A 54,743-nucleotide genomic window follows, 5' to 3' on the forward strand; every position below is an offset into this window, starting at 1 on the left:
CGGTGGCCACCCTGGTGGTGAGCCTGATGATGACCAGCATCACCTTCATCGCGCTCAACGGCATCCAACGCGATGCGCGTATGAGCGACACCCGCTTCGCCCGCGACCTGGGTCTGCTGCTGGCCGCGAACGTCACCCCGCTGGTGGCCGAAGCCAACGACCGCGAACTGGCGGCGGTGGCGGAGCGCTTCTGGCGCTCGAGCCGAAGCCTGCGTTACATCTTCTTCGCCGATCCCGATGGAGTGATCTACCTCGGCATCCCGATCGGCGGCAGCAACGGCAGCAGTGAACTGCTGCTCAGCCGCCGGCTTGAACTGCCCGCCGATCTGCAACGCCGTTCCCAGAATCCGCTGATCCGTCAGCACCTCAGCCCAGACGGCCAGGTGACCGATGTGTTCGTGCCGATGGTGAGCGAAGGGCGCTACCTCGGCGTGCTCGCGCTTGGTATCAATCCCAATGAAGCGGTGCTGGCCAGTGCGGCATTGACGAGGGAAGTCACCGTGGCGGTGTTCATCTCGATCTGGGTGCTGGTGATCCTCGGGGCAGTGTTCAACGCGCTCACGATCACCCGCCCGGTGAAGGAATTGCTGCGCGGTGAGCGGGCGATCGCCGGCGGTGATTTCCAGGCCCGCATCGCCCTGCCTGTGGGCGGCGAGCTGGGGGAACTGCTGAATGGTTTCAACGACATGGCCTCCCAGCTGGAGGTGTACGACGCCGCCAACATCGAGGAACTCACCGCCGCCCAGGTGAAACAGCAGACCCTGATCGCCAGCATGGCCGACGGCGCTGCCCTGCTCGATGGCGATGGTCAGATCGTGCTGGTGAATCCCACGGCCCGCCGCCTGTTCCGCTGGGAAGGCCGCAACCTGGAAGGCAGTGATCTCTGCAGCGAACTGCCCGATCTGCTGGCGATGGAACTGCAAGCCCCGCTTGATGGCTTGCTGGCCGGTGAGCGGGACAGCTGCGATGTGCGCTGCACGTTCGGCGAGCCGCCCCGCACCCTGCGCATCGTGCTGCAGAGCGTGCGTGATGCCAGCGGCGAAAGCCTGAAGGGGATTGCCATGACGATCCAGGACCTCACCCGGGAAGTGGAACTGAACGCCGCCCAGAGCCGCTTCATCAGCAATGTGTCGCATGAATTGCGCACGCCGCTGTTCAACATCAAGAGCTATGTGGAAACCCTCCACGACATGCGTGACCAGCTGAGTGAGGAGGAAACCCAGGAGTTCCTCGGCATCGCCAACGCTGAAACCGATCGTCTCACACGCCTCGTGAACGATGTTCTCGATCTGTCGAGGCTGGAATCCGACCGTACTTGGGTGCTGGAGCCGATTGAACTGCGCCCGGCGATCGAGCAGACCCTTCGCAATTACCGCCTCAATGCCGATGAGAAAGGGGTGACGCTGGCGATGGATGTGGACGCCCAGTTGCCCCGCGTACGTGGCAACTGGGACCTCCTGCTTCAGGTCTTCGACAACCTGGTGGGCAATGGGCTCAAGTTCACCCAGCCGGGTGGCTGCCTGAGGCTGCGCGCCTATCCGTGGCCTGATTCCTGCCACATCGACCTCTCCATCCCCGTCCATGACAAAGACAGCCTCAGCTGCGGTCTGTCCTCACCCCTGCCGCGGCTGCGGGTGGAGATCGCCGACACGGGAGCCGGCATCTCCCGCGAAGACCAGGCCCGGATCTTCGATCGCTTCTACCGGGTCGAGAATGCCGTGCACACCGAAGTGGGAACCGGTCTGGGGCTATCGATCGTGAGAGGCATCATTGAAAAGCACGGTAGCCGCATCCACATGGTGAGCGAACTGGGCGTTGGCACCACCTTCTGGTTCGATCTACCCCTGGAGCAAGCCGACAGCGATGAACTGGCGATTGCAGGCGAGCGAAGTAACGCAGCCGCCGCCACGTCTACATTCAGTGCTGCGTTCTCACAGCCATCACCACCCGCTGCCAGCGCTGTCTGAGATCTGGCTCAAAACGGAGATCCCGATTAGAAAGCGTCATCCTCCACACCGCGCACAATGCGGGAGAGTTCCACCCGTTCATCGGAGGTGACACGGTGGGGCACGCCGCTGATGATACGCTCGAAATTGGAGAAGGAATCGCGTATTTCTGGGCCGTTGCCTGTGATCACGAATTCACGGATGCCCTTGTCGTGCCAGGAGCCACGCATCTTGAACACGTTGATCGCGCGGGCCATCTCACCGCGGATCTCCACATACTGCAGCAGCAGAATCGTATCAGTGATCGTGGAGATGTGGGAATCCGTGATGGAGTGACTCCCCATGAATTCTTCGGAGGTGTTGGTGAAGAAGCCAGCAATCTCTTCCTGCTTCGCGTATCCCGTCACGCCGATCACAAACTGCCGGAAAGCGTTGTGGCTCACCCCACGGGAGAGGGCAGATAGCGAATCAATCGCCATTCTGGAGGGCTTGAACTCGGCAATCTCGGTTTTGATGATCTGGAGATGATCTTCCAGGCCGGTGGATTCTGGATAAGCACAGATGATCTTGAGCATGCCATCTTGCTCCATCTGCTCAAAGTCAATGCCCCAGCTGGTGGCATTGCGAAGCAATTGCGCCCTTGACTCTTCGTAGGCAAAGAGGATGGCCCGTTCTTTGTTTCTGTAGGCGTTTTCAATGAACTTGCTCACCAGCAGTGTCTTGCCAGTGCCGGTGGCACCGGTGGCGAGGATGATCGAATCCTTGAAGAAACCACCGCCACACATCTCATCGAGGCGCGGTACTCCCGAGCTCAGGCGCACATTTGAAGAGCGCTGCGTGAGGCGCATCGCGCCCAGCGGGAAAATCGCTACACCCTGTGGCCCCATGGTGAAGGGGAACTCTCCTTTCATGTGGGTGGTTCCCCTCAGCTTGAGGATCTCCACCGTGCGGCGGCGGCGCTCCACATCCAGGACATTGCGCAGAATGATCACGTTGTCGGAGACAAACTCTTCGACGCCGTATCTGGCGATTGGGCCGTACTCATCGATGCGTTCGGTGGTCATCACCGTGGTGACGCCGATTTCTTTGAGCCGGGCAATCAGGCGGAAAATCTCCCGACGCACCACCGACACAGCATCATATTGCTGGAAAACCGCCGTGATTGAATCGATGGCCACGCGCCGGGCCTTGTATTTTCTGATCGCATAGTTGATTCGCTCAATCAATCCCGAGAGATCGAAGCTTCCAGCCACATCCTGGCCATCGGGGTCTGGGGAAGCATCAAGGATGAACAACTTGCCTTGATCCACCAGCTCCTGCAGATTCCAACCAAAGCTGGAAGCATTGCGGATGATGTCCCGGGGCGATTCCTCAAAGGTAACGAAGATGCCTGGCTCATCAAAATGATGAATGCCGTTGTAGAGAAAGTGCAGCGAGAAAACGGTCTTGCCCGTGCCGGATGTGCCGCTGATCAGCGTGGAACGCCCAATCGGCAGGCCGCCCTGGCAGATGTCATCAAGGCCTTCCACCCCGGTCGGAAGCTTCTGAACCTGCATCTGCGAATGGGGATGGGAAGGAGAATCCGTCATGGCTGGTCTGGTGCCTGCATCAACCTAAGGCCCAGCTGAACAAAGCCCGGAAATTACTAGGAGGATCTACAGAATCTGGCCCGTGCCTCCGGCATCATCAGCCTGGGGTTCAGGATTGAAGAGATCATTTTCGGTGAGCTCGTCGTAAAGCAAATCAAGGCCGATCAGCACCCGCTCCCGATCAGAGAGATCGCCGATGATGCGTCGCACCGGCGGTGGGAGGATCTTGGCGAGCGTGGGGGTGGCCAGAATCTTGTCGTCTTCGGCCAGCTGGGGATTCTTGAGCACATCAATCACCTTCAGGGCATACACCCCCTTGAACTCCTGCTCCAGAATGTTGCGCAGGGTCTTGAGGGCGCGCATGGAATTGGGAGTGTTCCCCGCCACATAGAGCTTGAGGATGTAGGTCTTGCGAATGCTCAAGGGTGCACCTCAGAAGGTTGGTTGGATCGAAGGTCCTGAAGCGTGGCAGCAGCGATGGCGCGCGGCCCCGGGGCCGGCTCGGTGACGGGCAGGGATCGACGGTACATCTCGCAGAGATGGGCCATCACGTCAAGGAGGGCCAGGCGGTAATCACGAAGAAAATCGTCTTTCTGTCCTTTGAGCTTGAGCAATTTCCAGAATTCGTCGATCAGATTTGCATGGATGGCCACGGTCTTGGTGATGGAGAGATCACTGAAAAATGCGGTGTTCACGAAGCTTTCCAATGCCTGATTCGCTGCGGCCTCGTCCTTGAAGTAGCTCACCAGCAGATCTCTGTACGTGCGCTCCAGGGAGAGAAACAACTCCTTCTGCTCCAGGGGAGGCAGATTGCGGAGAAACCGCGAAGGGTCCCTCTTATAGAAAACCCCCAGATAGCCAAGCCGCTCCTGCAGGCGGCTTGACAGCCTCCAGGAGCCATCGCCGCCGGGCTCGCTCGGTAGACCCCCCTCCACGTTGCCACGTCGCAGGAAGCGGGAGATCGCCGCATCCAGGCTGTAGCTGAGCTGTTCCAGTTGGTCGGCGGGCAGATGCACCTCGGCATCGTGGTAATCCAGCTGCCCACTCACCGGGCCCACCACCACGGCGGGAAGCAGCAAACCCTGATGGCGTAACCCATCGAGTGCCTCAGGCAGGGCACCCTGTTCCAGCAGCACCGCGTCAAAGTTCTCCCAGCTCTCGGCCAGCAACGCGCAGGGGTCAGGGGCCAGGCCGAGCGCCACCACGTCGTAGCGCCCCTCCTGCAGCCACTGCCCGCAGGCAGCATCAAGGCCGGGATCGCGAATCAGCGAGGCGATCGTGAAGGCCGGCTGGGACATGCGGCGCGTGGAACCACGTTTGGGAGACCTTAAGGTTGACGGGCGGGGCTCTGGGAGTGGAGGATGGACACTTGTCCATTCTTCAGGTTGTGCGCCAGGCCTGAATGCCGAGCCGTCCGGTGATCCCCAACAGGGTCGCTGGCCAGGAGCGGGCAGCCTGTCCACGCCTTCGCACCCATGAGCACCACCCCCGCCACCGGCGCCTCAGCGCCGAGCACAGACTCTCCAGCGCCGGGCGCCGGCACCTATGTTATCGCCGAGGCCTCAGGCCAGCAGTTCTGGCTCCAGCCGAACCGCTACTACGACCTTGACCGCATCGCGGCAGAGGTCGACGAGAGCGTCACCCTGGAGAACGTGCTGCTCGTGCGTGACGCCAGCGGCGCCACCACACTGGGCCACCCTTATGTGAGCGGTGTCACCGTTCAGCTCAAGGTGCTTGAGCATCGCCGCGGCCCCAAGATCATCGTCTACAAAATGCGGCCCAAGAAGAAAACCCGCCGCAAAAACGGCCACCGCCAGGAGCTCACCCGTGTGCGGGTCGAGTCGATCACCGTGGCGGGCAAGGCGCTCGCCTAATCCCGGCTCCACTTCCTCCTTCTTTCGCCCACCCTTCGTTTTCTCGCCCCCATGGCCCACAAGAAAGGCACAGGCTCCACCCGCAACGGCCGCGATTCCAATTCCAAACGGCTGGGTGTCAAGCGCTATGGCGGTGAAACCGTGAGCGCCGGTTCGATCCTGATTCGTCAGCGCGGCACCTCCGTGCTGCCTGGCAACAACGTCGGCCGCGGCTCCGACGACACCCTCTTTGCCCTCATCGATGGCGTCGTGAACTTCGAGACCATCAAGCGCGGCCTCCGCAACCGCAAGCGCATCCACGTGGCCCTGGGCTGAACGCCAACGGCCAGCCTTGGCCTTGAACACACGCCAGGGCTGGCTCATCCTCTCAGGGCTGGGGCTGGGCTCAACGCTAAAGGCCCATCTTTCCTGAAAGCCACAGGACTGCAGCTCAAGACCGGGACTGCTGTTTCTCCAGCCTCCCGGTCTTTTCGTTTGGGTGCGGGTGCCAGCCTGTTGCGTGCGCACACCCGGGTGCGACAGGATCTGGCTCCGCTGTGGTGTCTAGCTTCGCTCCGGGGTCAGCCCTTCGCCTCCGCCTCCGCGCATGCGGCGGTCACCAGGCTGGTCAATCGGCGAGGCGATAGGCCCTGGTGGTGATCAGGAAGGGGTGGAACACCTCAAGGAAGCGGCTCTGGAGTTTGCGGAAGAAACACTCCACCAGTTGCGGGTCATCGAAGTGGAACGGATACTCGCCAGCGAAGCCCTTGAAGAAATACCAGTTGAGCAGGGCCACCGCCTCCTTCGACATGCGTGAGGCGAACACCTCCAGCTGATCGGCCGGATGGCTCAGGTGCTCCAGCACATCCAGGCAGACGATGGTGTCGAACGCGGCCGGCAGGGACGGATCGCTCAGATCGCGGCAGAAGCCGAGGCGATGGGCGAGGCCCAGGGCTTCCGCCCGCTGGCGCACGAACGCCCGGTTGTCGGGGTTGAGGTCCACGAACCACACCCGCTCCACCTGGGGCAGCGCCGCCGCCGCCAGGGCATGGGTGCCGATGCCGCCGCCGAAGTCGAGCACCTGGCCCCGGGCCAGATGCTGCTGCAGGCGCAGAGTGTCGGCGATGTAATCGCCGCTGCCCAGGTGCCAGGCCGAAAGCTCGAGCAAGTGGCCGTGGCCCACCGTTTCCTCGTAGAAGGCCTCCACCCGTTCCGGGTCGAAACCGTTGGCGCCGGGGTGCAGGGCCGCCAGGTCGCTGCGGCTGTGGGCCAGGCGCTGCTCCAGTTCACCGGGGCTCAGCTGCACGTAGGCCGCCAGCTGGTCGAACAGGCCGAAGCCGTCCCGCAGGAACCGCTCCACATCGAGGCTGGGCAGCACCGATGGGGCCGTCATGGTCTGGGTTGACTCGGACACTCCTGGTCCCCTTGGCAGACCGTCAGGGTAAGGGGCCGCCGCTCACGGCTGGCTCAGCGCCCCGGCCGGGGGAGCGGGAGTGGGCGGGGGTCTTCATGGCCCAGTTCCACCCCGTCGCCGGGCACCTCAAGCCAGCGCCGCAGCCAGCCCACCAGGAGGTAGAAGGGCAGGGTGTCGAGCAGGGCGGCCAGAAACTTGAACAGGTAGCCGCTGAGGATGAACGCCCATAGCTGGGGCAGCACCGGCTCACCAGAGCGGATCGGCAGCACATGGGCGGCGTAGTGGCTGATCAACACCACCGCTGTGGTGTCCACCAGCTGGCTGACCAGGGTGGAGCCGTTGTTGCGCAGCCAGAGGGCCTTGCCGCCGCTGAAGCGCTTCCAGAAATGGAAAAGGCGCACGTCGGTGAACTGGGCCGCCAGGTACGCCACCATGGAGGCCCCCACGGCGCCGAAGGCCAGGCGCCGCATCTCGAAGAAGGTGCTGGAGTCGGTGCCGGCCAGGCCAGGGAGCACCCCTCCAAGCCAGAGGATGAGCACGATCCATCCGTTGAGCAGCAGCCCCACCCACACCACCTGTCCCGCCTTCTGCTCGCCCCAGATCTCGCTGATCAGATCGGTGCAGAGGAAGGTGACCGGATAGGGCAGGGCACCCACCGCCACCACGATCGGCCAGCCGCCGATCGAGCCCAGGCTCAGGAAGCGGGTGAGGCCGAGGATGTTGAGCATGCCCATGGTGCCGAGGAAGAGGCCGGCCAGCACCAGGAAGGCCAGATCACGGCGGTGTTGCACAGGCACAGACGCGGTACCGGGGGAACAGGCACCCCAGCCTGAAGCCCCGCCTGGCTCCTGCCACCCCCTGGCGGCGATGATGCACCGCCGCCGGCCTTCCCTTTCCCGGCGTTTGCCATCTGCAGCGATGTCGCGGTGACCGCCTCCCCTTCGCCCTGCGGCTTCCTGGTGCTCGACAAGCCGGCAGGTCTCACCTCCCACGCCTGCGTGGCCAGGGTGCGCCGCTGCTACGGGCTCAAGCGGGTCGGCCACGGCGGCACCCTCGATCCTGCCGTCACCGGCGTGTTGCCTCTGGCACTGGGCGCCGCCACGCGCCTGCTGCCCTACCTGCCGAGTGGCAAGGCCTACCGCGGCGTGATCCAGCTCGGCTGGCGCACCAGCAGCGACGACCTCAGCGGTGAGTTGCTGGAGCGCCGTCCGGTGCCCGCCCTCAGCCACGACGACCTGGACGCCTGCCTGGAGCGCTTCCGCGGTTCGATCCTGCAGCAACCGCCCCAGGTGTCGGCGGTGCACGTGGATGGGGAGCGGGCGTATGTGCGGGCGCGGCGGGGCGAAACGATGGAGCTGGCGGCGCGGCCGGTGCAGATCGATGCGCTTGAGCTGCTGAGCTGGGAGCCCGCCAGCCAGCAGCTGGAGCTGGCGGTGCGCTGTTCCGCTGGCACCTACATCCGCTCCCTGGCGAGGGACCTGGGCAACGCCCTGGGTTGCGGTGGCACCCTGGCCAGCCTGCGTCGCACCGAAGCGCTCGGCTTTTCTCTGAGTGGCAGCGTCAGCCTGGAGGCGCTCGAGAGCGGGGCGCCCCTGCCGGCTCTCGACAATCCACTCCAGCCGCTCAGGCACCTGCCCTCGCGACAGCTGGATGCGGCGGATCTGGCAGGCTGGCGCTGCGGCCGCAGCCTCTGCGCCAGCGCCGTCTCCAGCCCCGATCGGCCCGGTTTCGATCCCAGCGTGCTCGACCAGCCCGTGGTGATCCTCGATCCGCAGGGCCACCTGGCCGGCATGGCCCGCACCGCCCCGGGCGGTCGCCTGCAACCGCGGCTGGTGTTCGACGCGGCCGGCTAAGGCCGCCGCGTCGGCGCTTCCCTCCCGATCCCGCACCCAGCACCCAGCCATGGCCGGCCACAGCAAATGGAGCCAGATCAAACGCCAGAAGGCGGTGGTCGATGCCAAACGCGGCGTGGTGTTCACCCGCCTGGCTCGGGAAATCAGCGTGGCCGCCCGCGCCGGGGCCGATCCGGCCGGCAACTTCCAGCTGCGGACGGCCCTGGAGAAGGCCAGAGCCGCCGGGCTGCCCAACACCAACATCGAGCGGGCAATCGCCAAGGGAGCTGGCCAGGGCAGCGGTGACGGCGATCAGTTTCAGGAGGTCCGCTACGAGGGCTATGGCCCCGGCGGGGTGGCCGTGCTGGTGGAGGCGCTCACCGACAACCGCAACCGCACGGCGGCGGACCTGCGCCTGGCCTTCAGCAAGCACGGGGGCAACCTGGGCGAGGTGGGCTGTGTGGGGTACCTGTTCGAGCACCGCGGCGTGGTGCGGATCGCGCAGCCCCACCTCGAGGAGAACGCCCTGCTGGAGAGCCTGCTGGCCTTGGAGATGGCAGGCGGTCCCGCCGCGCTCACCTACACGTTCGAGTCAGCGGCAGGGGGGACGGCAGCCGGCAAGGGCGAACCTGCTGGGGGGGGAGGTCGTGGTGGAGCTGGAGCTGGCGACGCCTCCGCGGAAGTGGTGTGCAGTTATGCCGACCTGGAGGGCCTGCAGGATGCCCTGCGGCACCAGGGCTGGAGCGTGCAGGGCTGGGAGCACCGCTGGATCCCATCCACCACCTGCCGCCTGGAGGAGTCCGAGGCGCTGCGCCACTGCCTGCGCATGCTCGATGCCCTCGACGACCTCGATGACGTCCGCAGCGTGACCGCCAACCTGGAGGCCGACGAGGCCCTGATCGAAGCGTTCCTGGCGTGATGGCTGGCCTGCCGTCGCTGGCGGGGAGGTGAGCCGGCAGGTGCTGGCTTCAGCCAGTGAGCGCAGCCCGGTCGACCATCAGCCGGAGCCGCGGGTGCTGCTGCAGCCAGCTGGCCGGCAGCTGGGCGTTGGGGGGCTCCTGCAGTAGCCGTCTCAGGATCGGCCCTTTGGAAGAGCCACTCACCACCAGCAGGATCCGCTGCGCCGCCAGGATCTCCGCCAGACCGAGCGTGATCGCCCACCGCGGCACGGCCTCTGGATCACCGCCGAACGCCGGGGCGTTCTGGGCGCGGGTGGCGGCATCGAGCTCCACCACATGACAGCGCTGGCTGGCCTCACAGGGGGGTTCGTTGAAGCCCACATGGCCGTTGTTGCCGAGCCCCAGCAGCTGGAGGCCGATGCCGCCGGCCTCCTCCAGCGCGGTGCTGTAGCGGACGGCTTCGGCCTGAGCGTCGGCGGCCAGGCCATCAGGCAGGGCCACCTGCTCCGGAGCGAGACCAAGCGGTGCGATCAGCCGGGCCTCCATCTCAGCAGCGAAGCTGCGGGGATCGTGCCGGGGCAGGCCCACGTAGGCATCGAGGTTGAAGCTGCGCCATCCGGCCAGCAGGCGGGCCCGCTCCGCAGGCGGCAGCGCCGCGATGCGCTGCCGCAGGGCGCCGTACACCGCCACCATCGTGCGGCCCGTGGCCAGCCCCAGCGGCAGGGCCTGAGGGCGCAGCAACTGGTCGAACAGGGCCTCTGCCACCGCCTCGCTCAGTTGCTCCCCATCCGGAAAGACCTCCAGCCGGTGGTGCCAACCGGGGATCGGAGCGATGGATTCAGGGCAAAGAGAGGGTAGGGCCGGCGCGCTCAGAGGCGAGCGGAACGCAGGGCCGCGTGGCGGGGACTCCATGGTGAGGAGCCTGATGCAGAGCCCGCATCCGCCGCCAGTCGTGGTGTGGCGATGTCACCATACGGACGCAGTTGGGCGCCGCGGTAGTAGTGGCGGAGAATCTCCTGGAAGCTGCTGCCTCGCTGGGCCATAGCCAGGGCCCCCCACTGGCTCATGCCCACCCCGTGGCCGAAGCCCCGTCCCACTGCCACCAGTGTGGGGTTGCGGGGAGGTAGCAGCGGCGGCGGCGCAGGCAGCGAGAGCAGCACGCCCGTGGCCGACAACCAGGTGGACGGCGGCACCTGAGGCTCAGTGAAGCTGAAGGGGGCTGCCTCGAAACGCACCAGCGTGCTCTTCAGGCCCAGCCGGCTGCGCAGCTCCGCCCCACTCACCAGAAGCTGGCCACTGGGGCCCACCACGCGGGCCTGCCGCACCCTGCCACTGGCGGTGGTGGAGAGGATGTCGATGCGCTGCACCCCGCCCAGTTCGGCGAAGGCGCGGGCCAGCAGCGGCGGCGGCAGTTCCTGGCGCCAGCGGCTCACCGGTGAGGCCTCATCAAAGTCGGCGACGCTCACCAGATAGGGCATCTGGCGCTGCCACAGATCGCCGCTGTTTTCGGTGGTGCCACCGGCACTGCTGTGGAACACCGCATTGATCAGGGCGTTCTGGTGGGTCAGCACCAATCCGCGGGTGCCGCGCACCGCCTCCCTGGTGGACGCGGTCTCCGCCTCCACCCCTTTGTAGACCTGGCTGCTGACGGTGGCCTTGAGGTCGAACGGCTGGTCGGGGCGGCGCTGGCGGAGGGCGTAGGTGCGCGCCGCCACGGCCTGGGCCCGCAAGGCCTCCAGGGGCCAGCTGGCGGGCATCTCGCTTCCCACCACGCTGGGAAGGTAGGTCTCGAGGGCGACCACATTGACCACCCGCAACGCGGAGGCGGCCGGGCGCACCACCAGCCGTCCCCGGTAGGCGCGGTTCTTCAGCTGCAGCACGGCGTCGCCACCGGGGGACTGGCCGGCATCGATCCACAGCTCCGCCAGGCTCAGCGATGCAGGCGCCGTGCCCAGCCCCAGGGGCGCCACCACCTCCACCCGCACGCCGCTGCCGGCAGGGCGCAGGGCAATGGCACCGCCTTCGGGGAGGCGCAGCCGTTCTCGGCCGCTGGCATCAAGCAGGCGCAGGCCGCTGGCGCCGCCCACCCGTACCTCCGCCGTCTCCAGCAGCAGCACCCGCAGGCTCGGATCGGGACTGGCGCTGGCCGTCTGGGGCACCGGCCGGATGGCCGGCTGCTGGGCATGGGCCGCTGGCAGGCCGGGCAGCATTGCCCAGGCCAGCGGCATTGCCAGGCCGGCAAGGCCAAGGCGTGGCGCCAGTGAAGGTGCAGCGGACCCACGGAAGGCCTTCGGCAGCGCCGAGCGGGCGAACATCCCAGCCATGGCGACCAGCAGCGGAGCTCACAAGGGGGTCATTGTCACGACGATCCGGGCACCGCGCCAGCCCTCCGCCGGCCAGTGATCGACGTGGCAGCATGCGGCAAAGCGCAACTGGCTTGCAGGTCACTTTCCTCGGAACGAGTTCGGGCGTTCCCACCCGGGCCCGCAACGTGTCGGCCGTGGCGCTGCGGCTGCCGCAACGCGCCGAGCTGTGGCTGTTCGACTGCGGCGAAGGTACCCAGCATCAATTCCTCCGCAGTGACCTGCGGGTGTCGCAGCTGCGGCGCATCTTCATCACCCACATGCACGGCGACCACATCTTCGGGTTGCCGGGTCTGCTCGCCAGCCTGGGCATGGCTGGCAGCTGCCAGGGCATCGATCTCTACGGCCCCGACCCCCTGCGCGATTACCTCGAAGGCGTGCTGCGAACCTCATCGACGCGCATCGGCTATCCCCTGGCCAGCCATCGGGTACGCGAGGCCGCCACTGCCGGCACGGTGCTGCTCGACGATGACGATCTGATCGTGCGCTGTGCCCCGCTCACCCATCGCATCCCCGCCTACGGCTACCGGGTGGAGCAGAAGCCCCGCCCCGGGCGCTTCGATGTGCAGCAGGCCCGTGCGCTGGGCATCCCGCCCGGCCCCATCTACGCCGAGCTCAAGGCGGGTCGGAGCGTCACGCTCGAGGACGGGCGGATCATCCATGGAGAGCGGCTGTGCGGCCCGGCGCGGCCCGGCAGCACCTTCGTGTACTGCACCGACACCGTGTTCTGCGAAGCGGCGGTGGAGCTGGCGCGCGGCGCCGATCTGCTCGTGCACGAATCCACCTTTGCTCACGGGGAAGCGGAGATGGCGTTCCAACGGCAGCACTCCACCAGCACCATGGCGGCCCAGACGGCGGCCCTCGCCGGGGTGAAAACCCTGGCGCTCACCCACCTGAGCCCCCGTTACGTGCAGGGCAACACGGTCACCCCCGATGATCTGCTCGACGAGGCAAGGGCGATCTTCCCGAACACGTTGGTGGCCAAGGATTTCCTCACCCTTGAGGTCAACCCCGACGAGGGTTGAGGCACAGGCTGCGGGTTGGCCGGGCCGCTTGTGCCTGCAACAGTTCTTGATCCCGCCCCGGAGTGCCCTTCGCCCGTGATACAAGGTCTCAGGTGCGGTGTCCACCGCCAATTCGCCAGCTCCCTCCATGGCCCTTTCCCTTCCCGCCGCCCTCCGGTCGATCGCCCGCCTTCTGCTGGTGCTGCCGCTGGGATTGCTGCTGACCTTCGGAGTCTGGGTGGCTCCTCTGCAGGCCGCCCAATGGGATGCAGAAACGCTCACGGTCAGCGGCACACCGGATGGTGGCCTGGTCACCTTCAGCGAATCGGAGATCAAGAGTGGTCGCAAGTTGTTCAACGACAGCTGCGGCACCTGTCACGCCGGCGGTGTCACCAAGACGAACTACAACGTGGGCCTCGACCCGGAAACCCTGGCCCTGGCCACCCCGCCGCGCAACTCGGTCGACTCCCTCGTTGACTACATCAAGGACCCCACCTCTTACGACGGTGAATACAGCATCGCCGACGTCCACCCGAGCATGCGCAGCAGCGATGTGTTCGTCAAAATGCGCGATCTCAGCGACGACGACCTCCGCCTGATCGCCGGCTACATCCTGGTGGCCCCCAAGGTGAGCGGCACCCAGTGGGGTGGCGGCAAGGTTTACTTCTGATCCAGGCCTCTATCCGTGCCAGGCGCACGTCTGAGCCTCGCCCACCGGCAGGCTCTACCCGCCAATCAACGCCACCGCCCCCTTGCCCAGGGGGCTTTTTTTTGGCAGCGGTGCAGCACTACTGCAGGCAGTTCATGCGCCGCTGCTCCCGCGGCTCATCTCAGAGGCCTGAGAGGGAGACGGGGGGCGAGGCTGCAGGGTCGTTGGGATCCGCACTACCGGCCGAGGCGGCAGGTGGTCGCTGGCAGGCGGGATCGAGCGAGGCGGGCTGCTTGCTGTACCACCACTCCTGGAGCGCCGGCGAGAGGCGCAGCGGAAACAGCGTGATCACGGTGCGGGTGGGGCGGGAGCCCGGCTCCAGCACCTCCACCGCATAGGAGGGGCAGCGCCGCGAGGCCAGATCGGCCACAAAGCGGCGGCCGATGCGACGCCAGCTGGGTTCCTTGCTGCGCCAGGCCAGGCGGCAGCAGGGCCAAGGCAACTCTTCCCGGTCGAACAGGCGGCAGCACGCTCCGATCACGCGGTAGCTGTACTGGCCCCCGGGGCTGCAATGTTCGCTGCCGTGGTCCTGGAGATTGTCGACCTGCACGGCCATCAAAAAGCCACCCCGAAGGGTGGCAGAGAAGGAGAAAGGAAACAAGCGGGGCGCCGGATAGGGATCAGTTCCGCCTGTTGGAAGTGGAGAGCGCCCGACAGTGCGCCTGGCTGGCGGCGGGTAAGGCCCGTCGGCTCAATAGAGCTCTTCTTCGGCGTGGGTGGTGATGGTGACGTCGGAGGTGGGGTAGGCCACGCAGGTGAGCACGAAGCCAGCTTCGATCTGGTCGTCGTCGAGGAAGCTCTGGTCCGACTGGTCAACGGTGCCGGAGGTCAGCTTGCCGGCGCAGGTGGAGCAGGCGCCAGCGCGGCAGGAATAGGGGAGGTCAATGCCCTGCTCTTCAGCAGCATCGAGGATGTACTGATCATCGGGAACCTCGATGGTCTTGTTGAGGCCCTCGCTCTCGTTGATGAGGGTGACCTTGTAGGAAGCCATGGAAGGGAAATTTGGGGCTCACAGGCTCCTGGAGGATCCGGGCCTGTAGGACCGCACCTTCCTACATCGGACAGGGGCGATGGCGGCGGTCTTGGGGTGGGAGCCCCGGAAGCGCAATCAAAGGGTGAGCACGGATAAGCGTGATTTATATGACAGGAGGCTGTTGCTGGATCCTTATCACCCCCCAGCCGCCCTCGTCGGCGATCAGCTCGGCCAACCAGCCCAGGGAGGTGAGGGTGCTCTCCAGCGCCGGCGCCTGATCCACCAGCAGGCCGCTCAGGAACCCCACGCCAGCGGGCGCAAGCACCGACGTGAATCCCACGGCCAGCTCCGCGATCACCGGCGCCAGGATGTTGCAGAGCAGGATGTCGGCCGGTTGCCCGGCCAACAGCTCGGCCAGCTCCTCCACCGAGCCCAGCGCCACCTGCATCAGCCCGTCAGGCCCTTCGCTGAAGCCGTTGAGACGGCCGTTCTCACGGGTGGCTCTCACCGCCAGCGGATCGTTGTCAGTGGCGGCCAGGGAGGCGGCATCCAGGCGCAGGGCGCCGAAGCCGAGGATGCCGCTGCCGCAGCCGAGATCAGCCACCCGCCGGCCCGTCAGAGCGCCGCCGGCCTGCTGCGCCAGCTGATCCAGGGCCTCCAGGCAGAGACGGGTGGTGGGGTGGCTGCCGGTGCCGAAAGCACTGCCGGGATCGATGCGGATCACCAGGCGGTGGGTCTGGTCGTCGGGCACCTCCAGCCAGGCGGGCAGGATCAGCAGCCGCTCCCCCACCGGATCAGCCTGCCAGTGCTGCTTCCAGCTGAGACTCCAGTCCTCGTCGTCCTGCAGGGCCCAGGCCAGCGGGGGCAGGGGCAGATCGAAGGTGGCCGCCAGTGGGGCCAGGGCCTCAGGTAGCCGGGCGCGTTCGCACTCAGGCCAGTCGATCGCCGGCAGCCAGGCCACGAGCTGGTGCTGGTCGGGGGTGCTGGGGTGATGGCGCACGGCCACCCGGGAGATCCCCAGACCCTGCAGCTTCCACAGCAGCGACTCCTCCAGCTCCGGCGGAGCCGCCATCTCCAGGCGCCACCAGCGGTGGTCGCTCAGCCGTGCGGCCGTCGGGTCGCCGGTCACAGCGTGACCGGGTGCGCCTCCTGGATGCCGTTGATCTTGCCGATCGAGGCGAGCAGGCTTGGCGGAATGGGGTCGTCGAGGCTGAGCACCATCACCGCATCGCCGCGCACGATCCGACGGCCCACCTGCATTGAGGCGATGTTCACGTTGTGCTCGCCGAGCAGGGAGCCGAGGTGGCCGATGATGCCGGGCATGTCCCGGTGGCGGGTGAACAGCATGTGGCGGCTGGGGGCCACGTTCACCGGGAACTCATCGATCGTGGTGATGCGCAGGTCGCCATCGGCGAACACCGCCCCGGTGACGGTGTGGCTGCCCTGGGAACCGCGCGAGGTGAGCTGCAGCGAACCACCGGCGAAATCACGGCTGGAGTCGTCTTTCACTTCCAGCACGTGCAGGCCACGCCCCTTCGCCTCGAGGGAGGCGTTCACGTAGTTGATGCGGTCGCCGAGGGCGCTGGAGAGCAGCCCCTTGAGCGCGGCCACCACCAGCGGCTGGGAGGGGTGGTTGGCGAATTCGCCCTGCAGCCGCACCTCCAGCTCCTGCACCGAGCCCCCGGCCATCTGACTGAGCAGCAGGCCCAGGGTTTCGGCCAGCTGCAGGTGGGGCTTGAGTCGCTCCATCACCTCCGGGGTCATGCCGGGGATGTTCACGGCGCTGCGGGCCGGCAGGCCCAGCAGCACATCGCGGATCTGCTCGGCCACATCGATCGCCACATTTTCCTGGGCCTCTTCGGTGGAGGCGCCTAGGTGGGGCGTAAGGATCAGGCGATCGCGCACGGCCAGCAGCGGCGAATCGGGCTTCAGCGGCTCGTTCGCGTACACATCCAGCGCCGCCCCGGCGATGGTGCCGGCTTCCAGCGCAGCTGCCAGGGCGGCCTCATCCACGATGCCGCCACGGGCACAGTTCACCAGCCGGGCGGTGGGTTTCATCGAACCCAGCAGTTCGGCGTTGACCAGATTCTCCGTGTCCGGGGTGCGGGGCAGGTGCAGGCTGATGTAATCGGCTTCGGCGAACAGGGGCGCGACCGCCATCAGCCGCACCTGGAGCATCTGGGCCCGCTCGGTGGAGATGAACGGGTCGTAGGCGAGCACCTCCATGCCGAGCGCCTTGGCCACCCGGGCCACGTGGGAGCCGATCTTGCCGAGGCCCACCACGCCGAGCTTCTTCTTGTAGAGCTCGTTGCCGACGTATTTCTTGCGGTCCCAGCCACCGGCCATGGTGCTGGCGTGGGCCTGGGGCACGTGCCGCGAGAGCGACAGCATCATGGCGAGCGCATGTTCTGCCGCGGCGATCGTGTTGCCTTCGGGCGAGTTCACCACCAGCACCCCCTGCCGGGTGGCGGCGGGCACATCCACGTTGTCGACACCGACACCGGCACGACCGATGATGCGGAGGCGTGGAGCTGCTGCGATCAGCTCGGCGGTCACCTGAGTGCCTGAGCGGATCATCAGAGCGTCGTAGTCGCCGATGATGCTGAGTAACTGGTCGGGCGGTAGGCCGGTGCGCACATCCACCTGGGCCACCTGGGAGAGGATGTCGATGCCCGTCTGATCGATGGGATCGGAAACCAGAACCTTTGTCATGACCCGCGACGTTGGGGAAGGAGCGGTCCGGAACGCGCCAGACACCGCAGGGGGTGAAGTGTAGTGATCCGCCGCCACAGCTCCTGCGCTCAGCAAAGAGAATCGTGCTTTGGGACACCGGGCCTTGGGATTGTGCGTGGTGGTGGTGCTGGCGGATCGCAAGAGCCTGCAACGCCTGAAGGACAAGCTGGATGGGGTCCGTCCGGCGCCAGCCACCCTGCTGACCATCGGTGAGGGGGAAACCTCGATCGACAGCGTGGAGCTGCTCAACCCGGGGCTGGCCCGCCAACGCCGTCAACGGGGGATGGTGCGCTGGCTGATGCCGTTCGGGTTCTTCGCCGGCCTCACCTTCACCTTCATGACCGATCTGCAGACCTTCGCCTTCGCCGGTCCTTACGGCGAGCCGCTGATCGGCGGCCTGCTGGGCATGGGCTCGGGCTGGATGGGAAGCTTCGCCGCCGCCGCCAGCGTCACCTCCGATCCCGACGACCGCATCCGCAGCCTGCGCAACCGCCTCGAGGAGGGCAACTGGCTGCTGCTGGTGGAGAGCGCCCCAGGCCAGGAGATTCCCTGGACCCTGATTCAGGAAACCCGGCCCAAGGCGGTGGTGCGCCTGGCGGAGCGTTGAGCGCCGTCACCCTCCCGCGCGGCGAGCTGCTGCAGGGCAGCCACGCCCCCGAACGGCTGGCAGAGCTGATTGATCACGCGGAAGAGGCCCTGCGCACCTGGCAGCCGGTGTGGAGCTCCTTCGTGACGCCACTCCTGCGTGAGGAGGCCGCGGCGCGCCTCGGCAGCCTCAGCGAGCTCACCCTTCACGCCGAAGGGGGGCACCCCGGCGCCGAGCGCTGCCGGCTGCAACTGACGCGCGCCGAGCTGGACGCCCCGCCACCAGGCACCAGCCAGGCGACGGACACCGCCCTGCCGCTGATCGGACTGACGCTGAGTGGCAACTTCCTGTTCGATTCCGCCAGCGCCGGCGATTTCCGCCGCGGGCTGCTGCAGGCGGGAGCGCAGGAGGCGGAGCTGGGGGATCTTTGGCTGCGCGGTGACCGCGGCGCCCAGCTGGTGGTCACCCCGGAACTGGCCGGGCGTTTTGATGGGGGCACCGCCCTGGTGCGCAGCGTGGAGGTGCAGCTGGAGACCACGCCCCTGGAGCGCCTCCAGCCTCCGGCCCGGCCCCAGCCCCGTCGCTTTTCCACCGTGGAGGCTTCGCTGCGGCTCGATGCGGTGGGCTCGGCCGGTTTTGGCATCCCGCGCAGCCGCATGGCCGAGCAGATCCGCAACGGGGCGGTCCGCGTCAACTGGGACGACGTGCGCAGCCCCAGCAGGGAGCTCAGGGCCGGCGATCGGGTGCGGCTGGAGAACCGGGGAGAGCTCACCGTGCTGGAGGTGGAGCTCACCAAGCGCGACCGCTGGCGGCTGGCCCTGCTGCGCAGCTGATGCGCCTGGCTGCGGTGAGGGGGGAGAGGCCGGCTGCTAAGTTTCGGCTCCGGGTGTCGTCTTCATGACTCCCGACCCGGGCGATTAGCTCAGAGGTAGAGCACTACCTTGACACGGTAGGAGTCACTGGTTCGATTCCAGTATCGCCCACTCCTTTACGTTCTCCCGTTGACCCAACCGCTGCCGCTGCGGGAAGTTTCACCGCCCTTCGGTGCCTTCACCGTGGTGATCGGCCTGGGTCGATCCGGCGCCGGGGCGGCACGCCTGCTGCAGGCACTTGGCAGCCAGGTGCTGGTGCTGGAAAGCTCCGGCACGCCGGCGCAGCATCTCCTGGCCAACGATCTGCAGGCCGGCGGCATTGAGGTGCAGCTCGACAGCCCCCTCTCGATCGAGCTGTTCGAGGCCCTTGAGCGGCTGCCGGCCACGGTGGTGGTCAGTCCGGGCGTCCGCTGGGACCACCCCACCCTGGTGGAGCTACGTAACCGGGGCGTGCGGCTCTGCGGCGAACCGTCGGTGGCCTGGGCCGCCAGTCGCGGCATTCCCTGGATCGGGATCACCGGCACCAACGGCAAGACCACCGTCACCCATCTGGTCAGCCATCTGCTTCAGGCCGCCGGCCTCGATGCGCCGATGGCCGGCAACATGGGCACCTCAGCAGCCGAGCTGCTGCTCGAGCGCCGCCTGCGGGGCGAGGCCAACCCTGACTGGGTGGTGATGGAGCTGAGCAGCTACCAGATCGAGGCCTCCCCCGAGCTGGCCCCCGCCTTCGGCCTGTGGACCACCCTCACCCCGGACCACCTGGAGCGGCACGGCACGCTCGGCAACTACCGCGCGATCAAGCGGCGGCTGCTGGAGAACGCCACCGTGCGGCTGCTCAACGCCGATGACGCCGATCTCAGGGCCCAGGCCCCCAGCTGGGACCGGGCCGACTGGGTATCGGCCGGCCCCCGCGCCGATCTTCCCGCCGGGATCGATCCGCTGATCTGGATCGAAAACGGCAGGCTCTTCAGCCGCGAAGGCGAGCTGTTCGACGCCGCCAGCCTGGCCCTGCCAGGGCAGCACAACCGACAGAACCTGGTGCTGGCCGCCGCCGTGGGGCTCAAGCTCGGCCTGAATGCTGCCGTGATGGCCGCTGCCTTTCGCAGCTTCCCCGGGGTTCCGCACCGCCTTGAGCGGATCTGCGACCGCGCCGGGATCACCTGGTACAACGACAGCAAAGCCACCAATTACGACGCCGCCGAGGTGGCACTCAAGGCCCTGCCGGGGCCGATGGTGGTGCTGGCGGGCGGGCAGGCGAAACAGGGTGATGCCTCCGCCTGGCTCGCGGCGCTGCAACGGCAGGCGGCGGCGGTAGTGGTTTACGGCGCCGCCCGCGACCACTTCGCCGGGCTGCTGCGCAACAGCGGCTTCAGCGGCGAGGTGCGCAATGTTGAAGATCTCGGAGCCGCGGTGCAGGAGGCCAACGCCCTGGCCACGGCCTCCGAATCACCGACCGTGCTGTTATCGCCGGCCTGCGCCAGCTTTGACCAGTACAGCAGTTTTGAAGCCCGTGGCGACCACTTCCGCGCGCTTGTCTCCGCGCTGAATGCCACACCTGCCGCCATAGAGTGAGCTCCTGTTCAGCTGAGCAAGGAGCCGGCGCTGCGATGGCCTTCTGGCTGATGAAGAGCGAGCCGGACGTCTACGGAATCGACCATCTCGCCAGCGAGGGCACCACCCTCTGGGATGGGATTCGCAATTACCAGGCGCGCAATTACATGCGCAGCATGCAGGTGGGCGATCAGGCCTTCTTCTATCACTCGAATACCAAGCCCCCCGGGATCATCGGCCTGATGGAGGTGGTCGCCACCGGGCTCACCGATCCCACCCAGTTCGATCCAACCTCCTCCTATTTCGACCCTGCCTCGAAGCCCGAGGCGCCGCGTTGGGATTGCGTACGGCTGGCTTATCGCCGCACCTTCGATCAGCTGCTGAGCCTGGATGCCCTGCGGGAATCGTTCACGCCCGAAGAGCTGATGGTGGTGCGGCGCGGCAACCGGCTTTCGATCCTGCCCGTTGCCGATGCCATCGCAGCGCGCCTGATGGCATTGCTGCTGCAGGCCCCATGACAACCGCCGGCGGGTCCATGGCCCCGCTGGCGATCGGTTCCTGCCTGCGGCGGGGCTGGCGCGCCTTTGGGCAGGCGCCGTTGCGGTTCATGGGTTTCACCTTGCTGGGCGGGGTGCTCAACCTGATCGGCCAGCTGGCGCAGAACCGTGGCAGTGACGGGCTCCAGCAGGGCGGGCCGGCGGGTTATCTGTTCCTGGCTTTGGCCGGCCTGGCCGCTGGGGGGGCCAGCAACATCTGGCTGAACGTGGGGCTCCTCCGCGGCAACCGGATCGCCCTGGCGGCAGGGCAACCAAGCTTCGCCGAGCTGGCTCGCTGGGAAGGTGCGGCCGTGCTACGCCTCCTGGGCATGGCGGTGCTGATGCTGCTGGTCAACGCGCTGGTGCTGATCACCTGCGGGCTGGTGGCAGGGGTGCTGAGTCTGCTCACTCCAGTCCTGGGCATGCTGGCGCTGGTGCCGGGGGGCGCCGCCCTGCTGATCCTCAATGCCAGCCAGGTGTTTCAGCTGCCATTGTTGGTGGTGGAAGGGCTGGGGCCGGTACGGGCCTTTCAGCGCGGCTGGTCGAGGAAGACACGCCGCTGGGCGCCGCTGTATTTGCTGACGCTGGCCCTCCATGGCCTCCAGGTGGTGATGGTGCTGCTGGTGCCCACCCCCTTCGCCGCTCTGGCGGTGCTGCTGGCGGTGGGGCTGCTGATCGGTTGGCCGGTGATGATCGGCACCCTCATGGCCGGCTACAGCGACCTGTTCGGCCAAGGCTTCGTGCAGGGCGGGATCACCCGGACGCTCAGCGAGCGCTGAAGCAGCCGTCCTCTGAGGCGTTCCAGTTGAACATGTTGCCGACGTAGCAACGGGTCACGGCGCGGCTGTTGACCCCGTTCTGCACCAGGAAGCCCGCCAGAGCGGCCTGGAACAGGCGGTACTGGTCCCAGTTGGGGTGAGCATCGATGAAGGTGCGCATCGAGCCCAGCAAGGCCTCCGGCACCTCTGCCCTGATGCTCACCACCCCGGCGGCACCATCGCTGCCCTCGGCAGCGTCAGACGGACGGACGCGGGACGGGCAACGCGGGTAGCTGTCGACAACGGAGGCAGGATCCATCGAGGCGCGGCAGGAGGGTGGTCGTCACCCAGTTCCCCACAAGCTTCCGATGGCGTCAAATCGAGGGCAGAGGGGCTGACATTGCCCATCCCAGCGTGAGATTGCGGGCCCAGCTGCGCTCCGGGGTGGTAACGAGCGCGTTAAGGCTTGCCCTTGAAGCGATCGACGCCGCGTGTCAAGGGGAGAACCTGCGGCGGGGCGGTTCTCCACAGGTGACTGCCAGGGCAGCCGGTCCGGGCAGTCCGGCCTGTGGAAAAGCTGGGCAAAACCCGCCGCGATCCGGGGGCTGGGCTGGGAACAGGTTGCTGATCAGCAGTGCTGATCAGCCGCCCAATCCCTCCGTGGTCTCACACCCTGCCGGCTCCAGCACCAGGGGTGCCAAGGCCTGCGCCAGAGCGGCGCTGGCGGCAGGCGTCCAGCTCCCTTCCAGGCCCCGCTGCCCATCGCTGGGCGCCAGCACGAAGCGCAGCGCCCAACAGCGGCGATCGCCACAGAGGCCGAGCCACCAAGGGCCACGCTCCAGCTCCAGCTCCAGGCTCTCTTCTGCCATCAGCTGGCCGGCAATGGCGGTGTGTTGCTCGATCAGCTCGAGCAGGCCCCGGCGCAGTTCGGCCGCTTCGGCCAGGCTCAGCTCCGCTGCCCAGCCATCACCGCCGATCAACACGCCAAAGGGATGGCGGCCAGCCTCAAGAGCCAGCCGCCATCCCTCCCCCTCAGTGGCAAATCCTGCCGGGTGCATCAGGTTGCAGGGGCCGCAATTGAGAGCACTGAACCAGCCGGCACGGCCAGCTCAGGTGCAACGACCCCAGCCGGCACTCCTGAGCCAGAAACAACGGCGCTGCCAGCGGCGGATCGATCAGCCGGGCAGCAGATCGGGCTGATCCTGCTCATCGGAGAGCTCCACGATGGCCCGCTGGACTGGCTTGATCATCGAATCCTCCAGGAGCCCGTCGAAATCATCGAAACGGCGCTGCTTGGCCCGAAAGGCGATCTTCACCGTGGTGAGGTAGCGGTTGCTCGACTGACGAATCAGGCTTTCGGCACGCTGGGCCAGTTCCTTCGGGTTCACCGTGGCGCCGGAATACATAGGTCATGTTGATTTCCCTGACCTTAGGCCAGCTCGGGCGGAAGGGTCAGCCGCCAAGCGGATGCCGGCGGCCATCCGCCAAGCTGCGCGGAGCCCTTCGCCCGCTCACGATGGCGACACCTGGCACCCTGGCGATTGACCTGGGCAGCACCACCACGGTGGTGGCCTTCCAGTCCGCCGAGGGCGGCGCGCCCCAGCTCGTGGAGATCCCCCCCTACAGCTGCGCTGACCCCTGCGTGGTCCCCAGCCTGCTGTGGCTTGCCAGCGCCACAGCGGAGCAGCCGTTGATCGGGCGCCAGGTGATCGAGGCCGGCCTCGCCGGCAGTGAAGGCCCTGAGCTCTGCCGCGATTTCAAGCGCGGCATCGGCGGCTGCGCCGATGCCGGCCGCGAAGAAGGAGCCGGTGGCGCCGCCGCTGCGTCTGTGCTGTCCCCGGAGCAGGCCGGAGCGATGCTGCTGCGCCAGCTCTGGCGCCACCTGCCAGCGCAGCTGGCCCCCACCCGTCTGGTGCTCACCGCGCCGATCGACGGCTACCGCGGCTATCGGGAATGGCTGCACGCCGTCAGCCAGGACCTGGCTGTTGAGGAGGTGGCCCTGGTGGATGAGCCCACCGCTGCGGCCATCGGCGCCGGACTGCCCCCCGGCAGCCGCGTGCTGGTGGTGGATCTTGGTGGCGGCACGATCGATCTTTCGCTGGTGGCGCTCGAAGGCGGCGAGGGGCGCGCCGCGCCGGTGGCCCAGCTGCTGCGCTTCGCCGGCCGCGACCTCAGAAACAGCAGCCAGAAACTGCGCTGCGCCAGGGTCGTGGGCAAGGCGGGCGTGGCCCTCGGCGGCCGGGACATCGACCGCTGGATCGCCGCGGCGCTCTGGGCGCAGGTAAACGGCCAGGGCCCGCCACCCGGCACCTTGCTGGAAGCTGCGGAATCCCTCAAGTGCCGGCTGAGCGACAGCGCCGCGGCGTCGGTGCTGACGATGCTGCCGGGGGGCACCAGCCGCCTGCTGCAGCTGAGCCGCCAGGAACTGGAAACCACTCTTCTGGAGCAGGGATTTCTCTCTCTGCTGGACGAGCTGCTGGAGCGGGTGCTCGCCGCCGCCAGGGCCGAGGGGCTGGCGTTGGCGGACGTGGAGGCCATCCTGCCGGTGGGGGGCAGCAGCCGGATTCCGCTCGTGCGCCGCTGGCTGCAGGAGCGATGCCCCGGTGTGCCCCTGCGCGACGAACGGCCGATCGAGGCGGTGGCCCTGGGGGCGCTGGCGCTCACCCCGGGCGTGCGGATCAAGGACGTGCTCGCCCGGGGCGTATCCCTGCGCTGCTGGGACCAGCGCAGCGGCAGCCATCGCTGGCATCCGCTGTTTGTCGAAGGGCAGAACTGGCCCACCACCCAGCCGCTGGAGCTGCTGCTCGCCTGCAGCGACGACGGCCAGGAGCAGATCGACCTGGTGCTGGGGGAGCCCCGCGACGACGAACGCTCCGAGGTGGTGTTTCGCGATGGACTGCCCCAGCTGCGGCGGCGGCCCGCAGGGGAGGCGGAGGTGCAGCCCTGGGGGCAGCAACCCGCGCCGATCAGTCTCGATACTCCCGGAAAACGTGGCAGCGATTGCCTGCGGCTCCACTTTCAGATCGATGGGCAGGGCCAGCTGGTGCTGGAAAGCGAAGACCTGAGCACGTCGCGGCGCTCACCCCCTCAGCCGCTTGGCCCCGTGCGTTGAGACCGCTCGCTTCCACTGAGACGAAGCGCTTCCGCTGGCCCCACCCGTGGTGATCAATCAGCCCACGCGTAGGCAGTGGACGACAGCGCGGCTGACCCCGCCAGGCTGAAAGCCGCGGGTCGTGTTCATAGAAAGGGAGGATTGCCTGTTCCTTGCCTTGGCCATCCGCCGCCACAGGCTTCCGCGTTTCTGGTTGGCGCTCACTCTCGGCCTGGTGGCCGCTGTGATCGGTGCGGCACGCTGGTGGGAAGGCCAACTGCCTGGCCGGCTCGAGCGGGCGGCCAGCGAGGGGCGCTACGAGGCCTGCCTCGCCTACAGCGACCAGCTGGCTTCACTCCGCTGGATGACAGGGCGCGCACCGCGCGAACAAGGCCGCTGCCGCCGTGCGCGCGCCGAGCGGCTCTGGCAGGGGCAGCGCTGGCAGGAGGCACTTCAGCTGCAACTGCTGCTGGCCAATTCCGAAGCAGGCATCCACGCTGACCGAGACCGGTTGCGCTCCTGGCAGGAAGAGCTGCGCACCAAGGCGATGGCCCGTTTCGAGGCCGGAGATCTGGAGGGGGCGATGGTGTTCCTCAAACCGATGGGCGAAGACCGCCACCCCGCGGGTGACGCGCTCGGTGACAACCTCAGGGAGTTCTGGAGCCGTAACCGCTTTCAGCAGGAGAGGGCCACCCAGTTGGTGGAGCAGAAACGCTGGTGGGAAGCGCTTGAAGCCCTCAACCGGATCGATCATCCCTGGTGGAAATCGCAGTCAGCCGTGCTGCGCAGGCAGGTGGAAACCGCCATCTCCGGTCTGAAAACCCAGGAGCAGGAGCATCACAGCCATGGCGCTACGGCAGCCAACTCCGTGCCCGTGGCCGAGCTGGATGCGGCCATCAAGGGTCTGCTCGCCCAGGGGATCGACGACTGGTCGGCCTTCACCCGGGCCTGCCGGCAACTCGGCGGGAAGGTGGTGGAGAGCGGCCCCGAAACCACCTGTCAACGCTGAAGGGATGCCGTGACAGGATTGCCGCCGTCCGCCACCGCATCCTTCATGAAGCCGGGAGAACAGGTCAGGGTCTGCCAGAGCGTCGTGGTGTACACCCATCCAGAGCACCGCGGTCAGCCCTTCGACCTCCAGGGACTGGAAGGTGAGGTGTTCCAGGTGCTTGACGACTGGAAAGGTCGTCCGATCAGCCCGACCCTGCCGGTGGTGGTGGCGTTCGGTCGCTATCGCGCCCATTTCCGCCCGGACGAGCTCGAGCCGGTGGCCTGAAGAGACTTGCCTCAGGGCTTGAGCAGCACCACACCATCGCGCCCATCCACGGCCGCCAGCCAGAGCTGAATCGACTCCTGGCGGCTGGTGGGCACCACCCGACCACAGAAATCAGGCTGGATCGGCAGCTCCCGGTGCCCCCGGTCCACCATCACCAGCAAACGCACCACCGCCGGCCGGCCCCAGGCGTGCAACGCCTCCAGAGCGGCGCGCACCGTCCGTCCGGTGAAGATCACATCGTCCACCAGCACCACATGGCGGCCTTCGAGCGCTGCAGGCAGCTGGGTGGCCTGCACCATGCGGGTGCCCACCCGGGCCAGGTCGTCGCGGTGGAAGGTGGGATCAAGGCTGCCCTGATCCACTGGATGACCGCAGCTGGCTTCGAGCTGGGCGGCCAGCACCCGTGCCAGTTCCACGCCGCGGGTGGGGATGCCGAGCAGCAACAGCTGGCGGCTGTCCGGCGCACTCTCCAGCACCTGGGAGGCAAGGCGATGAACCGTGCGGGTCAGATCCTGGGCGGAGAGAATCTCCACGCAATGGTCACCGATTGACGACACCATGTGGGGATCCCGGGGGTGAAATGGTAAGGGAGTCTCCTTGCGCTTATGCCCATTAGCTGACGCTTACCGGCCTGCTTTCTGTGACGAAGAGATCACACTGTAATTTTGAGGGCGATCAGCCTGTATCAGGGCTTTGCGGAAGAATCGGTGACCGACATTCCTTCCACGAGCTCCAGCTCTCGCCCGAGCGGCTCTCTCCCCCCTCCCCCCTCCGGCCCCGTGGATCACCGCTACGTGCCACCGGTGGTATTGGCCATTCTCGATGGCTGGGGATACCGCGAAGCCAGCGATAACAATGCGATCCGCGCGGCCAGCACCCCGGTGATGGATGCGCTGTGGGAGGCGTACCCCCACACGCTGATCCAGGCGAGCGGCGGCGACGTGGGCCTGCCCGACGGCCAGATGGGCAACTCGGAAGTGGGCCACCTCACCATCGGCTCCGGGCGGATCATCCGGCAGGAGCTGGTGCGGATCGGCAAAGCGGTGAAGGACGGCAGCCTTGCCGCCAATCCCGCCCTCAATGCCCTGGCCGACACCCTGCTGGTGAATGGCGGCGCACTCCACCTGATCGGCCTCTGCTCCGACGGCGGCGTGCACAGCCACATCGATCACCTGGGCGGGCTGTTGCAGTGGGCCGCAGGCCGCGGCCTCAGCGACGTCTGCATCCATGTGGTCACCGACGGGCGCGACACCCCGCCCCAGAGCGCGATCGCCTTCCTCGACCGCATCGATGCCCAGATCACAGCCGCCGGCGTGGGGCGGATCAGCACGATCTGCGGCCGTTACTGGAGCATGGACCGCGACAACCGCTGGGACCGCACCGAGAAGGCCTACCGATTGCTCACCGAGGCCAGACCGGCCGACGGCCCGCTCACGGCCCAGCAGGTGGTCCTGGCGGCCTACGAGAACGGCATCAACGATGAGTTCCTTGAGCCCTACCGCCTCAGCTCCGGCCACCTGAGCCCAGGCGATGGCCTGATCTGTTTCAACTTCCGCCCCGACCGGGTGCGTCAGTTGGTGCGCGCCCTTGTGCTCGAAGACTTCAGCGGTTTCTCCCGGGAGCGCATCGAGCCTCTGCACCTGGTCACTTTCACCCAGTACGAGCAAGCCCTCGACGTGGCGGTGGCCTTCCCCCCCGAGTCACTCGATGGTCTGCTCGGCCAGGTGGTCTCCGAACACGGGCTGCGCCAGTTGCGCACCGCCGAAACGGAGAAGTATCCGCACGTCACCTATTTCCTCAACGGCGGCATCGAGCAGCCCTTCAACGGCGAAGACCGCCACCTGGTGCCCTCCCCGCGGGTGGCCACCTACGACCAGGCTCCCGAGATGTCCGCCGCTGCCCTCACCGACAGCTGCATCGCCTCCATCAACAAAGGCATCTACTCCCTGGTGGTGATCAACTACGCCAATCCCGACATGGTGGGCCATACGGGGCAGATGGAGGCCACGGCCGCCGCCATCGCCACCGTGGATCATTGCGTGGGCCGACTGATGGAAGCCACCAATCGGCAGGGGGGCACCCTGCTGATCACCGCCGATCACGGCAATGCCGAAGTGATGAAAGGGGAGGACGGGCGGCCCTGGACGGCCCACACCACCAACCCGGTTCCGGTGATCCTGGTGGAAGGGGAACGGCGCAAGCTGGCTGGCCACGGCACGGATGTGCGCCTGAGGGAAGGGGGCGGCCTGGCGGACATCGCCCCCACCCTGCTGGAGATCCTTGAGCTGCCTGTGCCCGCCAACATGACGGGGACCTCCCTGATCGAGCCATCGCCACTGCTGCCCACTCCTGAGCCCTTGCGGCCACGGGCGCTGCAGGTCTGAGCCCGGCGGGCCGTCAGGGCCGTCAGCCTGCCCGCACTCTGAAGGGCCGATCGGCCTGGCGTTCGGGCCTGGTGTTTGGGTAGGGTCTGAAGATGATCACCACGGTTCTTTCCTGGATCTGGGCCGCTCTCGGCGTGCTCCTGATCGCCAGCGTGTTGCTGCACAGCCCCAAGGGCGATGGCATGGGAGGCCTGGCCAGCAGCGGCGGGTCGATGTTCAGCAGCGCCCGCAGCGCCGAAGCCACGCTCAACCGCGTCACCTGGACCCTGCTTGCCCTGTTTCTCGGCCTCGCCGTGGTGCTGAGCGCCGGCTGGCTGCGCTGACCCTGCCGTGACACCAATCAAACGCCGTGGCTTGCTGGCCTCGCTGGCCCTCCTGCTCTCTCCCCTGTTGGGAGGCCGAAAAGCTGAGGCTGCGAGCAAGGCGGGCGATCCTGCCTGGCAACTCAGTGAGGCTGCCTGGAAGGAGCGCCTGAGTCCTGCCGCCTTTGCAGTGCTGCGCCGTGAGGGCACGGAGCGGCCGTTCTCCAGCCCGCTCAACAACGAAAAGCGAGCCGGCACCTACGTGTGTGCTGGCTGCCGTTTGCCGCTGTTCTCCTCCACCACGAAATTCGACAGTGGCACCGGCTGGCCCAGCTTCTGGCAGCCCCTGCCGAATGCGGTGGTCACCCAGCTGGATTTCAAATTGATCGTGCCCCGCACGGAATACCACTGCCGCCGCTGCGGCGGGCATCAGGGCCATGTGTTCAACGATGGACCCAGGCCCACCGGCAAGCGTTACTGCAACAACGGCGTCGCGCTTGCCTTCGTGCCCGGCAAGTAGGAACTTACTGCGGCAGGGACGTTGAGCCCTTGCGCCGTTGCGGCATACCTCTGCGCATGCACCGTGGCGCCTCCCCGCCGGCCACATGGACAAAGGACAAAAAAAAGAGCAGGAATTTGGCCTGCTCCGGTGATGCACTGATCGCTCGCAACTGATCTGCTGCTGGTTGGCAGCTGATCGCTCGAAGTTGGCGGTTCGAAGCTGCTGGCTTGAAGCAGTGACGGTTGATCGGAGCTGGATCCGCAGGGTGACCCTGCGAATCCAGGGGCAGACGATCAGTAGTCGAAGTCGCCGCCCATGCCGCCACCGCCGCCGGCGGGAGCTGCTTCCTTCTTCTCGGGCAGATCGGCCACGATGCACTCGGTGGTGAGCACCATGCCGGCGATCGAGGCGGCGTTCTGCAGACCGGAGCGGGTCACCTTGGCGGGGTCCACGATGCCGGCGGCCAGCATGTCGACGTATTCACCGGTGGCGGCGTTGTAGCCCTCGTTGAACGGCATGCCCTTGACATGCTCAGCGACGACGGCGCCATTGACGCCGGCGTTCTGGGCGATCCGCATCAGCGGAGCGGTGAGGGCGGAGGCCACGATGGTGGCACCGATCAGCTCTTCGCCGGTGAGGTTGGCAGCCGCCCACTCCTCGAGGGCAGGGGCCAGGTGGGCCAGGGTGGTGCCGCCACCAGGAACGATGCCTTCCTCAACAGCCGCCTTGGTGGCGTTGATGGCGTCTTCCAGGCGCAGCTTTTTGTCCTTCATCTCGGTTTCGGTGGCTGCACCCACCTTCACCACGGCCACACCGCCGCTCAGCTTGGCCAGACGCTCCTGCAGCTTCTCCTTGTCGTAGGAGGAGTCGGTTTCGTCGATCTGCTTGCGGATCTGCTCCACACGGGCCTTGACGGCCACTTCGTTGCCTTCGGCGACGATGGTGGTGGTGTCCTTGTTGATGGTGATGCGGCGGGCGGTGCCCAGCATCTCCAGCTTGGTGTTCTCCAGCTTGAGGCCGGCGTCTTCGGTGATCAGCTGACCGTTGGTGAGAACAGCGATGTCCTCAAGCATGGCCTTGCGGCGGTCACCGAAACCAGGGGCCTTGACGGCGGCCACGTTGAGCACACCGCGCAGGCGGTTCACCACCAGGGTGGCGAGGGCTTCCTTCTCGATGTCCTCGGCGATGATCAGCAGGGGCTTGCCGGTGCGAGCGATCTGCTCAAGCACGGGCACCAGGTCTTGCACCAGGCCGATCTTCTTGTCGGTGAGCAGGATGTAGGGCTCGTCGAGCACCGCTTCCATCCGCTCGGTGTCGGTGGCGAAGTAAGGGGAGATGTAGCCCTTGTCGAAGCGCATGCCCTCGGTGACCTCCAGTTCGGTGGTCATCGACTTCCCTTCTTCCAGGGAGATCACGCCTTCTTTGCCGACCTTGTCCATAGCGTCGGCGATCATGCGGCCCACCTCTTCGTCGTTGCCGGCGGAGATGGTGCCCACCTGGGCGATGGCGTTGCTGTCGGCGATCGGCTTGGCGTGCTCCTCAATCTTCTTGACGAGGAAATCGGCAGCCTTGTCGATGCCCTTCTTGAGGGTGATGGCGTTGGCGCCCGCAGCCACGTTGCGAAGACCGGCCTTGACCATGGCGTGGGCCAGGACGGTGGCCGTGGTGGTGCCGTCGCCGGCGGCGTCGTTGGTTTTGGAGGCGGCCTGACGGATCAGGGCCACACCGGTGTTCTCGATGTGGTCTTCCAGTTCGATCTCTTTGGCGATCGTGACGCCATCATTGATGATCTGGGGAGCGCCGAATTTCTTTTCCAGCACCACGTTGCGGCCCTTGGGGCCGAGGGTGACGGCAACGGCCTCAGCGAGGATGTCGATGCCTTTTTCGAGGGCCCGGCGGGCGTTCTCGTTGTAAATAATGCGCTTGGCCATGGAAGGGATGCTCCTTGAAGTAGTTGGTAAAGGGTTGACCGTCCGACGAGTCGTCGGGGGTCAGGACGTGATCAGTGAGGGCAGTTGAGGCTCACAGGAACCTCATGTGCCGGAGCGATCAGTCGACGATGGCGAGAATGTCTTTTTCTGAGAGCAGCACGAACTCATCGGTGCCGAGCTTGATGTCAGTACCGGCGTACTTGCTGTAGAGCACCTTGTCGCCCACGCTCACTTCAGGAGCCTGGCGGGAGCCGTCCTCATTGCGCTTGCCGGGGCCCACTTGGACCACTTCGCCCACCTGGGGCTTCTCCTTTGCAGTGTCGGGGAGCAGGATGCCGCCCGCGGTTTTTTCCTCCGATTCGGACACCTTGATGAAAATGCGATCTCCAAGGGGTTTGACAGTGGAGACGCTGAGGGAGACAGCAGCCATGGATCGTTTCAAATGCGGTGGTGCGGCGCCGTGGGCGCCACAGGGGAGAGCGAATTAGCACTCGCCCTGCCTGAGTGCCAACCTATGGCGGTGGAAGGGTGCAGTGCAATCGGTACGGTGTGCGGTTGACCGAACCCAGCACGCGGCACGGGCCTCTGGCTCTGAAGACCAGGCCATTCGCGGTGGTAAGGTGGCGCGGCTTCAGGCGGGCGCGCGTCCCGCTGCGCGATCTTCCTTCCTTTCCTATGGCTGCTGCTGCTCCCGTCAACACCGGCTCCAAGGGTGTTGTCCGTCAGGTGATCGGCCCCGTTCTCGACATTGAATTTCCGGCCGGCAAGCTGCCCCGCATCTTCAATGCCATTCGCGTTGAAGGCCGCAATTCCTCGGGTCAGGACATCGCCCTCACCGCCGAAGTCCAGCAGCTCCTCGGCGATCACCGGGTGCGTGCGGTTGCGATGAGCGGCACCGACGGCGTCGTGCGTGGCATGTCTGCCCTCGACACGGGCGCCCCGATCAGCGTCCCCGTGGGAGAGGCCACTCTTGGCCGCATCTTCAACGTGCTCGGCGAGCCGGTTGATGAGCGTGGGCCGGTCACCTCCACCCTCACATCTCCCATCCACAGGGATGCGCCGAAGCTGATCGAGCTCGAAACCAAGCCCAAGGTGTTTGAAACCGGCATCAAGGTGATCGACCTCCTGGCTCCTTACCGCCAGGGTGGCAAGGTCGGCCTGTTCGGTGGCGCCGGCGTGGGCAAAACCGTGCTGATCCAGGAGCTCATCAACAACATTGCCAAGGAGCACGGCGGTGTTTCCGTGTTCGGTGGCGTTGGCGAGCGCACCCGTGAGGGCAACGACCTCTACGAAGAGTTCAAGGAATCTGGAGTGATCAACTCCGAAGACCTCCCGAAATCCAAGGTGGCGCTCTGCTTCGGTCAGATGAACGAGCCCCCCGGCGCCCGCATGCGCGTGGGTCTGTCGGCACTCACCATGGCCGAGCATTTCCGTGATGTGAACAAGCAGGATGTGCTGCTGTTCATCGACAACATCTTCCGCTTCGTCCAAGCCGGCTCCGAAGTGAGCGCCCTGCTCGGCCGCATGCCCTCCGCTGTGGGCTATCAGCCCACCCTCGGCACCGACGTTGGTGAGCTTCAGGAACGCATCACCTCCACGCTCGAAGGTTCAATCACCTCGATCCAGGCTGTGTACGTGCCGGCCGACGACCTCACCGACCCCGCTCCCGCCACCACCTTTGCCCACCTCGATGCCACCACGGTGCTGAGCCGCGGCCTGGCTTCGAAGGGCATCTACCCGGCCGTCGACCCGCTCGACTCCACCAGCACCATGCTCCAGCCGGCCGTTGTGGGCGACGAGCACTACCGCACCGCCCGTGCCGTGCAATCCACCCTCCAGCGCTATAAAGAGCTGCAGGACATCATCGCCATCCTCGGCCTCGACGAACTCTCCGAAGACGACCGTCGCACCGTCGACCGCGCCCGCAAGATCGAGAAGTTCCTGTCTCAGCCCTTCTTTGTGGCCGAAATCTTCACTGGCCAGTCCGGCGAATACGTGAAGCTCGAAGACACCATCAGCGGCTTCAACATGATCCTCGCTGGTGAGCTGGATGATCTTCCCGAGGCTGCTTTCTACCTCGTGGGCAACATCGATCAGGTGAAGGCCAAGGCCGCCAAGATCCTCGCTGACGCCAAGTCCTGATTTGCGACGGACTGCCTCTGATCTCCCTCTCACCTTCTCGCCATGACTCTCAATCTCCGTGTTCTGGCACCTGACCAGAGCGTTTTCGACGGCAGCGCGGATGAGGTGATCCTGCCCAGCACCACTGGGCAGCTGGGGATCCTCCCCGGACACGTCTCCTTGCTTACCGCTCTCGATGTGGGCGTGATGCGCCTGCGCAGCGGCAAAGACTGGACCTCCATTGCCTTGATGGGTGGTTTTGCCGAAGTCGAAGCCGACGAAGTCACTGTGCTTGTGAACACCGCAGAGCTCGGAGACAAAATTGATGCCGCCGCCGCCGAGCAGCAGGTGGAAGAAGCCCAGCTGCGTGCAGCCAGCTTCGAAGGCCAGCCGCCCAGCACGGAAAAGGTGAAAGCCGTCCAGAACCTGGCTCGGGCCCGGGCCCGGCTTCAGGCCACCCGCAAGGCCTGATCCATCAACGGGGTCGTCCTTTCCGGGTAGCCCCAATCTTCATGGCCGCAATGCCATCAACAGTCTTGGATCGGCTCTACAAGCCCGGTCCAAGATTTTTTTATGAGGGCCCTGGATGTTTGCCAGCTGGCCCTTGAGCTCTGCCAGCTGGCCCTGGTTCTCGGCCAAGAGGCCTTGGATCTCCGCCAGCAGGCCCTGCAACGCTCAGCGCCGGCTCACTAGCGCTGAATTCGGGCACTTCAACTTCCCACGAACGTCATTATCAACGTGGCGAAGTCAGAGTGGAGAATCGCTGTCAATCGATCCATACCATTCGGCGATCAAGCCTGGTGAACTTGATCATGAATGCAATCTGATGGTGGCTGGAACTTTGCTGCGAATGACAATCGATGAAGGATGCAGCTCGACCGCGGATGCAACCCGATAGCGGATTCAACTCGACCGTGGATGGAACTTGACCGTCGACCCAACTTGTTGACGAATTCGAGTTGGCCGAGGGCGAGTGTGGCAATCGAACGCTTGATCGACAGTATAAAGGCCCCTGCTCGGGGCCTTCAACGTGCAAGACGTTCTAGTGAGAGTCCGTCAGCGATCAGCAGAAGAGCGGCACCCATCGACGGTTCGCTTCAGCAGACGTTGAGACATGATTGAACCTGGCCAGTGAAGACAAGCCAGGTCAAACGACGCGTGAACGGTCGTGGACTGCGCTGTAGGCCGTAGGCCAATGCAGCCCGCCGCTGAGGATCAGGCGGTTCCGCAGAAAGTGACGTCGGGGAACTTGAGCTTGGCTTCGTCGAGCGACTTGCCTTTGCCTTCCTCTTGCCAGTAGTTGATCACCTCGGTGGCCTTGTTGAGGATCTCCACCCGCTCATTGTCGGTGATCCAGGATTTGGCTTCCAGTTCACCTTTGAGGGTTTCCCAGGCATCTTCCCGCGGCCAGAAGAAGTAGGAGGTGAGGGGGCTGGGACCACCGCCCACGATCTGATCAACGGCCAAAGCGACGTTGTCGGGCAGCCAGAGGATCTTGAGCAGGAAGCGGCCTTCATCCGCTTTCGGCGTGTGGCCGGAAGGAACGCCATCTTCGTCGAGGGTGGCCGTGGCCAGTGCGGCGCTGGCGCCACGCAGCACGGGACGCCCTTCGCGGGCGCCACTCGGATCCGCGGCGGCGGGAAGGATCTCAGGCATGGCGGACACGGCGGGCATCGCAGAAACCGCCGCGTTAGGGCTATCGCTGGCCGTCATAGGTTCGGCGCTCAAGGACAACAATCAAACGAGTAACCTACCAGCCCCGGCCTCCCTGCCCTGAAGCCCCGCGCTGTTCTGCTGTTCGACATCGACGGGGTCATTCGCGACGTGAGCGGCAGCTACCGCCGCGCCCTGGCTGAAACCGTTCACCACTACAGCGGTTGGCGGCCCGGACAGACCGAGGTGGACGCGCTCAAGAGCGAAGGTCTGTGGAACAACGACTGGGAGGCATCGCTGGAGCTGCTGCGGCGCCACGGGCATGACCCGCTACCCAGCTTTGGCGCCCTGGTGGAGGTGTTCAGCCAGCTCTATTTCGGAGGGGACCCGGAGGGCCCGCCAGAAGCGTGGCAGGGCTTCATCCGGGAAGAAACGCTGTTGGTACAGCCGCCTTTCTTCGAGCAGTTGAGCCAGCACGGCTTCGCCTGGGGGTTCGTGAGCGGCGCTGAACCGGCTTCCGCGCGCTTCGTGCTGCATCAGCGGCTCGGATTGCCGCAGCCTCCCCTGATCGCCATGGGCGACGCTCCGGACAAGCCCGATCCCACCGGCCTGCTCACGCTTGCCGCCCGCCTGGCCACCACCGACCTGGGCCATGAAGCCCCCTTGGTGGCCTATGTGGGCGACACCGTGGCGGATGTGGAAACGGTGCAGCGTGCTCGGGCGTGCCATCCCGATCAGGCCTTCGTCAGCCTGGCGGTGGCTCCGCCTCACCTGCAGGACGCGGGAGCCGTTGCGCAACGGCAGGTCTACGAACACCACCTGAGCCAGGCAGGCGCCGACCACATCCTGACCACCACGGCGGAGGCTCCCGCGCTGCTGAACCGCCTGCTCGGCTGAGCGAACGGCCCGGACCGTGCAGCCGGTTTCACCGCTCCATCGCGTCTGCTGATTTGAGAGCAGCGGCTGTGAGCACCTCGTGCCCGCTGGGGGTCACGGCCACGTCGTCCTCGATGCGGATGCCGATCCCCTTCCAGCGCGCGTCGATGGCGGGCTGGCCATCCGGCACGGGCAGCCGATCGCTCACATAGAGCCCAGGCTCCACTGTGAGCACCATGCCGGGCTCAAGCGGCACAGGATGCTCGCCGAGGCGGTAAGCACCCACGTCGTGGACATCGAGCCCCAGCCAGTGGCCGGTGCGGTGCATATAGAGGTGGCGGTAGGCGCCCTGCTCGATCAGGCCATCCACCTCCCCCTGCAGCAGACCCAGCTCCACCAGTCCCTCCACCAGCACCCGCACCGCGGCCGCATGCACCTGCTCGGCATCGGCCCCTGGCTTCACGCAGGCGATCGCCGCCTGCTGGGCAGCCAGCACCAGGTCGTAGAGGGCGCGCTGCTCCGCACTGAAGCGCCCGCCCACCGGGAAGGTGCGGGTGATGTCGCCGTTGTAGTAATCGCTGAGGCTGCAACCGGCGTCGATCAGCAGCAGATCGCCATCCAGCAAGGGTGCATTGTTGCTCGTGTAGTGCAGCACACAGGCGTTGTCGCCGCCGGCGACGATCGAGCCGTAGGCAGGACCACGGGCGCCCTGAAGCAGAAAGTGCTGCTCGATCGCAGCCTGCACCTGCCGCTCGTTCAGCCCGGGCCGCGCCACCTGCCGCGCCAGCTCATGGGCTTCGGCGGAGATCCGGGCGGCCTCGCGCAGGCGCTCCAGTTCGTCCTCGGTCTTGCGCAGGCGCAGCTGGTGCAGCAGCGGGCAGGGTGCCACCAGGCCAAGCGCCGCCTGACCGCTGCGCGGTGCCCGGTCGAGCTGGGCGGCCCAGGCGGAAAGCACCAGCGGCTCCACGCTCGGATGACGACCCACTCGGAACGCGATGCCTTCGGCCCCTTGGAGGTACTCCGCCAGCCGTTCGGCCAGTTCCGCCCGCGGATGGGCCAGGTCGGCGCCGAACTGGGACACCGCGCCTTCACACCCCCAGCGGAAGCCGTTCCAGACCTCGGCCGCAGGGTCCTTGGGTTCTACGAACAGCACGAACCTGTGCTCACTGCGGTGCGGCAGGAACAGGGCCACGGCCCCCGGCTCATCGAAACCCGTGAGGTACCAGAAATCGCTGTGCTGGCGGAAGCCATGTTCCACATCGGCGTGATGGGTGACCAGTGGAGCAGCGGGAATCACGGCGGCCACGGCACCGAGCCGTTCCAGGAAAAGCGCGCGACGCTGCTGGAAGGTGGCAGCGGAAATCACCATGGAGGAACCACGAAACGGCGGGACAGAGACTTAGACGATTAAATAAGGGCATGGAATGCCCTGCCTTGATGAAGGCGCCGACATGAGCGAGCTGGGAAGGGCGCGCCACCATGAATGAGCTGTTTGGCCTGGCAGCGCTGGTGGTGGTGATTCTGGCGGGATCAGCGCTGTGCTCAGGCGTCGAGGCGGCCATCCTCACGGTCAATCCCCTCAAGGTGCACGAACTGGCGGGCCGTCCGGTGCCGCCGCGCGGTGCCAGGGCCCTGCAACGGCTGAAAAACCGTCTGGGCCGTGCCCTGGCGGTGCTGGTGATTCTCAACAACGGCTTCAACATCTTCGGCAGCCTGATGATCGGCAGCTATGCCGGCTGGGTGTTCGCGCAGCTGGGCGTCTCCGGCATGGCCCTGCCCCTCTTTTCGTTCGGCCTCACCGTGCTGGTGATCCTGCTGGGGGAAATCCTGCCCAAATCGATCGGCAGCAGCATGGCCATGCCGGTGTCCCTGGCGAGCGCCGCCACGGTCAACGTGCTGCTGCGGCTGATGTTGCCGCTGGTGCTGGTGCTCGAACGGCTGATGCCGGCGATCACCGCCGAGAGCGAGCTCAGCACCGACGAGGAGGAGATCCGCCTGCTGGCCAGGCTTGGTTCCCGCACCGGCCAGATCGAAGCCGACGAAGCCGCCATGATCGGCAAGGTGTTCCAACTCAACGACCTGACAGCGCGGGATCTGATGGTGCCCCGCGTGGCAGCCCCCACCCTGCCTGGGATGGCAAGCCTCCAGAGCGTGAAGCCTCAATTGCTTGCCCAGCACGCTCCGTGGTGGGTGGTGCTGGGCGAAGAGGTGGACGAAGTGCTGGGGGTGGCCAGCCAGGAAAGCCTTCTGCAGGCCCTGGTGGAAGGGCGCGGTGAGACCACGATCGAGAACCTCATCAGCCCGGTGGAGTTCGTGCCGGAGATGATCCGCGCTGACCGTCTGCTCACCGCCTTCCGGCGCAGCAGCCATTCCGTGCGCGTGGTGGTGGATGAATTCGGTGGCTTCGTCGGTGTGATCGGTGCCGACGCCGTACTGGCGGTGCTGGCCGGCTGGTGGCGGCGGCCGCAGTCGCCTGTGGAGGTCCCCGGCGAATGAGGCCCACGCCCGACACCCACACCCGCTGCCGCCAGTTGCTCAGGCTTTGGCGCTCGGAGCTCAACCTCACCCCTCGCGAGTGTTCGGCCCTGGGTCCGGAGCTGGCGGCCCTGGATCGCCAGATTGAGCGGCTGGAGCAGGGGCGCCTGCGGCTGGCGGTGTTCGGCCGCGTGGGTGTGGGCAAATCCAGCCTGCTGAACGCCTTGCTCGGGCGTTCCCGCTTCGCCACCGACCTGGCCCACGGGAGCACCCGCCTGCAGGAACGAGAACGCTGGCAGCAGCCGATCGCGGGTCTGAACGGTGTGGAGCTGGTGGACACCCCCGGCATCGACGAGGTGGATGGCCCGGCCCGCCAGCGGCTGGCTGCCAGGGTGGCTCTTGGCGCCGACCTGCTGCTGTTTGTGCTCGACGGCGACCTCACCAGCCCGGAAGGCGAAGCCCTGGAGCAGGTGCTCGGCTGGGGCAAGCCCTTGCTGCTGGTGGTGAACCGGATCGACTGCTGGCCGGCCGGCGAACGCGTCCAGCTGCTCGACAGCATTCGCCGGCGGCTGCCGGCCGCCGCCGCCGGCCTGGATCTGGTGGCGGTGTCGGCGGCGCCAAGACAGGCCCAGCTGCTGGCTGACGGCCGTGTGCGCAGCGAAGCCCGGCCGCCCGCCATCGAGCCTCTGCAGGAGCGGCTGGTGGACCTGCTGACCAGTCACGGGGCCCTGTTCCTCGCCCTCAACAGCCTCAAGGCAGGGGATCGATTCGCTCAGCGTCTGCAGGCCCAGCGCCTGCACCAGCAGCAACGCCAGGCCCATGGGGTGATCGGGCGGTACGCCACCCTCAAAGCCGCCGGCGTTGCCGCCAATCCACTGGTGCTGCTGGATCTGGCTGGTTCGCTCGCCTGCGACACCGCCCTGGTGATGCAGCTCTGCCGGCTGTACGGACTCACGATCAATGGCGCTCAGGCGCGGCGGATGCTGGCCCGGCTGTCAGGCCACAGCGCCTTGCTGGGCGGCACCCAGATCGGCATCCAGCTGCTGCTGGGGGCCCTGCGCCAGGCGCTGCTGGTGGCAGCGCCATTCACCGGCGGGCTCTCGCTGGCCCCTGCCGCGCCCGTGGCCCTGGCCCAGGCGGCGCTGGCTGTTCACACCACCCGGCTCACCGGCCGGCTGACCGCCGCGGAACTGCTCAAAGCGGCCCATCAGGGCCCGGCCCGCCCCGGTGCCCTGCTGCGGCGCCTGGCCCGGCAGGATCCCCAGACCCAGGCCTGGCTGCAGCAATGGTCGCCGCGGGGCTGGGATCCGGCCCTGCAGGGGCTGCAGCCATGAGCGCGCCCGACCAGGTGGCCCTGTTCGGCACGAGCGCCGATCCGCCCACCCTCGGGCACCGCGCTCTGCTGCAGGCCCTGGGAGAGCGCTACCCGCTGGTGCGCACCTGGGCCAGCGACAACCCCTTCAAGCAGCATGGGGCCCCCATTGAGGTGCGCGCCGTACTGCTGCGGGCGCTGGTCGAGGGGATCGGCAATCCTCGTATTCAGGTGGACCAGAGCCTCAGTCACAGCCGCGCCCTCCACACCCTGGAGCAGGCCCGCCGGCTCTGGCCTGAAGCCGACCTGATCTTCGTGGTGGGCAGCGATCTGCTGCCGCAGATTCCCCGCTGGTACGCGGCGGATGCCCTGCTCGCCGCCTGCCGGCTGGCCGTGGTGCCTCGCCTGGGCTGGCCGCTCGACGCGCTGCACATCGATGGCCTGGTGCAACGGGGAGGCCGGGTGGAGGTGCTGCCGCTGCAGATCCCGGCCACGGCCAGTTCCCAGTTGCGCCTCCATCCCGATCCCCAGCTGATCCCGGCGGAACTGTGGCCGGAGCTGCGCAAGCGCAACCTCTACGGCCTGGGCGACGTGGCGGCCAGCAGGCGGCCGGCCACCCCGCCGCTGCGCTGATGCGGCTCGCCCTCGCCCAGATCGACCCGCTGGTGGGAGACCTGCGCGGCAACGGTGCCCTGCTTCTGGAACGTAGCCGTCAGGCCGCCGCTGCAGGGGCTGATCTGGTCGCCAGCCCCGAGCTGTCGCTGTGGGGGTACCCGCCACGGGATCTGCTGCTGCGGCCTGCGCTGCTGCGCCAGCAGGAGCAGGTGCTCGATGCGCTGGCCCATGAGCTGCCCGGCGGGCTGGCTCTGTTGGTGGGCGTCGCCGAGCCGGTGGCTGGCAACGGGCTGCCGGCGCTTCACAACGCCGTGGCCCTGGTGGAGCAGGGCGGCTGGAGCATCGTCGCCCGTAAGCGCCTGCTCCCCAGCTACGACGTCTTTGATGAACGCCGCTACTTTCAGCCGGCCGACGCGGCCTGCCTGATCGAACGCCAGTGGGGCGGGCGCCCGTGGCGCATCGGCCTGACCATCTGCGAGGACCTCTGGGTGGAGGAACGCCTGCAGGGGCATCGTCTGCGCGGGGCGGACCCGATCGCCGCCCTGATGCCGCTGCAGCCCGACCTGCTGCTCAACCTCTCGGCGTCCCCGTTCGTGCAGGGCAAAGGCGCAGTGCGCTGCCGGCTGGCCCAGGCGGCTGCCGCCCGGCTGCAGTGCCCGGTGGCGTACGTGAACCAGGTGGGCGGCAACGATGAGCTGGTGTTCGACGGCGGCAGCTTCGTGGTGGACGCAGCCGGTGCCATGCGGCTTCAGTTGCCCTGCGCCGCCGAGAGCCTGGCGGTGTGGGACAGCGACCCAGGGGCTGAACCCACGGGCCCCGTCGCCCCACCTCCGGATCCGATGGAGCAACTGTTCCGGGTGCTGGTGCTGGGGGTGCGCGACTACGCCGGCAAATGCGGCTTCCGGCAGGCGCTGCTCGGACTCAGCGGCGGCATCGATTCAGCGCTGGTGGCCGCCGTGGCCGTGGCGGCCCTGGGGGCTGACCAGCTGTTCGCGTTGCTGATGCCTTCCCCCTACAGCTCAGCAGGATCCCGCACCGATGCGATCGCGCTGGCGGATCGCCTCGGCGTCGCCCACGGCTGCGTGGCGATCGAGCCGCTGATGCGGGGATTTGATCAGGCCCTGGAAGCGCCGATCGGAGCCGCACCCACAGGGCTGACGGCCGAGAACCTGCAATCCCGCATCCGCGGCACTCTGCTGATGGCCATGGCCAATACCCAGGGCCGGCTGTTGCTCTCCACCGGCAACAAATCGGAGCTGGCCGTGGGCTATTGCACCCTCTATGGCGACATGAACGGCGGCCTGGCGGTGATCGGCGACCTCTACAAGACCACCGTGTTCCGCCTCTGCGCCTGGCTGGACAGCCCCGCCGCCGCCGACTGCCGCCGCAGTTGCGGGCTGCCGGCCAAGGGGGAGCTGATCGGCGCGGCGATCCGCGAGAAGCCACCAAGCGCTGAGTTGCGGCCTGATCAGCGCGACACCGATTCCCTGCCCGACTACGCCGTGCTGGACCCCCTGCTGCGGCAGTTCATCGAAGAGCTGCGCAGCCCGGAGGAACTGGTGGCCGCCGGCACGGATGCCCAGGTGGCCCAGCGTGTATACCGCCTGCTGCGCGGGGCCGAGTTCAAACGGCGCCAGGCCGCGCCGCTGATCAAGGTGAGCGGCCGGGCCTTCGGCAGTGGCTGGCGCATGCCGATTGCTGCCGCCATCGACTGAATCGTCTGCCGATGCGGACCAATTCCTGGCAGTGCGGCCCCGCCGCCGCCAGTGTGTAAGCAGATTGAGAGTTGCATGGCCAGCCCCGGTCCCACCGCGCCGATCGCGAGCATCGGCGTGCCCACGGAAATCAAGCGGGACGAACAACGCGTGGCCCTCACCCCCGATGGTGTCAGGGAGCTGGTGTCCCATGGCCTGGAGGTGCGGGTGCAGAGCGGCGCCGGCAATGGTGCGGGCATCGACGATTCCAGCTACGCCGAAGCCGGGGCGCAGCTGGTGAGCCAGGAAGAGGCCTGGGCGGCCCATCTGGTGGTGAAGGTGAAGGAGCCCCAGGCCGAAGAGTTCCGCTTTCTGCGCAGCGACCTGGTGCTGTTCACCTACCTACACCTGGCGGCTTACCCGGATGTGGGCAGGGCGCTGCTGGAGGCCGGCACCACCGGGGTGGCCTACGAAACCGTTCAGCTCGACAACGGCAACCTGCCGTTGCTGGCGCCGATGAGCGAAATCGCCGGCCGGCTCGCCGCCCAGGTGGGCGCGCACCTGCTCGAAAAGCCCCATGGCGGACGCGGGGTTCTGATCGGCGGTTGCACCGGCGTCAGGCCGGCGCGGGTCGTGGTGCTTGGGGCCGGCACGGTGGGGTGGAATGCGGCCCGCCTGGCGGCGGCGATGGATGCGGAGGTGTTCCTGCTCGATCACTCCCCTCAGCGTCTGCGCAGCCTGGAATCCGACCGAAGCGGCCGGCTGGTGAGCCTGGTGAGCAGCCGGGGCCTGATCGAGCGCATGGTGCCAGGCGCCGATCTGCTGATCGGAGCGGTGCTCACCCCCGGCGGCCGGGCGCCCACCCTCGTCGACGAAGATCTGGTCCGACGCATGAAGCCCGGCTCCGTGATCGTCGATGTGGCGATCGACCAGGGCGGCTGCATCGCCACCAGCCGCGAAACCACCCACACGGATCCAGTGGTCACGATCCATGGCGTGCAGCATTACGCCGTCGGCAACATGCCCGGCGCCGTGCCTTTCACCTCCACCGAAGCGCTGGTCAGCGTCACCCTGCCCTACATCGTCGGCATTGCCGGCCGGGGGCTGGTGGAGGCGGTCACCGAGCGGCCCGAACTGCTCTCGGGACTGAACACGGTGGATGGCGCGGTGTGCCATCCCGGGGTGGCCAAGGCGCTGGGTGTGCCCACCCGCCACCCGATGGCCTGCCTGCGCTGATCGGGATCACTGCCAGCGCTGATCCGGATCAATCCACCGCCGCGCCAACAGCCAGCGAGGGGAGAGGGCGTACCAGCGCTGACGGTGCGATCCCCTCGCGCAGAGCCAGCACCAAACCCGCCGCCTCGGCATAGGTGGCGGCCGGAAGCACCGGAATCCCGAGGGCGTCGCCGCTGACCTCGAGCACACAGGCATTGCTCTGAACGGCGATCACCGGCAGGCCGCGGGCGGCGCAGCGCAGCACCGCCTCCCCCCCCAGCGCGCCGGCGGGAGCCACCACGGCGCCAATCCGGGCGGGGTGGATCAGCTCGGCGGGCAGCGCCGCACCGACCAGGGGGGATGCCGGCTGCAGCGGCACCAGATCAGGGGCGCGGCTCAGGCCCACGAGCACGCAGGGCAGAAACGTGTGCCCCAGTTCTTCAGCTGCGGCGCGTGGATCAAGGCCCACCTCCAGCGGCAGTGGCGCCAGGGCGGGCGCGTGGGCGCAGGGGATCCCCAGGTGGCGTCCCAGCAGGTGACTGATCACCGCCTCGGCACCGGCCAGCCCGTCGACGCCAGCGCCGCCGCGGTAGGCCGCAAGCTCCTGCGGGCCGTTGTCGTCCGGGAAGCGGGTCACGATCGCAATGGCTGTGGCCCCCGCCTCTCGCAGGCGTTCCCCGGCCCGCAGCAGCTCGGCTGGATGCTCAAGCCCACCACCGCTCGCTCCGCTGCTGCTGCGGCTCAACGCCACCCCCAGGGGCCGCTCGGTGGTGAGCACCGGGCCAACGGCAAGGCCGAGCGTGGCCCTGCAGGCATCCGCCACCTGCAGGTGCCGCTGACGCAGTTCCGGCTCGATGCCGGCATCCAGCAACAGTCCCACCTGGCGCTGACGCACGGGTGCGAGCGCCAGATCCCCGGCGGCGAAGCGGTTCAACGCCCAGCCCTCCACGTAGTGGATCCTCGGGTCGCTCCAGTAGAGAGCGGCACCATTCATCACGTTCGGGTGGGTGATCAGGCAGCCGCTGGCCGCCGCCAGCAGGCGCGCGGCAGGCAGACCATCACCGGCATAGCCGCCGATGCAGCATCCGATCCCGGTCGGGATCACCAGCAGGAGCGGCAAAGGCGCCGCTGGGCCGATGGCAGGGGTCATGGCTCCACCAGCAGCACTGCTTCCAGCCGTGCGCGCCTGGCCCCGTGCTCCGCGCTCTCGACGGCCGTGATCGCCCAGCGCAGCGGCACGCCCTCTTCGCGATCGAGAGCCGCCAACACAGCGGCCAGTACCGAAGCGGAGGACGATGGCGCGACTGGTGCTGGGGTTGGCGACGACGCAGCGACTGGAAGCGGCACCCACACCTCCCTGGCGATCAACCGCACGGCATCTCTGGCTTCACGGGCCAGGCGCTCACTTCTGATACTGCCCGAACTGGGCTACGTACAACGCGTCTTCCTGGCCCGCCTTCAGCTGCAGATCACTGCGCGGATAGGCCACACAGAGCAGGGCATAGCCCTGAGTCTGCAGGTCGGCCTTGACACCCATGGCGTCGGGCTGATGCACCGTTCCCTCTGTGATCACAGCCGCACAGGTGGTGCAGACCCCCGAGCAGCAGGAACTGGGCAGTGGCACGCCAGCGGCTTCCGCCGCCGACAGCACCGTCTGATCGGCCGAGCAGGAAAAGGTATGGGTCGCGCCGTCGAGCGCAGCGACGATGGTGAAGGTTTCACTCATGGCAGAGGATGCAAGCAGCGGAGCAACTCCGCTCAGGGAGGGCAGCGGCCCCATCTTCCCGGACGGAGGGCCAGCACGGAGCTCTCAGTCATCACCGAAGGACCCGAAGCAGGGAGCGAAGCCCGTTGGCAAAGGAATCGGGGAAACGCCGCTGTTTGGCGCCGGGCGAAACCATACGGGGAGCGAGGCAGAGGGAGGGAAGCTGCTGGCTGAATGGTGCTTCCTGAAAGCTGCTTCCTGAAAGCTGCTGGCTGGAAGCTGTTGGTTCGGACGCTCAGGCCGTGCGCGCAAACGGTGTCCACGCGCCGGGGTGGGGAGCGAGAAACTCAGGGGGATGGCTGCTGGAGGACCGGGCCGAGAGGAAAAGGTCAAAGCTCACCGAGCAGCGCCGCTCGTCGTCCTCATTGGGCAGCACCGCGTGATCGGTGCTCGCAGGAAAAAGCACCAGAAGACCAGCCTGAGGAGCCACGTCCTGCCAGGGGGCGTTGAGGGGGTGATCAGGGGTGATCGGCCCGCTGTGACCGACGGCCAGGCCCGGCACCAGCTCGTTCATCTGACGGTGCGGGAAGAGCCGCAGGCAGCCGCAGCGACCACTGCCATCCCCCGTGATGTAGTACACCGCACTGAGATGGGCGTTGGGGTGATGGTGGCGGCCGACGGCTTGACCCGGCTCGCTCACCACGGGCCAGGCACGCTGCAGGTGCAAGTCAATCTGCTCGGTGTCAAAACCGAGCGCTCGGAGATAGGCCGGCGCAGCAAGTTCAAGCTGCGTCACGAGCCAGCCAAAAGCAGGGCGGCGATGCACCTGCCAGGCGTCATTCAGGTCGCCCGTCCAGGCGCAACCTTCGGACGGATTGCCATTGGCTGCACCGCGAAGCTGCAGGGCCTCCTGCAGCATCAAGGCTGAGTCGAGCGGGTCGGGGCGCAGTTGCTGGCGGCCGAGCGCCAGCGGGAACAGTGGCTGGATCTCGATGATGGCCTCAGCCCATCGCCGAGCCACCCACGATTTCCAGGATTTCCTGGGTGATCGCAGCCTGGCGGGCCTTGTTGTAATCGAGAGTGAGCGACTTGGCGAGCTCCTTGGCGTTGTCGCTGGCGCTGTTCATGGCCGTCATGCGGCTGGCCAGCTCACTCGCGGCGGCTTCCTGGAGGGAACGAAGCAGTTGGTTGTCGAGGTAAAGCGGCAGCAGGGCATTGAGCAGCTGATCCGGGCTCTGCTCAAACACGAACTCCGACTCCAAAGGCGGAACGCTGTTGCCGGAAGGCACGCCCCGTTCAACCGCCAGCCGACCTTCCCGTGTGGTGAGACGGAAAATCTCATCATCCTGGGCGGCAATGCCCTGGGGGTCGAGCGGCAGCAGGGTCTGGGAGACAGGGCCGCTGCTCACGAGGTTGATGAACTTGGTGTAGATCATCTCCACCCGGTCTGTGCTGCCGGAGAGGAAGGCCGCCAGCACTTCGTCGCCGATCTTGCCCGCCTCATCCGCTGTAGGCACCTGCTCAAGGCCGGTGAACGTGGTGAGGATCGGATAGGAACGGTTCTTGAAGTATCCGGCGGCCTTGCGTCCGATCAGCACCAGTTCCACCGTGAAACCCTGGCCCTTGAGCTCAGCGAAACGCTGTTCCGTGCGCTTGATGATGTTGGCGTTGTAGCCACCACAGAGGCCACGGTCAGCACTCACCACCACAAGGGTGATGTGACGCACAGGCCGGGTCTGTTCAAGCAGCGGGGTGTTGGCCACATCCTCGAAACGCAGACGGGTCTGCAGGTTTTCGAGCATCCGGGCCAGGCGGTCGGCAAACGGCCTCGACCGCAGCACCTGTTCCTGGGCACGCCGCACCTTGGCTGCCGCGACCATCCCCATGGCCTCGGTGATCTTGCGGGTGTTCTTAACCGAACTGATGCGGTCGCGGGTTTCCTTGAGGTTGGCCATGGTTCAGGTGCTTCGCTTCAGGGAGATCAGGCCGAAGCCAGAAGGGTGGAGGTGACTTCGCTGATGGCCGCCTTGAGCATGGCCTCGGAGGATTCGCTCAACTGCTTCTCGGTTTGCACCTGCTCGATATAGGCAGCCGCATTGGTCTTGAGGTATTCCCGCAGCTCGCGAACGAACTGGGTCACCTGGTCGATGGCCACGTCATCGATCAGGCCCTTGACCCCGGCATAGACCACGGCCACCTGTTCGGCCAGAATCAGCGGGCTGTACTGGGGCTGTTTGAGCAGTTCACGCAGGCGCTTGCCCCGGCCAAGCTGCTTCTGTGTGGCGGCATCCAGGTCAGAAGCGAACTGGGAGAAGGCAGCGAGTTCGTCGAACTGGGCCAGTTCCAGTTTGAGGGTGCCGGCGATCTTCTTGATGGCCTTGGTCTGAGCTGCACCGCCCACGCGGCTGACCGAAATGCCCACGTTGATGGCGGGCCGCAGGCCGGAGTTGAAGAGGTCGGACGTGAGGAAGATCTGGCCATCCGTGATCGAGATCACGTTGGTGGGGATGTAGGCGGAAACGTCTCCAGCCTGGGTTTCGATGATGGGCAGGGCTGTCATGCTGCCTTTGCCCATGGCATCGGACAGCTTGGCGGCCCGCTCCAGCAGACGGCTGTGGCAATAGAAGACGTCGCCGGGGTAGGCCTCACGGCCCGGCGGGCGGCGCAGCAGCAGGGACATCTGGCGGTAAGCCTGGGCCTGCTTGGTGAGGTCGTCGTAGATCACCAGGGTGGCCTGGCCTTTGTACATGAAGTACTCAGCAATAGCCGCGCCGGCATAAGGGGCGAGGTACTGAAGGGCCGCCGGCTCGGAGGCACAGGCTGCCACAACGATCGTGTAATCGAGGGCTCCCTTCTCACGCAGCACATCAATGACGTTGGCCACTGAAGCCTGCTTCTGGCCGATCGCTACATAGACGCAAACAACACCCTCACCCTTCTGGTTCAGGATGGTGTCGATGGCGATGGCCGTCTTGCCGGTCTGGCGGTCACCGATGATCAGTTCGCGCTGGCCGCGGCCGATCGGAATCATGGCGTCGATCGCGGTGATGCCCGTCTGCATCGGCTCATGCACCGACTTGCGCTGGATGATTCCAGGTGCGGGCGATTCGATCAGGCGGGTTTCCGAGGTGGCAATCTCACCTTTGCCGTCGATGGGCCGGGCCAGCGGATCCACAACCCGGCCGAGCATGGCGTCGCCCACCGGCACTTCAGCGATGCGTCCGGTGGCTTTGACCGTGCTGCCTTCCTGAATGCTGATGCCTTCGCCCATCAGCACCACGCCGACGTTGTCGTCTTCCAGATTGAGAGCAATGCCCTCGGTGCCGTCTTCGAACTCGAGCAGTTCGCCAGCCATCACCTGCTCAAGGCCATAGACCCTGGCGATGCCGTCGCCCACCTGGAGCACCGTGCCGACGTTGCTGACCGATACGGACTTGTCGTAGTCCTCGATCTGCTGCTTGAGGATGGCGCTGATCTCGTCGGGACGGATGGAAACCATGGGTTCAGTTCCCCGCGCGGGGAGGCGATGGAAGGAAAGGAGGGGAGGGGAAGAAGGAGAAAGCCGGGAACCTTGGGGTTCAGCCGCTCTTGGCGAGCGCCAGTCCAAGCCTCCGGACCTGGCCGGAGAGGCTGGCGTCGATCACCTTGGATCCGAATCTGACGATCAGCCCGCCAATCAACGAGGGATCGACGTCGAGCTTGAACTCGACGTTTTCGGTACCAGCCAGCGCCTGCACCTTGGTGCGCAGGGCCTGTTGCTGCTCGTCGCTCAAAGGCGTGGCGGAAACCACGCTGGCCAGAGCGATGTGGCGCTGCTCACGGAAGAGTGTGAGGAAGCGCTCCAGGATCGAATCAAGGATTGAGATCCTCTGACGATCAGCGAGGAGCTTGAGGAGGTTCAGGAACGACGGAGTGAGCTGATCCTGGAAGAGGGCCACCACAATGGCTTTCTTCGTTTCCGGCTCAATCACAGGGGAAACGAAGGATTGGCGCAACTCAGCGGATTGGTGCCAGAGATCAAGCAACTGCTTGGCCTGCTCGGCAACGAGTTCACTCTCACCGGATTGATCGGTGATCTGGAGAAGGGCTTCGGCGTAGGGCGAAGCGATGGTATTGAGCAAGGGCATCAGACTTCACCCAGCGATTCGATGGAACGGTCGATCAGTGCGAGCTGGGCACCGGCATCAAGCTTAGAGGGGAGAGCTGCAAGAGCCTTTTCAACCGCCAGCCTGGCCGCCTCGCGGCGGAGCTTTTCGCTCACCCTGTCGGCTTCTGATTGAAGATCGTTGCTTGAGCCCTGTTTCAGCAGCGCCATGGCTTCCACCGTGCGACGCTCGCTTTCGAGCCGGATGGACTCAGCGCGCACTTTGCCGTCGGCCCTGATCTGATCCGCCTTGATCTGAGCCTCGGCCAGATCCTTCTGGGCAGTGGCAAGGGCGGCTGTGGCTGCACCAAGCCGCTCCTCGGCGTCCTGGAGATCGCTCAGGATCACTTCGCGCCTTCGCTCCAAAGCGCTGCCGAGAACCTTGGGCAGAAACCACACCAGCGCGGCGATCACGATCGCCAGGTTGATGACGTTGGTTTCGAAAAGATTGAGATTGAGCCCGAAATGTCCCTCGCTGGCGAACAGCGGGGAATGGGGCGCCATCAGAAAGAGGGAAGGAGTCATTTCGCAGCCAGCAGACGGTTGACGATCAGTTCGCTGAGAAGATCGGATTCGCCTTCAAGGTGCTCCATGGCCTTCTGCCGTTCAGCCTCGATGGTGCGGCGTGCGCTTTCCATGCTGGCGTTGACATCGGCCTGTGCAGCAGCAAGGGCCGAGCGATACAGCCGGTCCATCTCCTCCTCGGCTTCCACGATCAGCGTCTGGGACTTCTGTCGAGCGTCCTTCAGCTGGGCGGTGAGATCGGCGGCGAGGCGCTCGGCTTGTGCAAGCTTCTGCTTGGCATCCGCACGGCTCAGAGTGATGTAGCTGTCGCGCTCTTCAACCGTGCGACCAATTGGCCGGAAGAACAGCAGGTTGAGAACGTAGGTGAGGAGCACCACCTGCACCGCCATGAGCGGCAGGGTGGCATCGAGGTCGAAGAGACCTCCCTCTGGAGCACCGGCTGCGGCGAGCAGAAGCCAGCTGGTCATGGGGCAGGGACGCTGGAAGGATCAGGTACGGCTGCCGTGCAAAGCACGGCAGATGGGTCTGGACGGTTCAAACGAAGCCAGGGTCTGGATCGGGGCCGCACCAAATGAATGGGCTGGTCTCCCGATCCCGACGGACGGCGATCAGCCTGCGAAAGGGTTCGCGAACAGGAGCACCAGGGCCACAACAAGGCCGTAGATGGTCAGAGCTTCCATGAAGGCCAGCGACAGCAGCAGGGTGCCGCGGATCTTGCCTTCGGCTTCGGGCTGGCGGGCGATGCCCTCAACAGCGCCGCCGGCAGCGGTGCCCTGACCGATGCCGGGGCCGATGGCGCCGAGGCCGACGGCAAGACCGGCAGCCACGACGGAGGCGGCGGAAGTGATGGAATCCATTTTGGAACGGGGGGGATGGAAGGCGCCGGTGAAGCGCGGGTTGGACCTGGCGCTTGGGACATCCCCGGATCGGAGATGGGCCCGGCAATGGCCGGACCTACGCGCAGGAGGTTTAGCAGATCGCTGGGACGTGCCTGGGCGGCAGAGGTTCAGTGAGCTTCTTCGTGAACAGCCTCGCCGATGTAGTAGGCAGCAAGGGTGGCGAAGATCAGGGCCTGAATGGCGCTGGTGAACAGGCCAAGAAACATGGCGGGCAGCGGCACAATCAGGGGCACCAGGAAGGCCAGAACGGCCACCACAAGTTCGTCAGCAAGAATGTTGCCGAACAGACGGAAAGAAAGGGAGAGAGGCTTGGTGAAATCCTCAACGATCTTGAACGGAAGCATGATCGGAGTGGGCTCCACGTAGTACTCGAAATACCGGAAACCTTTCCGGCTGAGACCTGCGTAGAAATAGGCGAGAGAAACAAGCAGCGCCAAGGCGATGGTTGTGTTGATGTCGGCGGTGGGAGCACCGAGCTCTCCACTCGGAAGGTGGATCAACTTCCAGGGAACCAGGGCGCCGCCCCAGTTGCTGACGAAGATGAACAGAAACAGGGTGCCGATGAACGGCAACCAATCGCGGTAGGCCTTTTCGCCGATCTGCTCACGAGCCAGATCACGGACGTAGGACCAGAGGAACTCCAGCAGGTTCTGAACACCCCTGGGATCTCGCTCCAGCTTGCGGGTGCCCACAACGACCAGTGCCAGCAGGGCGCCGATCACAACCCAGGAACTGATGAACACCTGACCGTGGATCACCAGACCACCAATCTTCCAGTAGAGGTGTTTTCCAACCTCCAGTTCGGCCAGGGGCAGCAAGAGAGACAACGGTGCCATCGGTGTGCTGGGGTGACGCAGAAGCGACGAGAAAGGACAGGAGGCCCGGATCGACGGGACGGTGGCCGGGAATCAGCGGTCGGTGAGAGCCTGAAGAATCAAGGCCGGCTTGTAGAGAAGAAACCCAACAAGCGAAGGCACGATCTCCAGATATGGCAACCGGGAGGCTGCCAGCACAAGCACGATCGGCACAAGCAACTGGGACTTGCCGACCGCGCGTTTGTCGCCGCCGATGCGAGCGACACTGCGGGCAAGCATCCGCATGTAGAGCATGCCGGCCAGTGCGCCTACAGCGAGGCTCAAAGCCGTGGAACGATCGAACAGGAGGGCAGCAAAAACAACGGCAAACGCGGAAAGAATCAGCGTGGCCAGCTGAATGCGGCGCTGCAACCTGGCGTAGTCGTCCATACCGTTGGCCAAGGGGGCCTCGGTTGGGAGCGTTGCGTCAGGTTGAACCGGTTGGATCAGAAGCGGAACTTCCGAGGAACGCCCGGAGAGATCGCGCAGGAGCGCTGCCCGCAGATCATTGATTTCCTGAGGAGGAAAAACGTCTGTGGTGGGCTCGAGGCTCAGGGCCTGACGGGAGCCGCCCGAAACACCCCCGGCAGGCATGCCGGATGTGATCTTGGACGCGTCGGGAAGAGCCTGCAAACGCTCCAAATCCATTGGAAAGGCGGCCGGAATCTATCACGGAGCCCGCACAGCTCCCTTGACGTTTCAGGCTGGCACTGGTGCGCTCAGCAACAGCAAACGGTGCTGCCAGAGCCAGCGGGCAGTACCGGCGATGCGGGCGGGCTCCCAGTCGAGCGGCAGTGCCCTGAGCGCTGTGTCCGGTGGCGCCTGCTCGATCTGAGTGAGCAGCTCCACGGCATCCGGGGTGAGATCGCGTGGCCGCAGATCGGGGTCCAGCAGGCTGGCACCGGGCCAGCCCCAGAGGCAGGGGTTGCGGCAGCCGTGCGCAGCCAGCAGCGTGGAGTCGTCCTCCCAGGTCTGCCTGGGCAGCTCGCCACGGCTGAGGAAGAACTCGAAATGGCTGATGTCCGGGTCGAGGGCCTCCACCAACGCCCAACGCTCCCGCTCGGGCAGGGCACGAGCGCGTTCGAGCAGTTCTCCTGACAACAGCCGGGCCGGATCCCAGACCTGGGGATTGGAGAAGCCAGCGAAACTCAGGTCGGCCTGATCGACGAAATCGAAGAGACGCTTGATGTCGTAACTGGTCTCCTGCGGGTGGAGATACATGTCCGCGAAGTTGACGTCGGCCGCCGTATCGAGCGCCCAACGCTGCTCATGGTGGAGACGCAGGCGGTTGGCTGGCGGCAGAGCATCGAACAGCTGGCGCCCCAGGCGCAGTCCTTCGCCATCGCCATTGACCCCCATCAGAGAGAGGGCGGCCTGAACACGGTGAATCTCCCAGCGCCCTCCATCGGCATAGAGGAAAAGGTGCAGGAGCCCGCCTGGGCGCAGCAACGCTGCCAGGGCCTTCAGGCCAGCTTCCGGTTGCCGCAGGTGGTGCAGCACTCCCACGGAATTGATCAGGTCGAAGGGGCCTTCGCCCTGGAGGTCCAGCAGGCTGCGTTGCTCGATCCGCAAGGAGCCGGCCACCCTGGTGCCGCCCGAGCGCTCCAACCGCCGGCGGGCCACCTCCAGCGTGCCAGGGCTGATGTCCACCGCGAGGATCTCGGCCCCAGGGTTGAGATGGGCGAGATAGTCGGTGCTCACGCCCGTACCGCAGCCGGCATCAAGCAGGCGCAGGGGCCCCGCCTGTTCCGGGAGCATCCCCGTGCAGGCGCTCACCACGCAGGGGTAGCACCAGCGCCAGTTGTACCCGGGCGGGGGGCCGTCCTGCAGGGGATCGCCGGGATAAGGGAAGCGGTCGTAGAAGGAGCGCACCGCCGGTGTGGCGGCATCGGCGACTGGCTCGGACACAGGCAAAGGAACGGAGAAGGGGAAAGGCGAGCTTTTCATGGCCGGGCCCAGCCTGTGCCCCTCGTGCCCTCAGGGCTGCAAACATTTGTCTATGGCGTTCAAAAGGGCCGGAAGCTGAGCCGTACCCTGGCCAGGCCTGGTACACGCCCCTCTCCATGACCGTGACCGCCAGCAGCGGCAGCAACAGGGTCAGCCCTCAGCGCTACGACACCCTGCCGCTCTCCAGCGTCCGTCAGGCGGAGCAGCAGGATCGCTTTCCCGAAAAGGGGGAGCTCGACACGCTCCTCACCTTCTTTCAGAGCGGCGCCACCCGCATGGAAGCGGCCCGCAGACTCTCGGCCAATGCGGATGCCATCGTCGCCAAGGCGGCCAACCGCATCTTCGCCGGCGGCACACCGCTCTCCTATCTCGATGAGCCGCTGACGCCCTTTGCGGTCACCGTGCCTGAAGAGGCCGTACTTGCCGCCGACCAGGCCGCCTTCAGCCGTTCGGTGCGCACCTTCGCCCAGGGAACCGGCGGAAGTGGCCTGCTCGGGCGGGTGCTCGAGGGTCTGCAAGCCGACGCCGACGTACGGGTGGTGCTGCCCACGGGCTTCACGCCGATCAGCGTGGCTCGCTACGGCACTGAGCGGATGCGCAAGTCCCTGCGGGACATGGGCTGGTTCCTGCGCTACGTGGGATACGCCGTCGTGGCGGGGGATCCCAGCATCCTGGCGGTGAACACCCGGGGCCTCCGCGATGTCCTGGAGAAAGCCTGTTCCCTGGCCGCCACCAATGTGGCGCTGCAGGAAATGCGTGCAGCAGCGGCCAATCTTTTCCGGCAGGAATCAGAGGCCCGTCAGCTGGTGATCGACTGCTTCAACGTCCTGCTCAAGGAACTGGACGTTCCCACGCCTTCACCGCGCCAGCGCCTCGGCAGCCCGGAGAACCAGGGCCTGCAGCTGCCGGCGATCTACGCCCTCGCAGCCGAATCCCCCCAGCGCTTCGTGATGAAGCCAGGCCTCTCCGGGCGTGAGAAGGCCGAGGTGATCCGTGCCGCCTACCGCCAGGTCTTCGAACGCGACATTGTCAAGGGCTACTCCCAGGTGGTGTGCCCGGTGGAAGCCACCCAGCTGCGACAGGGCCAGCTGGCGATGCGCGATTTCATCCGCGCCCTCGGTCGCAGCAAGGAATACCGCCGCCAGTTTTACGGCAGATTCTCCAACAGCCGGGTGGTGGAGCTGGCCTTCCGTCATTTCCTCGGACGCGGTGTCAGTTCGATTGAGGAGTTCCGCCGCTACTTCGCGATTGTCAGCGCCCAGGGCCTGGCCGGCCTGGTCGACTCCCTGATCAATTCCATGGAGTACGCCCAGGTGTTCGGGGAGGAAACGGTTCCTTACCTGCGCGATCTCGGTGAAGAAGCTCAGGAGAGTGCCGGCTGGGGTTCCAACCGCAAACTCTTCCGGTTCGGCGCCCCGTTCGAAGGCGCGCCTCAATACATCACCCTCTACGCCGCTTACAGGCAGCCTCTGCCCGACCAGCACGTCTACGGCGGCGGCAACGACCCTCTGGGCCTCACGTACGGGGCAATCTTTCCGTCGTCCACGGCCTCGGTGGCCACCCGGCCAGCGCCCTTCGGCTACGACACCCGCCGCATCCTGGTG

Annotated in this window: 58 protein-coding genes and 1 tRNA gene (2 of these 59 running past the window's edge); 28 read left to right on the forward strand and 31 right to left on the reverse strand. The window is 66.4% G+C overall.

Annotation, left to right across the window (positions count from 1 at the left end; translation table 11 throughout):
• On the forward strand, window positions 1-1,967 hold the 3' portion of the coding sequence (locus CJZ80_RS09125) for an ATP-binding protein (RefSeq protein WP_094512809.1). 70 nt of this gene lie to the left of the window's left edge; 1,967 of the gene's 2,037 nt are visible here — the last part of the coding sequence; the start codon falls outside the window, past its left edge; its stop codon occupies window positions 1,965-1,967.
• Window positions 1,968-1,993: 26 nt separating this feature from the next.
• Here the strand turns inward: CJZ80_RS09125 and kaiC are convergent, their stop codons facing one another.
• From kaiC to CJZ80_RS09140, 3 genes are all read right to left on the reverse strand, one after another.
• Window positions 1,994-3,535 carry a circadian clock protein KaiC gene (gene kaiC, locus CJZ80_RS09130; RefSeq protein ID WP_094512689.1) on the reverse strand — a complete coding sequence of 514 codons (1,542 nt, stop codon included), beginning with the start codon at window positions 3,533-3,535 and terminating at the stop codon, window positions 1,994-1,996.
• Window positions 3,536-3,601: 66 nt separating this feature from the next.
• Window positions 3,602-3,958 (reverse strand): circadian clock protein KaiB, encoded by a 357-nt coding sequence (gene kaiB / locus CJZ80_RS09135; protein ID WP_094512690.1) that lies wholly within the window; start codon window positions 3,956-3,958, stop codon window positions 3,602-3,604.
• Window positions 3,955-4,833: a circadian clock protein KaiA gene (locus tag CJZ80_RS09140; RefSeq protein ID WP_094512691.1), complete on the reverse strand. Its 879-nt coding sequence runs from the start codon at window positions 4,831-4,833 to the stop codon at window positions 3,955-3,957. The genes kaiB and CJZ80_RS09140 overlap by 4 nt, the downstream gene beginning before the upstream one ends.
• A 177-nt stretch (window positions 4,834-5,010) precedes the next feature.
• Here CJZ80_RS09140 and rplU point away from each other — a divergent pair, with 177 nt between their 5' ends.
• Window positions 5,011-5,409 (forward strand): 50S ribosomal protein L21, encoded by a 399-nt coding sequence (gene rplU, locus CJZ80_RS09145; RefSeq protein WP_094512692.1) that lies wholly within the window; start codon window positions 5,011-5,013, stop codon window positions 5,407-5,409.
• A gap of 51 nt (window positions 5,410-5,460) precedes the next feature.
• Window positions 5,461-5,724: a 50S ribosomal protein L27 gene (rpmA, locus tag CJZ80_RS09150; protein ID WP_094512693.1), complete on the forward strand. Its 264-nt coding sequence runs from the start codon at window positions 5,461-5,463 to the stop codon at window positions 5,722-5,724.
• A 292-nt stretch (window positions 5,725-6,016) separates the two neighbouring features.
• Here the strand turns inward: rpmA and CJZ80_RS09155 are convergent, their stop codons facing one another.
• Both CJZ80_RS09155 and CJZ80_RS09160 read right to left on the reverse strand, forming a co-directional pair.
• On the reverse strand, window positions 6,017-6,781 hold the full coding sequence (locus CJZ80_RS09155; protein ID WP_094512810.1) for a bifunctional 2-polyprenyl-6-hydroxyphenol methylase/3-demethylubiquinol 3-O-methyltransferase UbiG: 765 nt from the start codon (window positions 6,779-6,781) through the stop codon (window positions 6,017-6,019).
• A 74-nt stretch (window positions 6,782-6,855) separates the two neighbouring features.
• Window positions 6,856-7,599, reverse strand: coding sequence for a queuosine precursor transporter (locus CJZ80_RS09160; protein WP_094512694.1), 744 nt, complete (start codon window positions 7,597-7,599; stop codon window positions 6,856-6,858).
• Between the two features lie 129 nt (window positions 7,600-7,728).
• Here CJZ80_RS09160 and truB point away from each other — a divergent pair, with 129 nt between their 5' ends.
• Together truB and CJZ80_RS09170 are read left to right on the forward strand one after the other, a co-directional pair.
• Window positions 7,729-8,655 (forward strand): tRNA pseudouridine(55) synthase TruB, encoded by a 927-nt coding sequence (gene truB, locus CJZ80_RS09165; protein WP_094512695.1) that lies wholly within the window; start codon window positions 7,729-7,731, stop codon window positions 8,653-8,655.
• A gap of 49 nt (window positions 8,656-8,704) precedes the next feature.
• The gene (locus CJZ80_RS09170; RefSeq protein WP_094512696.1) at window positions 8,705-9,553 is read left to right on the forward strand and encodes a YebC/PmpR family DNA-binding transcriptional regulator; all 849 of its coding nucleotides are present in this window, start codon (window positions 8,705-8,707) and stop codon (window positions 9,551-9,553) included.
• A 49-nt stretch (window positions 9,554-9,602) separates the two neighbouring features.
• Here the strand turns inward: CJZ80_RS09170 and CJZ80_RS09175 are convergent, their stop codons facing one another.
• Both CJZ80_RS09175 and CJZ80_RS09180 read right to left on the reverse strand, forming a co-directional pair.
• A complete protein-coding gene (locus CJZ80_RS09175; protein WP_094512697.1) occupies window positions 9,603-10,445 on the reverse strand; it encodes a glucosamine-6-phosphate deaminase in 843 nt (280 codons plus the stop codon).
• Window positions 10,403-11,857 (reverse strand): SpoIID/LytB domain-containing protein, encoded by a 1,455-nt coding sequence (locus tag CJZ80_RS09180; RefSeq protein ID WP_233132942.1) that lies wholly within the window; start codon window positions 11,855-11,857, stop codon window positions 10,403-10,405. The genes CJZ80_RS09175 and CJZ80_RS09180 overlap by 43 nt, the downstream gene beginning before the upstream one ends.
• A 113-nt stretch (window positions 11,858-11,970) precedes the next feature.
• Here CJZ80_RS09180 and rnz point away from each other — a divergent pair, with 113 nt between their 5' ends.
• Both rnz and psbV read left to right on the forward strand, forming a co-directional pair.
• Window positions 11,971-12,921, forward strand: a complete 951-nt coding sequence (gene rnz, locus CJZ80_RS09185) for a ribonuclease Z (RefSeq protein WP_094512698.1) — start codon at window positions 11,971-11,973, stop codon at window positions 12,919-12,921.
• Between the two features lie 127 nt (window positions 12,922-13,048).
• Window positions 13,049-13,570, forward strand: coding sequence for a photosystem II cytochrome c-550 (psbV, locus tag CJZ80_RS09190; protein ID WP_094512699.1), 522 nt, complete (start codon window positions 13,049-13,051; stop codon window positions 13,568-13,570).
• 160 nt (window positions 13,571-13,730) lie between these two features.
• Here the strand turns inward: psbV and CJZ80_RS09195 are convergent, their stop codons facing one another.
• The 4 genes from CJZ80_RS09195 to serA all read right to left on the reverse strand — a co-directional run bounded on the left by CJZ80_RS09195 (window position 13,731) and on the right by serA (window position 17,294).
• Window positions 13,731-14,165, reverse strand: a complete 435-nt coding sequence (locus CJZ80_RS09195; protein WP_233132943.1) for a hypothetical protein — start codon at window positions 14,163-14,165, stop codon at window positions 13,731-13,733.
• 135 nt (window positions 14,166-14,300) lie between these two features.
• Window positions 14,301-14,600, reverse strand: a complete 300-nt coding sequence (locus tag CJZ80_RS09200) for a ferredoxin (protein WP_094512700.1) — start codon at window positions 14,598-14,600, stop codon at window positions 14,301-14,303.
• Window positions 14,601-14,745: 145 nt separating this feature from the next.
• Entirely contained in the window at window positions 14,746-15,711 is a 966-nt protein-coding gene (prmA, locus tag CJZ80_RS09205) for a 50S ribosomal protein L11 methyltransferase (RefSeq protein ID WP_255374139.1), read from the reverse strand.
• Window positions 15,708-17,294 (reverse strand): phosphoglycerate dehydrogenase, encoded by a 1,587-nt coding sequence (gene serA, locus CJZ80_RS09210; RefSeq protein ID WP_094512701.1) that lies wholly within the window; start codon window positions 17,292-17,294, stop codon window positions 15,708-15,710. The genes prmA and serA overlap by 4 nt, the downstream gene beginning before the upstream one ends.
• Before the next feature lie 124 nt (window positions 17,295-17,418).
• Between serA and CJZ80_RS09215 the strand changes: the two genes are divergently transcribed.
• The 6 genes from CJZ80_RS09215 to CJZ80_RS09240 all read left to right on the forward strand — a co-directional run bounded on the left by CJZ80_RS09215 (window position 17,419) and on the right by CJZ80_RS09240 (window position 21,639).
• Window positions 17,419-17,922: a hypothetical protein gene (locus CJZ80_RS09215; protein WP_094512702.1), complete on the forward strand. Its 504-nt coding sequence runs from the start codon at window positions 17,419-17,421 to the stop codon at window positions 17,920-17,922.
• Complete coding sequence (locus CJZ80_RS09220; protein WP_094512703.1) at window positions 17,919-18,734, forward strand: photosystem II S4 domain protein; 816 nt, start codon at window positions 17,919-17,921, stop codon at window positions 18,732-18,734. The genes CJZ80_RS09215 and CJZ80_RS09220 overlap by 4 nt, the downstream gene beginning before the upstream one ends.
• A gap of 78 nt (window positions 18,735-18,812) precedes the next feature.
• A tRNA-Val gene (locus CJZ80_RS09225) sits at window positions 18,813-18,884 on the forward strand.
• 18 nt (window positions 18,885-18,902) lie between these two features.
• A complete protein-coding gene (gene murD / locus CJZ80_RS09230; RefSeq protein ID WP_233132944.1) occupies window positions 18,903-20,345 on the forward strand; it encodes a UDP-N-acetylmuramoyl-L-alanine--D-glutamate ligase in 1,443 nt (480 codons plus the stop codon).
• A gap of 35 nt (window positions 20,346-20,380) precedes the next feature.
• Complete coding sequence (locus CJZ80_RS09235; protein ID WP_094512704.1) at window positions 20,381-20,842, forward strand: EVE domain-containing protein; 462 nt, start codon at window positions 20,381-20,383, stop codon at window positions 20,840-20,842.
• Complete coding sequence (locus CJZ80_RS09240; RefSeq protein WP_144037001.1) at window positions 20,839-21,639, forward strand: hypothetical protein; 801 nt, start codon at window positions 20,839-20,841, stop codon at window positions 21,637-21,639. Before CJZ80_RS09235 ends, CJZ80_RS09240 begins: the two co-directional genes overlap by 4 nt.
• Here CJZ80_RS09240 and CJZ80_RS09245 read toward each other — a convergent pair.
• The 3 genes from CJZ80_RS09245 to CJZ80_RS09255 all read right to left on the reverse strand — a co-directional run bounded on the left by CJZ80_RS09245 (window position 21,626) and on the right by CJZ80_RS09255 (window position 23,024).
• Entirely contained in the window at window positions 21,626-21,937 is a 312-nt protein-coding gene (locus tag CJZ80_RS09245) for a DUF2811 domain-containing protein (RefSeq protein ID WP_094512706.1), read from the reverse strand. The genes CJZ80_RS09240 and CJZ80_RS09245 overlap by 14 nt on opposite strands.
• Window positions 21,938-22,259: 322 nt before the next feature.
• On the reverse strand, window positions 22,260-22,676 hold the full coding sequence (locus CJZ80_RS09250; RefSeq protein WP_094512707.1) for a DUF1818 family protein: 417 nt from the start codon (window positions 22,674-22,676) through the stop codon (window positions 22,260-22,262).
• A gap of 117 nt (window positions 22,677-22,793) precedes the next feature.
• A complete protein-coding gene (locus CJZ80_RS09255; RefSeq protein WP_094512708.1) occupies window positions 22,794-23,024 on the reverse strand; it encodes a DNA-directed RNA polymerase subunit omega in 231 nt (76 codons plus the stop codon).
• A 110-nt stretch (window positions 23,025-23,134) separates the two neighbouring features.
• Here CJZ80_RS09255 and CJZ80_RS09260 point away from each other — a divergent pair, with 110 nt between their 5' ends.
• The 3 genes from CJZ80_RS09260 to CJZ80_RS09270 all read left to right on the forward strand — a co-directional run bounded on the left by CJZ80_RS09260 (window position 23,135) and on the right by CJZ80_RS09270 (window position 25,985).
• Complete coding sequence (locus CJZ80_RS09260) at window positions 23,135-24,730, forward strand: Hsp70 family protein (RefSeq protein WP_094512709.1); 1,596 nt, start codon at window positions 23,135-23,137, stop codon at window positions 24,728-24,730.
• Window positions 24,731-24,923: 193 nt separating this feature from the next.
• Window positions 24,924-25,718 (forward strand): hypothetical protein, encoded by a 795-nt coding sequence (locus tag CJZ80_RS09265; RefSeq protein ID WP_233132945.1) that lies wholly within the window; start codon window positions 24,924-24,926, stop codon window positions 25,716-25,718.
• A gap of 45 nt (window positions 25,719-25,763) precedes the next feature.
• Window positions 25,764-25,985, forward strand: a complete 222-nt coding sequence (locus CJZ80_RS09270; RefSeq protein WP_094512711.1) for a ferredoxin-thioredoxin reductase variable chain — start codon at window positions 25,764-25,766, stop codon at window positions 25,983-25,985.
• 11 nt (window positions 25,986-25,996) lie between these two features.
• Here CJZ80_RS09270 and pyrR read toward each other — a convergent pair whose 3' ends face one another.
• A complete protein-coding gene (gene pyrR, locus CJZ80_RS09275; protein ID WP_094512712.1) occupies window positions 25,997-26,545 on the reverse strand; it encodes a bifunctional pyr operon transcriptional regulator/uracil phosphoribosyltransferase PyrR in 549 nt (182 codons plus the stop codon).
• Between the two features lie 243 nt (window positions 26,546-26,788).
• Here pyrR and gpmI point away from each other — a divergent pair, with 243 nt between their 5' ends.
• The 3 genes from gpmI to msrB all read left to right on the forward strand — a co-directional run bounded on the left by gpmI (window position 26,789) and on the right by msrB (window position 29,191).
• Complete coding sequence (gene gpmI, locus CJZ80_RS09280) at window positions 26,789-28,369, forward strand: 2,3-bisphosphoglycerate-independent phosphoglycerate mutase (RefSeq protein WP_094512814.1); 1,581 nt, start codon at window positions 26,789-26,791, stop codon at window positions 28,367-28,369.
• A gap of 92 nt (window positions 28,370-28,461) precedes the next feature.
• Complete coding sequence (gene secG, locus CJZ80_RS09285; RefSeq protein ID WP_094512713.1) at window positions 28,462-28,692, forward strand: preprotein translocase subunit SecG; 231 nt, start codon at window positions 28,462-28,464, stop codon at window positions 28,690-28,692.
• 16 nt (window positions 28,693-28,708) lie between these two features.
• Window positions 28,709-29,191 (forward strand): peptide-methionine (R)-S-oxide reductase MsrB, encoded by a 483-nt coding sequence (gene msrB, locus CJZ80_RS09290; RefSeq protein WP_094512815.1) that lies wholly within the window; start codon window positions 28,709-28,711, stop codon window positions 29,189-29,191.
• A 275-nt stretch (window positions 29,192-29,466) separates the two neighbouring features.
• On the opposite strand, the gene groL is transcribed toward msrB, so the two are convergent.
• Window positions 29,467-31,104, reverse strand: a complete 1,638-nt coding sequence (groL, locus tag CJZ80_RS09295) for a chaperonin GroEL (RefSeq protein ID WP_094512714.1) — start codon at window positions 31,102-31,104, stop codon at window positions 29,467-29,469.
• A 118-nt stretch (window positions 31,105-31,222) separates the two neighbouring features.
• Entirely contained in the window at window positions 31,223-31,534 is a 312-nt protein-coding gene (gene groES, locus CJZ80_RS09300; protein ID WP_094512715.1) for a co-chaperone GroES, read from the reverse strand.
• Window positions 31,535-31,779: 245 nt separating this feature from the next.
• Between groES and atpD the strand changes: the two genes are divergently transcribed.
• Together atpD and atpC are read left to right on the forward strand one after the other, a co-directional pair.
• The gene (gene atpD / locus CJZ80_RS09305) at window positions 31,780-33,246 is read left to right on the forward strand and encodes a F0F1 ATP synthase subunit beta (protein WP_094512716.1); all 1,467 of its coding nucleotides are present in this window, start codon (window positions 31,780-31,782) and stop codon (window positions 33,244-33,246) included.
• Between the two features lie 42 nt (window positions 33,247-33,288).
• Window positions 33,289-33,696 carry an ATP synthase F1 subunit epsilon gene (atpC, locus tag CJZ80_RS09310; RefSeq protein ID WP_094512717.1) on the forward strand — a complete coding sequence of 136 codons (408 nt, stop codon included), beginning with the start codon at window positions 33,289-33,291 and terminating at the stop codon, window positions 33,694-33,696.
• Between the two features lie 744 nt (window positions 33,697-34,440).
• Here the strand turns inward: atpC and CJZ80_RS09315 are convergent.
• Entirely contained in the window at window positions 34,441-34,881 is a 441-nt protein-coding gene (locus tag CJZ80_RS09315) for a 30S ribosomal protein PSRP-3 (protein WP_233132959.1), read from the reverse strand.
• Between the two features lie 117 nt (window positions 34,882-34,998).
• Here CJZ80_RS09315 and CJZ80_RS09320 point away from each other — a divergent pair, with 117 nt between their 5' ends.
• A complete protein-coding gene (locus tag CJZ80_RS09320; RefSeq protein WP_094512719.1) occupies window positions 34,999-35,775 on the forward strand; it encodes a TIGR01548 family HAD-type hydrolase in 777 nt (258 codons plus the stop codon).
• 28 nt (window positions 35,776-35,803) lie between these two features.
• Here the strand turns inward: CJZ80_RS09320 and CJZ80_RS09325 are convergent, their stop codons facing one another.
• Window positions 35,804-37,123, reverse strand: coding sequence for an aminopeptidase P N-terminal domain-containing protein (locus CJZ80_RS09325; RefSeq protein WP_094512720.1), 1,320 nt, complete (start codon window positions 37,121-37,123; stop codon window positions 35,804-35,806).
• Window positions 37,124-37,233: 110 nt separating this feature from the next.
• Between CJZ80_RS09325 and CJZ80_RS09330 the strand changes: the two genes are divergently transcribed.
• From CJZ80_RS09330 to ald, 5 genes are all read left to right on the forward strand, one after another.
• Window positions 37,234-38,250: a CNNM domain-containing protein gene (locus tag CJZ80_RS09330; protein WP_094512721.1), complete on the forward strand. Its 1,017-nt coding sequence runs from the start codon at window positions 37,234-37,236 to the stop codon at window positions 38,248-38,250.
• Complete coding sequence (locus CJZ80_RS09335; RefSeq protein WP_094512722.1) at window positions 38,247-39,563, forward strand: GTP-binding protein; 1,317 nt, start codon at window positions 38,247-38,249, stop codon at window positions 39,561-39,563. The genes CJZ80_RS09330 and CJZ80_RS09335 overlap by 4 nt, the downstream gene beginning before the upstream one ends.
• Complete coding sequence (locus CJZ80_RS09340; protein ID WP_094512816.1) at window positions 39,560-40,174, forward strand: nicotinate-nucleotide adenylyltransferase; 615 nt, start codon at window positions 39,560-39,562, stop codon at window positions 40,172-40,174. The genes CJZ80_RS09335 and CJZ80_RS09340 overlap by 4 nt, the downstream gene beginning before the upstream one ends.
• Complete coding sequence (locus CJZ80_RS09345) at window positions 40,174-41,871, forward strand: NAD+ synthase (RefSeq protein ID WP_094512723.1); 1,698 nt, start codon at window positions 40,174-40,176, stop codon at window positions 41,869-41,871. Before CJZ80_RS09340 ends, CJZ80_RS09345 begins: the two co-directional genes overlap by 1 nt.
• Window positions 41,872-41,946: 75 nt before the next feature.
• Complete coding sequence (gene ald, locus CJZ80_RS09350) at window positions 41,947-43,086, forward strand: alanine dehydrogenase (protein ID WP_094512724.1); 1,140 nt, start codon at window positions 41,947-41,949, stop codon at window positions 43,084-43,086.
• 28 nt (window positions 43,087-43,114) lie between these two features.
• Here the strand turns inward: ald and CJZ80_RS09355 are convergent, their stop codons facing one another.
• The 12 genes from CJZ80_RS09355 to CJZ80_RS09410 form a co-directional block, all read right to left on the reverse strand.
• Window positions 43,115-44,215, reverse strand: a complete 1,101-nt coding sequence (locus tag CJZ80_RS09355) for a DUF3326 domain-containing protein (protein WP_094512725.1) — start codon at window positions 44,213-44,215, stop codon at window positions 43,115-43,117.
• Window positions 44,216-44,467: 252 nt separating this feature from the next.
• On the reverse strand, window positions 44,468-44,791 hold the full coding sequence (locus CJZ80_RS09360; protein ID WP_094512726.1) for a 2Fe-2S iron-sulfur cluster-binding protein: 324 nt from the start codon (window positions 44,789-44,791) through the stop codon (window positions 44,468-44,470).
• Window positions 44,792-45,065: 274 nt separating this feature from the next.
• On the reverse strand, window positions 45,066-45,791 hold the full coding sequence (locus CJZ80_RS09365) for a TIGR02466 family protein (protein ID WP_233132947.1): 726 nt from the start codon (window positions 45,789-45,791) through the stop codon (window positions 45,066-45,068).
• Window positions 45,772-46,725, reverse strand: a complete 954-nt coding sequence (locus CJZ80_RS09370; protein ID WP_094512727.1) for a F0F1 ATP synthase subunit gamma — start codon at window positions 46,723-46,725, stop codon at window positions 45,772-45,774. The genes CJZ80_RS09365 and CJZ80_RS09370 overlap by 20 nt, the downstream gene beginning before the upstream one ends.
• A gap of 26 nt (window positions 46,726-46,751) precedes the next feature.
• Window positions 46,752-48,269 carry a F0F1 ATP synthase subunit alpha gene (atpA, locus tag CJZ80_RS09375; RefSeq protein WP_094512728.1) on the reverse strand — a complete coding sequence of 506 codons (1,518 nt, stop codon included), beginning with the start codon at window positions 48,267-48,269 and terminating at the stop codon, window positions 46,752-46,754.
• Window positions 48,270-48,348: 79 nt separating this feature from the next.
• The gene (atpH, locus tag CJZ80_RS09380) at window positions 48,349-48,897 is read right to left on the reverse strand and encodes an ATP synthase F1 subunit delta (RefSeq protein WP_094512729.1); all 549 of its coding nucleotides are present in this window, start codon (window positions 48,895-48,897) and stop codon (window positions 48,349-48,351) included.
• Window positions 48,897-49,418, reverse strand: coding sequence for a F0F1 ATP synthase subunit B (locus CJZ80_RS09385; RefSeq protein ID WP_233132960.1), 522 nt, complete (start codon window positions 49,416-49,418; stop codon window positions 48,897-48,899). The genes atpH and CJZ80_RS09385 overlap by 1 nt, the downstream gene beginning before the upstream one ends.
• A gap of 17 nt (window positions 49,419-49,435) precedes the next feature.
• On the reverse strand, window positions 49,436-49,906 hold the full coding sequence (locus CJZ80_RS09390; RefSeq protein ID WP_094512731.1) for a F0F1 ATP synthase subunit B': 471 nt from the start codon (window positions 49,904-49,906) through the stop codon (window positions 49,436-49,438).
• A gap of 141 nt (window positions 49,907-50,047) precedes the next feature.
• Complete coding sequence (gene atpE, locus CJZ80_RS09395) at window positions 50,048-50,296, reverse strand: ATP synthase F0 subunit C (protein WP_010315318.1); 249 nt, start codon at window positions 50,294-50,296, stop codon at window positions 50,048-50,050.
• A 149-nt stretch (window positions 50,297-50,445) separates the two neighbouring features.
• Window positions 50,446-51,174, reverse strand: coding sequence for a F0F1 ATP synthase subunit A (atpB, locus tag CJZ80_RS09400; protein ID WP_094512732.1), 729 nt, complete (start codon window positions 51,172-51,174; stop codon window positions 50,446-50,448).
• 72 nt (window positions 51,175-51,246) lie between these two features.
• Entirely contained in the window at window positions 51,247-51,825 is a 579-nt protein-coding gene (locus CJZ80_RS15685) for an ATP synthase subunit I (protein ID WP_233132948.1), read from the reverse strand.
• Between the two features lie 66 nt (window positions 51,826-51,891).
• Window positions 51,892-53,139, reverse strand: a complete 1,248-nt coding sequence (locus tag CJZ80_RS09410; protein WP_094512733.1) for a trans-aconitate 2-methyltransferase — start codon at window positions 53,137-53,139, stop codon at window positions 51,892-51,894.
• Window positions 53,140-53,255: 116 nt separating this feature from the next.
• Here CJZ80_RS09410 and CJZ80_RS09415 point away from each other — a divergent pair, with 116 nt between their 5' ends.
• Window positions 53,256-54,743 carry the 5' portion of a phycobilisome rod-core linker polypeptide gene (locus CJZ80_RS09415; RefSeq protein ID WP_094512734.1) on the forward strand. Its footprint extends 1,530 nt past the window's final position, so 1,488 of the gene's 3,018 nt are visible here — the first part of the coding sequence; it begins with the start codon at window positions 53,256-53,258; its stop codon lies off the right edge, out of view.

This window comes from Synechococcus sp. MW101C3, from assembly GCF_002252635.1.
GTDB lineage: Bacteria > Cyanobacteriota > Cyanobacteriia > PCC-6307 > Cyanobiaceae > MW101C3.

Bases quoted from the DNA above. Each gene is read 5' to 3' on its own strand.
- CJZ80_RS09240 (WP_144037001.1), top strand. From the start codon at position 20,839: ATGACAACCGCCGGCGGGTCCATGGCCCCGCTGGCGATCGGTTCCTGC.
- groL (WP_094512714.1), bottom strand. From the start codon at position 31,104: ATGGCCAAGCGCATTATTTACAACGAGAACGCCCGCCGGGCCCTCGAA.
- CJZ80_RS09325 (WP_094512720.1), bottom strand. From the start codon at position 37,123: ATGGTGATTTCCGCTGCCACCTTCCAGCAGCGTCGCGCGCTTTTCCTG.
- atpH (WP_094512729.1), bottom strand. From the start codon at position 48,897: ATGCCCTTGCTCAATACCATCGCTTCGCCCTACGCCGAAGCCCTTCTC.
- CJZ80_RS09335 (WP_094512722.1), top strand. From the start codon at position 38,247: ATGAGGCCCACGCCCGACACCCACACCCGCTGCCGCCAGTTGCTCAGG.
- CJZ80_RS09235 (WP_094512704.1), top strand. From the start codon at position 20,381: ATGGCCTTCTGGCTGATGAAGAGCGAGCCGGACGTCTACGGAATCGAC.
- rpmA (WP_094512693.1), top strand. From the start codon at position 5,461: ATGGCCCACAAGAAAGGCACAGGCTCCACCCGCAACGGCCGCGATTCC.
- atpC (WP_094512717.1), top strand. From the start codon at position 33,289: ATGACTCTCAATCTCCGTGTTCTGGCACCTGACCAGAGCGTTTTCGAC.
- CJZ80_RS09410 (WP_094512733.1), bottom strand. From the start codon at position 53,139: ATGAAAAGCTCGCCTTTCCCCTTCTCCGTTCCTTTGCCTGTGTCCGAG.
- CJZ80_RS09390 (WP_094512731.1), bottom strand. From the start codon at position 49,906: ATGACCAGCTGGCTTCTGCTCGCCGCAGCCGGTGCTCCAGAGGGAGGT.
- secG (WP_094512713.1), top strand. From the start codon at position 28,462: ATGATCACCACGGTTCTTTCCTGGATCTGGGCCGCTCTCGGCGTGCTC.
- kaiC (WP_094512689.1), bottom strand. From the start codon at position 3,535: ATGACGGATTCTCCTTCCCATCCCCATTCGCAGATGCAGGTTCAGAAG.
- groES (WP_094512715.1), bottom strand. From the start codon at position 31,534: ATGGCTGCTGTCTCCCTCAGCGTCTCCACTGTCAAACCCCTTGGAGAT.
- CJZ80_RS09355 (WP_094512725.1), bottom strand. From the start codon at position 44,215: ATGACCCCTGCCATCGGCCCAGCGGCGCCTTTGCCGCTCCTGCTGGTG.
- CJZ80_RS09200 (WP_094512700.1), bottom strand. From the start codon at position 14,600: ATGGCTTCCTACAAGGTCACCCTCATCAACGAGAGCGAGGGCCTCAAC.
- rplU (WP_094512692.1), top strand. From the start codon at position 5,011: ATGAGCACCACCCCCGCCACCGGCGCCTCAGCGCCGAGCACAGACTCT.
- atpA (WP_094512728.1), bottom strand. From the start codon at position 48,269: ATGGTTTCCATCCGTCCCGACGAGATCAGCGCCATCCTCAAGCAGCAG.
- CJZ80_RS09370 (WP_094512727.1), bottom strand. From the start codon at position 46,725: ATGGCCAACCTCAAGGAAACCCGCGACCGCATCAGTTCGGTTAAGAAC.
- psbV (WP_094512699.1), top strand. From the start codon at position 13,049: ATGGCCCTTTCCCTTCCCGCCGCCCTCCGGTCGATCGCCCGCCTTCTG.
- ald (WP_094512724.1), top strand. From the start codon at position 41,947: ATGGCCAGCCCCGGTCCCACCGCGCCGATCGCGAGCATCGGCGTGCCC.
- CJZ80_RS09245 (WP_094512706.1), bottom strand. From the start codon at position 21,937: ATGGATCCTGCCTCCGTTGTCGACAGCTACCCGCGTTGCCCGTCCCGC.
- CJZ80_RS09195 (WP_233132943.1), bottom strand. From the start codon at position 14,165: ATGGCCGTGCAGGTCGACAATCTCCAGGACCACGGCAGCGAACATTGC.
- CJZ80_RS09255 (WP_094512708.1), bottom strand. From the start codon at position 23,024: ATGTATTCCGGCGCCACGGTGAACCCGAAGGAACTGGCCCAGCGTGCC.
- CJZ80_RS09250 (WP_094512707.1), bottom strand. From the start codon at position 22,676: ATGCACCCGGCAGGATTTGCCACTGAGGGGGAGGGATGGCGGCTGGCT.
- CJZ80_RS09330 (WP_094512721.1), top strand. From the start codon at position 37,234: ATGAATGAGCTGTTTGGCCTGGCAGCGCTGGTGGTGGTGATTCTGGCG.
- pyrR (WP_094512712.1), bottom strand. From the start codon at position 26,545: ATGGTGTCGTCAATCGGTGACCATTGCGTGGAGATTCTCTCCGCCCAG.
- CJZ80_RS09315 (WP_233132959.1), bottom strand. From the start codon at position 34,881: ATGCCTGAGATCCTTCCCGCCGCCGCGGATCCGAGTGGCGCCCGCGAA.
- atpE (WP_010315318.1), bottom strand. From the start codon at position 50,296: ATGGATTCCATCACTTCCGCCGCCTCCGTCGTGGCTGCCGGTCTTGCC.
- atpB (WP_094512732.1), bottom strand. From the start codon at position 51,174: ATGGCACCGTTGTCTCTCTTGCTGCCCCTGGCCGAACTGGAGGTTGGA.
- CJZ80_RS09140 (WP_094512691.1), bottom strand. From the start codon at position 4,833: ATGTCCCAGCCGGCCTTCACGATCGCCTCGCTGATTCGCGATCCCGGC.
- CJZ80_RS09360 (WP_094512726.1), bottom strand. From the start codon at position 44,791: ATGAGTGAAACCTTCACCATCGTCGCTGCGCTCGACGGCGCGACCCAT.
- CJZ80_RS09345 (WP_094512723.1), top strand. From the start codon at position 40,174: ATGCGGCTCGCCCTCGCCCAGATCGACCCGCTGGTGGGAGACCTGCGC.
- CJZ80_RS09155 (WP_094512810.1), bottom strand. From the start codon at position 6,781: ATGACGGCCCCATCGGTGCTGCCCAGCCTCGATGTGGAGCGGTTCCTG.
- CJZ80_RS09175 (WP_094512697.1), bottom strand. From the start codon at position 10,445: ATGGAGTCCCCGCCACGCGGCCCTGCGTTCCGCTCGCCTCTGAGCGCG.
- atpD (WP_094512716.1), top strand. From the start codon at position 31,780: ATGGCTGCTGCTGCTCCCGTCAACACCGGCTCCAAGGGTGTTGTCCGT.
- CJZ80_RS09260 (WP_094512709.1), top strand. From the start codon at position 23,135: ATGGCGACACCTGGCACCCTGGCGATTGACCTGGGCAGCACCACCACG.
- CJZ80_RS09270 (WP_094512711.1), top strand. From the start codon at position 25,764: ATGAAGCCGGGAGAACAGGTCAGGGTCTGCCAGAGCGTCGTGGTGTAC.
- CJZ80_RS09340 (WP_094512816.1), top strand. From the start codon at position 39,560: ATGAGCGCGCCCGACCAGGTGGCCCTGTTCGGCACGAGCGCCGATCCG.
- CJZ80_RS09180 (WP_233132942.1), bottom strand. From the start codon at position 11,857: ATGGCTGGGATGTTCGCCCGCTCGGCGCTGCCGAAGGCCTTCCGTGGG.
- CJZ80_RS09170 (WP_094512696.1), top strand. From the start codon at position 8,705: ATGGCCGGCCACAGCAAATGGAGCCAGATCAAACGCCAGAAGGCGGTG.
- serA (WP_094512701.1), bottom strand. From the start codon at position 17,294: ATGACAAAGGTTCTGGTTTCCGATCCCATCGATCAGACGGGCATCGAC.
- CJZ80_RS09385 (WP_233132960.1), bottom strand. From the start codon at position 49,418: ATGGCGCCCCATTCCCCGCTGTTCGCCAGCGAGGGACATTTCGGGCTC.